This is a genomic window from Paenibacillus sp. FSL R7-0210, assembly GCF_038009085.1.
Taxonomy (GTDB): Bacteria; Bacillota; Bacilli; order Paenibacillales; family Paenibacillaceae; genus Paenibacillus_AQ; species Paenibacillus_AQ silagei.
Map to the genome: position 1 here is coordinate 2,652,647 of NZ_JBBPAR010000001.1, position 57,671 is coordinate 2,710,317.

The window sequence follows — 57,671 nt, forward strand, 5'->3', positions numbered from 1 at the left end:
AGGCAGGTACCTGCTTGACCCCTGATCCCGCCAGCTTATTGGCGGTGATGTCCTGCTTGGTTTTTTTGAGCGAATCGGCTTGTGCCTTGCCCCGGCCCTCCGCCAGCGCTTCCGCGAAGTTAGCGAACAGCACGGTGAACAGCAGGATGAAGAACACGGTAATATTGAAGCCTACCGCATGCTCCGCATGGAAATACCCCGGCGCCAGCACCATAAGCAATACGATAACCGTCCCAACCTCCACGACGAACATGACCGGATTCTTCATTAGAGTCACCGGGTTCAGCTTCACCAGACTATCCTTGGCAGCACTTAGCAGGATGGGACCCGTCAGCAGCTTCTTTCTGTGTACAGTACTCATTCTCGTCTCTCCCTTTCCCTACCGTAAAGTCAAATATTCTGCAACCGGACCGAGGACAATCACCGGCAGGAAGGTCAGCGCGCCGATAATCAGCACCGTACCGATCAGGATGCCTGTGAACAAGCCGTTGTCTGTGCGGAAGGTTCCTATGGTCTCCGGCACCGGCTTCTTACGCAGCAGGGAACCGGCAACCGCCAGCATGGCGATCATCGAGACATAACGGCCCAGCAGCATGACCACCCCGGTGGTGATATTCCAGAAGGAGGTATTATCCGCCAGCCCTTCGAAGCCCGAGCCGTTATTGGCCGCAGCAGATACGTATTCATACAGCACCTGGGTCATCCCGTGGAAGCCGGGGTTACTGATACTGCCTTTACCGAGCTCCGTCAGAAAAGCGGCCGCCGTCGGTAACAGAATAATCAGCGGATGAATCAGAATCGCGATGGCGATTAGCTTCATCTCCCGCGCTTCAATCTTGCGGCCCAGGAACTCCGGCGTCCGGCCCACCATCAGCCCGCAGAGGAACACGCCGAGGATCGCATACATGAGCATATTGATCAGCCCGACACCTTTGCCGCCGAACACGTTATTCAGCATCATGAGTGTCAGCGGGGTAATACTGCCGAGCGGCGTCAGCGTATCATGCATATTATTCACACTGCCGGTAGTGGCTGCCGTTGTAACGGTGGTGAACAGCGCCGACTGTGCGATGCCGAACCGGACCTCTTTTCCCTCCATACTGCCCTGTGAAGCATCTATCCCCATGGCGTTAATCGCCGGGTTGCCCGCACTTTCCGCAGCGTAATTCACTCCGAGCAATACCACGAACAACGTCATCATCGCGCCAAAAATCATCCAGCCCTGCCGCTTGTTCCCGGCGAACTTCCCGTACATATACGGCAGAGATGCGGGCAGCAGCCACATGGAGAGGATCTCCAGCACATTGCTCAGCGGACGCGGATTCTCAAAAGGATGCGCAGAGTTGGCTCCGAAGAAGCCCCCGCCGTTCGTGCCGATGTGCTTAATGGACTCCAGGGAGGCCACCGGACCGATAGCAATCTGCTGGGTCTGCCCTTCAAGCGTGGTGACTTCCAGCGTAGGCTTCAGGGTCTGCGGCACATGAAGCGCTACAAGCGCCATTGTTACAAGCAGCGCCAGCGGAATGAAGATCCGGATATGCGCTTTGACGAAGTCCTCGAAGAAGTTCCCTACCGAGCGGCGGCCCGTAATCCCTCTGACACAAGCAACCGCAACCGAGAAGCCGCTGGCCGCCGAGGTGAACATCAGCATCGTCATGACCGCCATCTGTGAGAAGTAGGACACGCCGCTCTCCCCGCTGTAATGCTGCAGATTCGTATTGGTGACGAAGCTGATCACCGTGTTGAAGGTAAGCGTCTCTTCCATATTGCCAATCCCGCCCGGGTTGAGCGGAAGCCCCTTCTGCAGCCGCAGGAAGAGATAACTGAATGCCACCAGTACAAGGTTCGTTACGATGAAGCTGAGCGCATATTTCTTCCAGGACATCCCGCCCCGATGCTTCAGCCCGATCAGACGATAAATCCCCTTCTCCGCTGCGCCGAACACCCGGTCTGTCCGGTTCGGTTCATTTGAGAATACATGATATAGATAAGTGCCCACCGGCTTCACCAGCAGTACGAGTATTAAGATAACGACTATAATCTGCACAATCCCCACGGATGGCCCTCCTAAGTAGTTAGAATTTTTCAGGATGAATCAAAGCATAGCCCAAATACAGAAACAGCAGCGCAGTAGCTGCGAGGACAACTGCCATTACTCCGTCCCCCCTTGCTCATCGGTCACACGGCTGCACCATTGTACAAACGCATAGAATACCGTGAATATCGCTGCCAGCATTGCCGTCATATACACATCCATCATCGTCTTTGCCACTCCTCACCTTATGGTAATCTCTCTCTTGTAACTTCCGGTCTAGCGTATCATTTCTCCCATTAGTTCAGGGTAAGGGTTTCCTCAGGCGCATTAAGATTGTATTAAGACTTCAGGAGGAATGGTAAATCTCTTCACCCAGCACCCTGTTGACCGCCCCTATAAAAGCACCATAACCCCCGTCCGCTTCCATCCGGTGCGGGAGCGCCCAGGCAAGGATCACTTCCGTCTCCTGACGATCGAACTCGAAGCTGGTCACAAGCAGCTCACTGACCTCACGGGCCGAAGCCCCGCAGGCAAACTGGTATGCGGCAGCGTACACCCCGCTATTCTCATAGGTCCACTCTTGCAGCAGATCGATCCGGTCATAATGCCGCTTGATCAGCACCAGCAGCGCCGTCAGCACCGTCACCCATCCGATATTTCTCATCCACTCATCCATCTCCATGCCTTCTCTCCAGTATGTTAACTTCAGAATTCAGCGTACCATTCCCGCCATTAGTTCAGGATTAGGGTTTGGTTCTACAGATTAAGATTACGTTAAAATACCGCCGGAACGGCAAAAAAACCATGCCTGCAAAGGCATGGTTAGGAACACTATGAAACACGCTATACGGCTTCCGTAAGCCAGTTCAAATCACTCGGCTGTCGTCTCCCGCCTGCAGCATCCGGTAGCCCACACCGATATGGGTCTGGATCACCTTGGGCTGGGAAGGGCTGCGCTCAATCTTCTTGCGGAGCGTAGCCATGAACACACGGAGCGCCGGAATATCATACGTAGGACTGCCCCAGATTTCATGCAGGATATAATTATGGGTCAGGACCTTGCCGACATTCTTCGCCAGCAGACACAGCAGCTTATACTCAATCGGCGTCAGGTGGATCTCATCATTGTCCAGCCAGACACAGCCCGCGGCATAGTCAATCCGCAGATTTCCGTTCGCAAAAAAGGCCGAATCCTTCATCAGCTTCTCGCTGTCCCCCCGGATTCGCCGCAGACTGACCCGCAGCCGGGCGAGCAGCTCCTCCACGCTGAAGGGCTTGGTCAAATAATCATCGGCTCCGGCATCCAGCGCTTCGATCTTGTCGCGGTCCTCGCTGCGGGCACTGACCACGATGATCGGAAGGTTCGACCATGCCCGGATCTTCCGGATAATATCCACACCGTCCATATCGGGCAGACCGAGGTCCAGGATCATCAGATCCGGCTGACTGGATACGGCCTCCAGGATGGATGCCTCCCCCGTCTCTGCGGTATGGTATTTATAGCCCTGAGTCTCCAGAGTTGTGGTAATCAGCTTGCGGATCGGCTTGTCGTCTTCGACGACCAGAATCATGGGTTTATTCATGGACATTCACCTCCTCTGCCAGCAGGGTGAAGCGGAAGACCGTTCCCTGCGGTGCATGATCTTGTACTTCAATATGCCCGCCATGGGCATGAATAATTGATTTGCAGAGCGCAAGGCCCAGGCCCAGACCTCGCCTGCCGTCTCCCCGCACGTTGTCCGCTGTATAGAACATCTCGAACACCTTGGCCTTCGCTTCCGGGGATATTCCCGGCCCATCGTCAGCGACCTCGACCACTACTAGCCCCTTCTCCTGTCTGGCAGATAGGGTAATATGTGAACCCGACCCGCTGTACTTAATCGCATTATCCACCAGGTTGATGATCACCTGAATGATCAGCCGTGAATCCATCCGGGCCATCAGCAGCTCGTCTTCGAGCACCACCCGGATCACATGATCCTCCTTGTTGCGGTTCACATGCAGCAGCGCTTCCGCAATCACTTCCTCCAGCAGCTCCGCCTGAAAATTCAAGTGAAGCGCACCATTATCAATCCGCGTAATCGACAGCAGATTCTCCACCAGATTGATCAGCCAGATCGAATCGTCATAGATATCGCTGTACAGTTCCTGCTTCTGCTCCTCGCTCAGCACCGCCGAGTTGCCGATCAGGATGCCCGCGTTACCGGAAATACTGGTAAGCGGCGTACGCAGATCATGCGAGATGCCGCGCAGCAGATTGGCGCGCAGCTGCTCCTGCCGGATTTGCAGGGAGCTTTCTTTTTGCAGCTCGTTCAGCTTGTCTTTCTCCAGCGCGAGGGCGCATTCACCAAGCATGGCGATCATCAGACTTGATTCGAACACCTCCAGCGGTTCTTCCTGCTGCATCACAATTCCTGCTACTGCAAACACTGTATCGCCGCTTCGCACCGCATGATACAGACATTGGGCCGCCGAGAAGGTATCGGTAGACGCTCCGGCCCGTTTATTGTTCCGCAGCACCCATTCCGCTACCTCGCGTTCCGCTTCCAGCTTAGCCTTTTGAGCGTCCATCGTACTTCCATCCTTGTTGTACAGCAGCGGCTCCGAGAGCCCATCGCCCACAACCTCATAGATGATGATGCTCCGGTCCAGCAGCTTGAGCATTTGCAGCGCGGTCTCGCTCAGAATGGCGGGCGTGTCTTTGGCCTGCTGCAGCTTCCGGCTGGTCTCCAGGAGCACCTCGGTGCGGTAGGCTTTTTGCGCCGATTCTCTGGCCTGCTCTTTCACCCGCAACGTCAACGTACTGGTGATGAACGAGGCGGCCAGCATGACGAGGAAGGTCACCGGATACCCCGAGTCATAGGCCTGAAGCGAGAAATAAGGCTCGGTGAAAAAATAGTTAAAGACCAGCACGCTCAAAATCGACGTCGCCGCGCTGTACAGCCGTCCTTTTGTAACCATCGCATCGAGCAGAACACCCAGAATATAGACAGTGATAATGTTCGCTTCACTGAAGCCGAGAACCTTGAACCATAACCCTATGATCGTGCAGACCAGCAGAATCCCCAGAGTTTTGCCCGTATCAGCCAGGGTGAGAAGCGGAGGTCTGGCATATTGCGGAATTTTGGATTGCAAGGCAGACTCTTGATCCGGGATGATATAGATGTCGATATTCGGAGCAGCAGCCGTCAGTTTGTCTACGAAACCCGAACCGACGGACCAGCGGCTGCGATTCTGCGACCGGCCCAGGATGATTTTGGAGACCCGGCTGGTTTTGGCATATTCGGCGATCTGTGCCGGCACATCCTCCCCGTAGACAGTGGCAACCTGCGCATTAAGCTGTTCGGCCAGCCGCAGATTCTCCCGCAGCTCCGACTTGTTCCTTGCCGTTAACTCTTTCGTTCGAGAGGTCTCCACGTAGAGAGCAGTGAATTCCCCCTGTAAATCTTCGGCCATTCTCGCCGCTGTGCGGATGACCTTCTTGTTGGATATTGCCGACGACAGGCAGACCAGGATATGTTCTCTGCTGTACAAGTTGGCTTCCACTGCCCGTTCCCCTAACCTGCCCTCATAACGTTTGAATTGATCCGCCCTGTACCGTTGAGCCAATTCCCGCAAAGCGATCAGCTTCTGGGGAGTGTACAGATCACCGGCCTCCTGCCGGAGCTGCCCCGTGGAAAAGATTCGCCCCTCATGCAGACGCTTCAGCCAAATGTCCGGACTGATATCAATGAACTCGACCTGGTCCGCACGCTCGAACACACTGTCGGGAATACGCGCTGGCTCAGCCATTCCGGTCGTGGATGTTACAACATCGGTCATACTTTCCAGCTGTTCTATACTAACCGTAGTGTAGACATCTATTCCCGCGCGCAGTAGCTCCTCCATATCCTGAACCCGCCGCTTGTGGCGTACACCCGGAGCATTGATGTGGGCCAGATCATCCAGTAAAATCAAGTCCGGCCTCCTGCGGATCGCCTGGTCCAGATCGAATTCCCGCCGGGTGGTCCCGTTTACAGGAATGTCCAGCGGCGGCAACAGCTCCAGTCCGTTAATAAGCTCCGCTATATCTGCTCTGTCATGGGCTTCAATGTAGCCCGCCAGCACCTGTTGGCCGTTCTTCTGCTCCACATGGGCAGCCTCCAGCATCGCCCGGGTCTTCCCTGCTCGCGGTACATAACCGAAGAATATCCTCAGCCTTCCGCGCCGCTTCTTCGCTGTATTTTCCCCTATCATCTGAAGGTTTCCTTCCTTCTAAGCCCAACTATAGGCTAGCCATTGTACACTGTAGCGTTAGTATAGCATGTGCATAATGAGCATAGTATTACGGATTCGGCTGTGGCATTAAGATTGCATTAAGATGATCGACCATGCTGCAGCGCTGTATCACATTGCCCATACGCATTACTCCCCGCCGTAACCACTGAGCCATCCTTCTGTAGACCGAGCGTGTGGGTGCAGCCTGCCGCTATGGCAACGATATCCGTCCAGCCGCTTACCTCGCATTGTCCGTAATCATTCCAGCCTGTAGCCGTCACCGTACCATCCCATTGAAGACCTACCGTATGATGACTGCCAGCCGTGATGGCCTTAATCTTGCGCCAACCGCCTACTTCACCCTGTCCGCGCTTGTTCAGACCTGTAGCTACTGCTGTACCGTCTACTCTAAGTCCGGCCGTATGAAGATAACCCGCTGAGATCATCTTCAGCTCCTGCCAGCCATTCACATTCCGCTGCCCATAGCGGTTGTTCCCCGCCGTAATAGCCGTACCATCGGCCTTGAGTCCAACTGTGTGCCAGTCTCCTGCGGTAACCGCAACGATATCCGACCAGCCACTGACTTCACATTGACCCTCGTTGTTTCTTCCCGCCGCAACCACCGTTCCGTCTGTCTTCAGCCCGACCGTACGCCGCCAGCCTGCCGTAACCGCAACGATATCGTGCCAATCGTCCACGTTGCATTGATTATGCTTATTCCAGCCTGCAGCGATCACTGTTCCATCCGATCTTAGCCCTACTGTATGCGAATTCCCTGTATGAGCATTGCCCGCTGCAACCGCAATTATATTACGCCAGCCGCTTACCTCGCATTGCCCGTATGTATTTTCGCCGCAAGCCCGCGCGGTTCCGTCCGGCAAGAGCAGAACAGAATGGCGGTATCCCGCCGCGATGGCGGATAATGAGTCAGTATGCATATGGATGTTGCTCCTTTAGTTTCTTTTTCGTGTAAGGATCTCATAATGGTATTGCTAGTATTGCAAAATATTTGTTACATTTCAACGCTCTTGTGAAGGGCATTCTCTATGGCCTTGAGATAGGCTTTACTTGTAAGCGTGGCACCGCTGATGCTGTCTACCTGAAGCGATTGAGCCTGGATCACTCTGCCGAACAATTCATCTGCCGACGCCGCAGGCTGATTCTCCGCATGCTCCAGGAGCTGGATCGCTGTAACTTTGTGCGCTGTGACGGTAACCAGCACCTTATTCGCCCTCCATTTATACATTCCGCCAGCATATTCACCTGTATACTCACCTGCATGCAGCTTGTTGAAGTTCACTTGATCAATCTCTACATTCCGCGCTTCACGGCGCTCTTTCTCTGTATACAGCAATGCCGCGCCTGAGCCGATTAGTCCCACGAGAATCACGGTTAGGCACAACAGCAGCAGGTTGCGTTTCCACTTCTTTTTCATGTTGACCCTCCTTATCGTGAATGAATATTTTTAAGTTCATTCATTGTTAAGCGCGTTTAGCCATTCTTTTACCGATTCTGTCAAACAGATGTCCGGCCAAACTTTTGACAGGACCCAGAGAGACCGGATAATAATACGCCGCTTCAAACCAGCCGTTAGCCTGGTAATGCCGGTAATCCTTCGACCGCTCATCCAGCATATGCTGAATACTGGTCCGGGACAGCCGGAACATCAGCAAGCGGAACAATGTGGGAGCCGGCGGTGCCGGACGCATCAGTCCTTTGTAGAAGCGGGCCGCAGACTTGCGGATTCTCACTGCATTCTTCTGCGCGGCTGCCGGGGTAACTGGCTCCATCGTACTAAGCACACACCCTTTGGTAACCTGGAAACCCAGATTCTCTCCCATGCTGCTAAGATATTTGACAATCGCATTCCCGCCGTGAATCCCCTGATTGACGACCGACGTATACGTCTTGCCGAAGAACTGCGGCCGATGGAACACATACGCCAGCCGGTCCAGCAGATTCTTCATCGATGCCGAGACATGGAAGGCGTAATTGGGAGTCGCCATAATCACACCGTCCGCGCTCTCCAGCTTCTCGATCAGCACATCCCGGTCATCTTTGAGCGGACAATATTCTTCGCCCTTACTGAAACAGGTTTTGCAGCCCCGGCAGAACTCCAGCCTATAGTCCTTGAGGAAAATGTACTCAAACTCAATCTCTCCGTAAGTTCGGAGCTGTGCTTCAAACTCACGGACCGCTCTGTACGTATTGTTCTTCTGCTGATTGCCGATGATTGCGATGACCTTCTTCATGATTGTCCCTCCAGAATAGAATACAAAATAGTGGTTCTCTTGATACCTGCCCAGATTATGAATGAATAATTTTATATTCATTCATAACGTATATTAACATAGATATGCGCTGTTGTCTGTACGGACACGGCTTGATTTTGAACGATTGGTGAAGAGCTTCCGGGCCAAAAGAAAGAAGCCACAAGCAGCAATCTGCTCATGGCCTCCTGATCCTTGTATTCTAAACGCTTTTCACCGCCACGAGCCTCTTGTGAAAGCTATGGACCCGTCATAGTCAACATATACATTTTTGATATTAGGATGACTCAAATAATCAGTCACAGTGTAAAACAGCGGAATAACTGCCATATGATCCATGAGCAGCTGTTCGGCCGTGGCATAGATCTGCATACGCGTGCCGGGGTCGGCCGCCTGCCGGGCTTGCTGCATATAACGGTCATACGCTGTATTGCTCCACCCTGTATCATTGGAGACATTCTGTGAACTGAACAGCTCCAGCATCGAGGCCGGATCATTGAAATCAGCGCTCCATCCCGCTCTTGCTATAGCATAGTTCTGATGTATACGATTATCCAGCAGTTCCTCGAAGCTTTGGATTTCTACACTCGCTTCAATGCCTAAGTTCTTTTGCCAGTCCTTGATCACTTTACTTGCTATAACGTCATGATTGATATATTCATTCACGATAATAGTGAAGCTGGGGAACTTGGTGAGTCCCGCTTCTCTCATGCCTTCCTTCAGTAATTGCTTGGCCGCCGCCACATCCTCATGAAAGTACATCTTGTCCGACATCTCTGTGCGGAAATTCAACTGGGTCCCATGAATACTTGGCGGCACAAATCCAAACGCCGGATTGCCGTAACGCAAGGCTTCACGTTCAATCGCCATCGCCAATGCCTGGCGGATCTTCAGATTGTCAAACGGCGGCTTAGTCAGATTGAATTGATAAAAATAGGTGGAAGCATACGGCCCTTCATGCAGGTCGCGGTAAGATGCGCTATCTAAGGATGTATAATCCACTGATTCCACCCCTCCGCCTCCAACCCAGTCAACCTCCTTGTTCATATAAGCGACTGTCGGATTCTCAGGCAGCAGCAGACGTACCTCCGGCAGCTTAATTTCTTGGGCCGCATAATAAGCAGGATTTTTAACTATAGAAATCTCATTACTCTTCCATGTCTTGAGCTTGAAGGGACCATTGGTTACCATAGACTTAAGGTCTGTTGCCCATTGGTTGTCAGCCTTCGCAGTCTTAGCGTACACCGGAAAATAGATACTCTCTGCGAGCAGTTGGATGAAATAGGAGGTTTTCTCCTTTAATGTGACCTGGAGTGTGGTGTTATTCAACGCCTTTACGCCGATTTTGGAGGTATCCTTCAGAAGTCCCTCGTTGTAGTTCTGCGCATTATTAATCATGTACATATTAAAAGCGTAGACATTCTTGGCTTCCGGAGCCAGCGCCCGCTTCCACGCATACTCGAAGTCCGAGGCCAGCACCTGCTGCCCGTTGCTCCATTTCGCATCCCCGCGAAGCGCAAAGGTATACGTTCTGCCATCCTTGGAGAGGGTCCATGATTTTGCTATTGCCGGAACGGCCTGACCAGACGCATTCAACCGGACCAGTCCTTCAAATAACCCTTTGAGAACCGTCACTGTGCTGTCATCCGCAGCTGCTGCCGGATCAAGCTGATCAGGAAGACTTCCCAGACCGATACGCAATACCTTATTAGCTTGTGCAGCAGATGAAGTACCTGCCCCTCCCGTGAGCGTTACACTCATCATTAAACCTACTGCCAAAATGATATAAAGCAACCTTTTCATCAACGTTTCCCCTTTGTAAAGTCATTATGTACTTAATGAATAGAATAACATGCAGAGATGCTGTAATGCTGTCGCAAAAGATCGAAAGCAAATATGAAATTACTATGAAAAGATTACACAAAAAGAGGAGCCACTTAGGCCCCTCCCCTGTCAATCTCTTGGCTACTGGATCAACAGCCCAAACCCGCTCTGAATAAAATACAAGCTTGGATACGCAATATTGCTGGTCGTCAGGTTGTTGAAGGTCGCCGAGCCGTTGCCAGTATACGTGTAGATTGCCGCTCCCTTATGGGCACCGGAGAATCGTGAAGTGGTTACTCCATCGAGACCGGTGCCGTTAATGTTAATGTTGTTAAATACGATACCTGAGAAGCCCCCGCCGTATCCGAATTGGATCGCATCGCGCTGGGTGTTGATGATGTCGATGTTGGTGAAGGTAACGTTCTTGATCGGGTCACTTGAAGCTTCGAGATCAATTGCGCCGCGTTCCCCGTCATACAAGTCACGGCTGGTGCCGCTGTTAATAATCGTCGTATCCGAGAAAATCATCCCCGTATTGCTGTTGAAATGCGCCCCCGGGAAGGTCGTATTCAGCCGGATACCGGAGCCGCCCACCGTGTCGATAATGTAGTTATGATCCGCCTTGTGACCGCTGCCCCCGAAGATGCCGATAGCGCCGGCACGCCAGTTATTCTCAATTGTATTATACGAAAAGGTGTTATTCACCCCATCCGGCGCCCCGAACGTATTGCTCGGCCAGACAGCCAGTCCGTCGTCCCCGTTATTGCGCACATTGGTATTGCGGACAGTAGAATTGCTGGTCCCCTGGGAGAAGTTGATGCCGTCTGCCAGATTGTTGCGGATGCGGCTGTTCTCTACAAGCAGATTGTTCGCAAAAATCGCCGGTGTCCGCGCATAATCCCCCACCCACATACCGCATTCAAAATGCTCAATCCATACGTCATGGATGACCGAATTGTTGCCGAAGTTATCCATCAGGCCTTTGTAGATGGCATTCTGGTTGTAGCGGGACCGCAGATTCGAGTTCATATACAAATTGCTGAAATCCAGCTTGCCCTGGACGCGGAAGGAGATGCCCCCGCCAGCCGCATTGGGATTCGTAAATTGCAGATTGGTGTGCCAATAGCCTGCGCCTGTAATTGTAATGTTGTTGATCATGTTGCTGACCGAGCCAATGACCCACATGCTGCTCAGATTAAAAGTTCCAGCTGGAATGTAGAGTGATTTCCCGCTGGAGACGGCGGCTGTAACCGCACTGTTGAAGGCGGCCAGATCATCCTGCCCGTCTCCTGCCACTGCGCCGTAATCGGTGACCGATACCGAGTTGGCCGGACGGGCGATGGCTGCCGGTACAGGTTCAATCTCCAGGAAATCCACCCCGTATTCAAGGCTGTCTCCGTTGTTCTTCTGGATACGGATGGTGTCTCCGGGCTGCAGAGGGGTGTCCATCTTCCAGTGAACTTCATCGAACCGGAATAGCGGACGTCCAGCACTTGGCGCATCACCCGGCTGATCTCCAGAAAAGTATTGCCAGGCATAATAGGAGGTGAGCGGAATGGTCTTGGCCTTGGTTCCATTCACATATACGTCAAGCGCACCGGTAAGACCCATTCCGTCTGCCGAATCCGGCATCGTGAATCTCATGGTGACTCCGGCACCGCCTTGCCCCGCTCTCACTGTCCACTGTGCATATGCACCGTTAGACGGTAAGGCCACATAACTCTGTCCAGAAGCTTCGGAGGCAATCAGCGTCTGATCGAAATTGGGAGCGGACTTCACCACCGCAGCTCCTCCGCGGGTCGCATCCTGTGTATCATATCGGCTGTACGGAACACTTGCGCCGCGCAAAGCATATACAACCAGATTCACAGTGTTCACGTTGTTGGCCTGCTTCGTTGTTTCCTCATTAGCATCTGCTGCAATGGTCGTAGTGACGGTGTAATTGCCGTTCACTGCACTCCATGTGCCGGGAAGCGACACATTGACAGAAGACCCGGCAGTAATCACGCCGCTGTATGAGCCCGTGAAGGTCTGCACTGTCGAGCCTGCGGCGTTCTTCAGGGCTACTGTGATGCCATGGGCGCCGCCTGCGGAGGCAACATTGCCCTGATTCTTGACATTAACTGTGAAAGACACATTGTTTCCCGCAGCCGGTGTCCCCGGTGACCAGGAAGTCGTCCCGACAAGGTCGGAGCTGGAGACTGGAGCAATTACCAGCAGCGAAGAATTCGTATAGCTGTTGTTGCTTTCGTTCTGCTCAATAATCTGGCCCGCTTCATCTACCTTGGCACTAAGCGGATAAGTTCCGGCTGTTAGCGTTCCAGCATTCAAGGAGACTGTAGCTGAAGCCCCTGCAGCCAAAGCCGCAACGGGTGCCGAACCCGCCAGCTCGTTGTTCAAGTAGAAATTGACAGTGGTGGCTGCCGCTGCGGCATTGCCAATGTTTTTTACCGTTGCATTCAGAGTTACACTGCCTGTCTCCACCGGAGAAGCAGGAGTCCAGCTCATGCCGGTGATCGTCAGATCCGGGTTCGCTGCCGGTGTGCCGAATACCTGGAATTCAGCAATTTGTCCGGCTGGTGCACCGGAATTGGCGGCGATAGCAAGCTGAAGCCGCTTAACGGTTGCCGTCACGGGAATTGTCACCGTGTTGCCCGAAGCCGGATTGAAGGTATAGGTCTGAGCTGAAACGAGGCTACTGAAGGTGGTTGTATTCTGATTGTGCCCCAGGACTTGTATATTCTGGGTTCGTGTTCCCCACTCGGTCGCCGGATTCAGCTTCAGCACAATCGAAGTGATCGAATGATTGGCTCCAAGGTCAAGCGTAAGGGCGCTTGGATTCCCGCTGCCTTCCCAGTAAGTAGCTGTGTTGTTGTCGTTGGCATTACCGGCAAGGAAATTCTGTGTGTTGGAGGATGCACTGATCGCCTTACCAATGGCGATGTTCCCTCCAGGGGACACCGTTGGTGTAGGCACCGGTGTTGCTGTCGGTGCTGGTGTTGGTGCGGAAGTTGGTGCCACCGTAGCTGTAGGGGCCGGGGTAGCTACCGGCGTTGGTGTAGGGGCAGTTGTTGGAGCTGCTGTAGGTGAAGGTGCGGGCGTGGCGATGATTGCAGCCGCTACCGTAATTAGATCCAAATTGACATTGCCCGTATCCCCTGCATCGTATTTGTAAGCAATGCTGTTACTGCCAGCATTCAGCGGGAGTGCTTCAGCCTTCGTACTCCAGGTGTCCCAGTTCGCCAGGTTAGGCAAGGTGGTCTGGCGCTGCTTAACTCCGTTCACGTAGATACTGATCGTTTTGTCGCTTCCGCTTGCATTGGCATACTTCAGTGTAACGTTCCGTGTACCCGCCGCAGGTACATTGACCGAGAAAGTGGTAGCCGGACCTTGGGCCAGATAGTTGTCAACAAAGCCTGTGCCGGAGTATCCGGCATGGTCCGTGTTCACTTGCGCTCCGCCGGATAATGCAGCAGCCTCTGCTTCATAGGTGCCCGCTGGAACCGGTGATGCAGTAGGGCTGGCTGTAGGGGCAGAGGTTGGGGTGCTGGTACCGTAGATTTCAAGCTCGGACAACTGGCCCGCAGGCCATGCCGTATTCGCACTGAACAGCAGACGGACATAACGTGTGCTGGCAGCATTGAAGTTCACCGTGACACTGTTGTTCGCTACCGCAGGGTTGAAGACATATGCGGCCGAAGCAACGATATCCGTGAAGGCAGAGCCGTTCATACTTCCCTGAACAGCCAGCGTCTGCGTCCGGGTCTCCCAGCTCGCCGGAAGCTTCAGCACAAGCTGGTCTATACTGATGAGCGTACCCAGATCGACCTGAATCCACTGGGGAAAAGCATCATTTGCGCTCTCCCAATACGTATTCTGGTTACTGTCCTTAACGTTATCCGGCGTATAATTCTGGGATTGCCCGCTGGCGGTAATGGTTTTGTTAAGTACCAGATTCGGTCCGCCCGCTGCCGACGAACGGGTAAGCGGTCCAGCCGCCATGAATAGCGTTGAGATGAGCAGCGTAATTACAAGCGACCATGTAACAGACTTGTTGCGCATTCTATTCCTCCTTAATCTGATGTGGAACGACACACAGTGATATTCACAGCCCTCTAATGATAGCGATTACAACTATTGAGATCCCTTTCCCGCCCTCCCCTCGCTGCAATACACACTCATTATAGGTTTAATGCAGAGCACTCTTTAAGAGCTATTTCTACGGAAAAGATAGGTGATTCTATGAAACTGATCATTGAGCAGGATGGACTAGAATTAAGACAACAAAAACAGGTCACTTATGGTGGTATCTAACCATTAGTGACCTGCTTAATTTATAGGGATTGCATGCATCTTTATACGGATATTACATCGCAGATTCAAGTACACTTCCTAAGCTATATCTCCAATCTGATAACTCAAGCCCATCGCAAAAAAAGGAAAGTGAACCGTTCCGTTCAACTTCTTATCATCGACAGTTATTACATTATTCTTTCGCAATAGTATTGACTTATCATTTAATTCAAGAATGCAGTCTCCATCCATTTGGTTAAGGAATTTCCCAATGAAGACCATTAGATCATATGCCCAATTCGTATGGGAAACTAAAATATCAATATAGCAACTAAATTTTAATGTAATATCATAATCCTCACTTGCAAACATTGTGCCATGCCCACCCTCCTTGATGGAAAGTGTAAAGCCATCGCTAGAAACTGTGAGAGTATCATCAGTTTCTATTATATCAACATCTTGAAACAGTCTTGTTATTGAATTCTTTAATTCACTGAAATTAGAAAACCCTCCGAAATAAAAATTACAAAACATGATTTTCTCTCCTTTTCTAAGGTTTTAATCTCGTTATCTGTCCATCCTTAATAATAATTAATTCATCCAATGTAGGAATTTCATAATTCTTGAACTGTTCATAAAGTTCATCCAACGAACCCTTATATCCGTCTAAATTCATAACAATTCGACTCGCTTGCTCTTCGGTCTTTTTTTCTACGGTCGCCCAAATATTCCTAACCTTAAGCGTCTCTGGAGAATAACAATCAAAAGCATTACCATTAATAAGGAAGTCAGGGTTAGAGGTTTGTTTAATTCCATACCCATTTCCCCCCTTTGTGTTGGGCAACATTTCAATCTCATAGCCTTTGTTTGCTAATAAATCTGCCGCTTGATTCTGGAAAGTAATTGGATTCGGTTCGTTAGGGTCAGGCTTTTCATATTTGCCCTTAGGTTTTCCTCCCGGAGAACGTGTAGGTTCTGTCAGGTCAAAGTTCCCCTTCCCCTCCAACCCATCCATAAACCGCTGCTGCACCGGCGTCTTCGGCAAGGCTGGCGTATCGGGGATCTCTCCTATCTTGAAAACAAATCCTTCCGGCGTTTGCACTGCACGTCCCAGATCCGGGAGCTTTTGCTTAATCCCTTGCAGGGCATCCTTCGCCGCTTGGCTGACGGCGTCTTCTACCTCGCCTAGGACTTTCCCCGCTTTGCCTGCTTTGGTGACCTGGAGTCCAGGAACCAGAATCGAAGCGACCGCACCCAGCATCTTCGCCTTCTCTTCCGGGGTGCCCTCGTCAAACTGATGATACGCCATCTTCGCCGCTTTCACCAGCACTTCGGGATGGTCAATCAGATATTGCGCCTGCTGCTTCATTTCTGTGGTGGTTTTAACCGGGTCCACAACTAGCTTGAAGGCAAAGGTTGCCGTATCCGCCACGCCCATGACGACCTCTTTCACCAATCCTTCGGTAAAAGCCAGCACTACATCTCCCGACTGACGTACCTTGCTCTCCCATTTCGTGAGGCCGTACGTGTTATCCAGCCACCCCAGATAACTGGTGTACATGGGGGTGAGATATTCATTCGGCACATAGACTTTGGCCTGATAAAAGTCCCAGGTGGTCTCATTTTCCTTGTTGTCTGCGGTAATTGGCGTGCCGTCCGGCAGCATGAGCGGCGGCCCGTTCAACCGCCGCTCTGCTTCGATCTGCTCTTGAACCTCCTTAAGAGCCGCTGCGATCTGAATTTCCTGCCGCTTCGCCACAAGCTGGCTCCGCGCATATGCTCCGGCGGCGGTTTTCTCCATCGCCAGCCGCAGGAGCAGTAAATATTCTTCGTTATGTAGTAACGGAACCTTGCCCGCCGTAATCGACGGATCATACTCACAGGCGGTGATCGCCGGTTGCTTATAATAGGCGCTCAGATCCTTACCGGCTTCATAGTAGATCTTGGCTACGCCTAGAGAAGCCAGCTTCTGCCGGGCCTCTTCGGCCTGAGCGTGGACAGCCTCCATCTGTACCTGATTTCCGAACGCCTGATACACTTTGAAGGCCATCTGTGCCTTGGCGATCTCATTCCGCGCCGCGAAGATATCGTTCAGCTTACTTTGTGCAGCGATACTTTCTACGGTCAAGAGGCCGGAGGTCTGAATGACATTCCTGAGCTGCTGCACTACCGGGTCCCTGCTGAGTTCATCTTTTCCCGATAGAGCGGCAATCGAAGTGATGAGATTCGTCGCACTTCGCTGCACAAATTCGGGGATGGAGACCCGTCCGGCGGCTGGTTGCAGCCCCAAGCTGCCGAAAGCCGCGAGCAACAGATTAAATTTGCCTGTCAGCTTGTCCGCCTGCCGCTTATTCTCTTCCTGCAGCTCCGATACGCCTCTTAGGGCCACCCGGATGATATCCTCTAATTTCTCCGCTTCTACGGTTAATTCATTAATCAGGACCTGGGCCCTGACCAGATGGTCGCCCATGGGAATGCCGCCCCAGCTACTGGACTGGCCCTTCAATTGAAGATATAACCGGTTGGTGTCCTGACTCACCTGGCCAATCTTCGACTGCAGGCGCCTGACTTCATCTTCGTTAAATACTAGCTTCGTGGAAGACACTATGATCCCTGCTTCCTTCTCCAGAATGGATTCCGAAGTGAATTCTTCATAGTGTCCATATTTCCACAGCAATCAGATATATAACTCTCGAATATACCAAGCATCACACGCATAATGCTCGGAACCGGCGAGCGGGCCATCCATCTGGCCGAATCCGTGCTTGACATAGAAACGGCCAGCGGCCTGCATCGTCAGCAGCGTCTCCAGGTAACACTTGCGGTAATACTGCTTAGCGAAGGCAAGCGCCGTATCCAGCAGCTTTGCTGCAACGCCTTGGCCGCGGATGGCTGCGGACAGGTACATTTTCTGCAATTCACAGATCTGCTGCGCTTCGTCAAATGCCGCAATCCCGCAGCCGCCCAGCACCTGCCCGTCCACTTCAATAATCCAGTAAGCCCGGTTTGCCGCGCTATTATAATAGGTATATAAGTCTTGCAGGCTATCATCTGCCCAAGCCAAGCCTTCGCGGTTGCCGCCGAATTCAATCAGGCATTCCCGGATAATCCCCTCAATGGCTGTATTATCCCTGCGCTCAATGGGACGGATGGTAATCATATCGTTGTCCTCCTCTTAACCTCTATCTGTTTCGTTTCCTGCTTCGATGTATAGTGAACCTATCATATCATTTGCTGCTGATTGCTGTCATTCACTCGCAATAGCTAGGCCACCCTCTCCGGTTTGGCTCCTTCCCCCTGAATGATTCGCCTGCTATACTGGGATTTGCAAGCAGGATAAGGAGTGAGACAGATGAACAAGCTGGTATTTTTCCTCGGGCCCGGAGGGGCGGGCAAAACCACACTAGCCAAGGCTGTTGCAGCCCGGCGTCCGGCGGCAGTGTTCGATATGGACATTCTGCTGCGTCCGGCAGCAACCGCGATCATGACTATGCATGGGCTTGATCCTGACGACAGGGATTCCGATGAGTATAAAAGACTATGCCGCGACCTCGGCTATCGCATTACTATGGATGCAGCGCTGGATAATATCGGTCTGTCCAGCGATATCTACGTGGTGGGTCCCTTTACCAAAGAAGCGGCCGATCCGGAGTGGATCGGCCGCGAACTGGCGCGCATCGGGCGCACACTGGAGGAAGTCGAGGTCAAGGTAGTCCTGGTAGGACTTGCGGATGCAGCCATGTTCCGTGAACGGCTTGAAGGCAGGCATTCCGCGCTCGACACCTGGAAGTTCGCCCATTGGGAGAACTTTAGCGCTTCTCTAGGTCCCCGCACCGTAGCCTGGCCGCTCCCGTCTGCTCAGGTGGCGCAGATCGACAATTCCCATCCTGACCGGAATGTCGCTGTAGCGGCGGTGGAGGCTTTTATTTATGGAGAGGAAGCTACCGCTTAACCGCATGAACATAATGGATCGTCTCAAAAGCACTTAGCGCATCACTCCGGCCGCTGAAAAACCTCTCGTTGATCTCAACCGGAGACAGGTGCTCGTAGACCAGCAGCCCGGCCCCGGCCAGCAGCTCCTCTATCTCCGAATAGCTCAACCAGGATTGCATGGGCTCGCCGCTGGCAGCAGCCATTTGCACCATTTTGGCCACCCGGCCGGACACGCCCTGCTCCTCCATTAAATACTCATCTGCATAATCCAGAACGATAGAGCTACCTGAGGGAACTTTTGCGAGCAGCTCCTTAATCAGGCGGGCATTCTCCTCCTTGGTAAGGTAGTAGGATACCCCCAGCAGGCTGAACAAGGTCTTAGCTTCGGGATCGAATCCCCGATTAAGCAGACTGGAATACGTGAATTCGCCCGTGAAGTCCATGGGGACGAGATGAAGATTGCCCGGAACCTCAAGCTGTGCGTCCTTAAGCCTCTGCTGCTTGGATGCCTGGGTAGCAGGAGCATCAACTTCAAAAATCGTGAGCCGCTCCATAAGCATAGGATAACGGTAGGCAAAGCTGTCCAGCCCCGCGCCAAGAATTACATACTGCTTCAGCCCGAGACTCAGCTCATGCAGCACAATAGCCTCACAGTAGGCAGCACGTGCCAGCGGTGTGGGGGATAACTGAACCTGGACAATCCATCTCAAGATGGCTTCAGGATCATCCGGGTACCTCTCCGCGATCTCGGGATTGAAAAAAGCAATCCCCTGGACCATATTCCTGCGGATATCCGCGAATTCCTGCGGTGATATCAGCTTCGGCGCCACATCATCATTGAAGATCTTTGGACTGTCAAATTGACTGTGATACGCACGGCCAAAAGCGGCCACTAAGGCAGTCATGCTGGACTTGTTCTGCTTCATTCGTGATTCCTCCATGCAAAAATAAGATTCCCCTGGCCAGGAGAACCTTATTATATACACAAACTATTAATATGTGAATTATAGCATAAAAAATATTTTTTGTCAATGATAGATGTTACAATATTCCTTGTTCATCCCTGTTCTAACGAGCCCATTAGCTGGAAAAAGAAATCGGCCTGTGTTCAGTTCTGCGGCTAAATACCCGTATTCCCAGTCTGAAATCGTATTGAATACATATAGATAAGCTTGTCTGTTGTGCATAATTGCAACTCTCCCATCACTATTTGATATAGCCTATTATAGTAAAACTCCCCTGACAGACGGTGTCAGGGAAGGTGGGGAGAATGGGAAGAATCTACGTTAGCACTTGGGTGGACGCTCCGCAAACAGAACGTTGTTCCCATCGCTGTTGTGTCCAGATTTTTTTTCACCCCCCTTAGCGGTGAAAATCCGGACTCAAAGGCGAACGCTTCGCTTGTACACAATCGTTCTGCCCGCTCTGCTGTTTAAGCGAGAACTGAAGAACAACCGGGGTTTCGGGAGATTTCTGCAAAGGGCTATCGCCGCCTCAGAGAAAATCACTTTTGAGACAGCCCCCTTCCCGTTAACTCAGCTAGGCTCTGCTCTAAGATAAGCACCAGCTTCTCTGAAGCTTGCAATCTCCCCGCCGCCGACAGCGGCACAGAGCGCCGCTCCCACCGCCGCTTCCTCAGCATGTTCACCAAGCTCAAGCGGTAGCCCGAAGGCCGCTTCGGCCTTGGCGCACAACACCGGATTCGCCCGCAGCGCATTGCCTGAGCCTATAAGACGGCTGAATGTGCCCGCGCCCTGCTGTTCCAGATCTGCCAGGAAGCCGTGCAGTTCATCTACCATCCCTTGCAGAAAACCATGGGCTAGCCCGCCGGGAGTAAAATTCTCCAGCGTGATCCCCTCCACACTGCCGCGCTTCTCCGGGTCTGTCCTTGTCCCCAGGAACTGTGTGTTCACCGTAAGCCCTGTGATGCCGCTTCCCGGCACCTCTTCATTGAGCAGCCTGGACATCAGGGAATAGACATCTGTCGGCGCTTCTCCGGTGTATGAGGTGATCAGCTGCCGGAAGAATCCCTCCAGCAGGGCATAAGACTTGCCGCCGCTCAGGGCTGCGCCAACGATCAGCACCCCGCCACCAGGGAACGGTCGTACCTCCATTGCAGAAGGAGCTTTGGCGCAGTCAGGCAACCAGGCCGAGAGCTGGCTCCCTGTGCCAATGTTCAGCAGTAGAGATTCTCCGGGCTGCGGCACACTGCCCAGGAAGCTGGCTTGATTATCCCCAAGCGAGCTGTATACGGGAATGCCTTGTGATGTGCTACCGATTGCCGTCCCGGAGGGGACGACCTGCGGCAAAAACGAAGGGTCGATCCCGGCGAGACTAATCGCAGTTCTATCGAAATCCCCTGTCCCCAGACTGAAGCCCCCGATCCCCGTTGCCTGCGTTGCATCGATCCGCGGCACATCACTGTTCGCCAGCCTCATCGCAATATAGTCCGCAATCGTGCAGAAGCCGACTGCATGCTCAGGGACAAGCTGCCCGGACACATTATAGTAATGGGTGGCGAGTCCATAGCCGGGAGCTACAGTGTACCCGGTAATATTACTGAGCTGCTGCGCATAGGTAGGACTGCCCATCCCTCCGGTGAGCTGTCCCGCCCGTCCATCCTGCCAGGTATACAGCGGACCTATTGCTCTCCCATTTGTATCCAAATAGACAATTCCATGCATCTGCCCGGTTAGGCCAATTCCTGCTACTTCCGGCTGCTGCGCCAGCAGACGGTCAAGTATATGTTCCACCTGCTTTACAATCAATTCCGGGTCCTGCAGCCGCTCCCATTCCTGATTCAGGCTGAAAGGCAGGCTCGCTTGTGCTTCCGTAATACTATACAGAATCGTGCGTATCTCCAGATCATAGAGCAGCCCGGAGATGGATGTGGTTCCGATATCTAGTCCGGCCGTAATCATAGGCTCCATCCTCTTCCCTGTTGTATAGCCCATATGTTAAGCCTTCGCGAAGGATAGCGTCAACCGGGCGCATAAAACACTATGGAGCAAAAGATACTAGACCAGAGAAAGATAACTATACACGGAGGTACATATACATATATGAGGCTTCACAACAAAGTAGCAGTAATTACCGGGGCCGCGTCCGGGATGGGGAAGGCGATTGCCCTCCTGTATGCGAAGGAAGGGGCCAAGGTCGTAGTGGCGGATATTAATCTGGAAGCTGCCGAGACGGTAGCTGGTGATATTAAATCCGGCGGCGGGGAAGCCATAGCGGTACAAGCAAATGTTGCAGACGAGTCTGACATCCAGAATCTGATCGACAGTACAGTCAACACCTATGGCACGATAGATATTCTGGTAAATAATGCGGGGATCATGGATAACTTTGAACCGGCGGGTGATATTGAGGATGAGAGCTGGGAGCGGGTTCTCGCCGTTAATACAACTTCGGTGATGCGTGCTACGCGCAAGGTACTGCCTATTTTCCTGGAAAAACAACAGGGTGTTATCATTAACGTTGCCTCGGTAGGCGGTCTGTTCGGTGCCCGTGCCGGTGCGGCTTATACAGCCTCGAAGCATGCAGTTATCGGCTTTACCAAGAATACCGGATTCATGTATGCTGCCAAGGGAATCCGCTGCAATGCGATTGCGCCGGGCGGTGTGGAGACCAATATTGGTTCAACCATGACCCATATCAATCCTTTTGGCATGGAACGTACACAGCCGGGCGTGGCGCTTAATCCACGGATGGGCCAGCCCGCAGAAATTGCACAGCTCGCTCTGTTCCTGGCTTCAGAAGAAGCAGGCTTTGTGAATGGGGCAGTCATTACCGCAGACGGCGGATGGACGGCTTATTAGCAAAGGCCATCCCCCGCATGCTACGGGAAGATGGCCTCTTTTCTTAAACTACATTTATTGCTTTAGCTCCGTGCATCCTGCACCCTGATATTGCTCCCGAACAAGGTGGAATCACTCGTTAGTTTGTAGGCCGGATACCCGGCCTCTGCTTCGAGGCGCATCACGTCATCGAACAGCAATTCCTGCTGGCGGTCACACAGGAAGGTGAACGGCTCGGTCTGAAACACAATATCCGTTGGCGAAGGCTCGCTGACTACCCGGATGACCAGTATGCCATTACAGCCGCAGTCCTCCGTATCGTAGAACATTTTGAATTGCCCGGGCTTCCCGGCCAGACTCTGCTCCAGCCGTTCGCGGGTCATTGCATTAAGTTCAATCTGCATCTGTAATTTCTCCCTTCAGGACAACCTGTCCGTTATGCTGTATCTGTAGGCGACAAGTATAGTCTCTAATCTGCGCAGACCCGTGTGACAGCAGTCACTGTGAATGTGAAAATATAACTTTCAGCGCACATGACACATCAGCGATGAATACTTCCCCTTGAATATAACACAGAAACAGGCGCTGCCATAACCTGGCCTACCGCCCGGAGATGTCAACGCCTGCCCTATTCTGCTTCACCCGATCTGCGAGCGTACAGCTTCTTCCAGATTCAGCAGCTCCGTTCTGACCTGGACTACCTCGCCGATTATGATCATGGCCGGATTGCTGATCTTCATCGCGGCGGCGACCTTGTCGATATTGCCAAGCGTGCCGGTCACGATCCGTTCGCGCACCGTTGTTCCGTTCTCAATTAATGCAACCGGGGTCTGCGGATCCTTGCCGTGTATCAGCAGTTCCTTGCAGATCTCCCCCAGCTTGCTTACGCCCATATAAATCACAAGCGTATCCACACCATGGGCCAGCGCATCCCAACGCAGCGGCGAATCTTGGGTCTGGCAGCGGCTGCCAGTCACGATGGCGAAGGAGGCCGCCACACAGCGGTGAGTCAGTGGAATGCCGGCAGAAGCGGCTGCGCCCACCGCCGAGGTGATTCCCGGAATCACCTCATAGGGAATACCGGCTGCAGCTGCGGACAACGCTTCTTCCCCGCCCCTGCCGAACACGAACGGGTCGCCGCCCTTCAGCCGGACTACATGACTTCCAGCTGCGGCATGGCGGATCATCAGCCGCTCTGTCGTCTCCTGCGGCATCGAATGCAGACCCGGCGCTTTGCCGCAGTAGATGCGCACGGCATCGCCTCGGGCATAGTCCAGAAGCTCCTCATTCACCAGCCGGTCGTACAGAATCACATCGGCACATTGAATGCGCCGCAGCGCCTTCAATGTAATCAGCTCGGGATCACCCGGACCTGCGCCTACAATAGATATGCTGCCCTGCTTCATACGCTTTTCTCCAGGGCAGGTGTGCCCGCGAGCCCCGCCTCTCCGCGTCCCGGAAGCTCTGCTGCCGCAGTTGCTCCGGGTTTGCTGCCTTTTTGCGACCTGCTGCCTTTTTGCGATAAGTAGAATAGCAGGCCCGTGAATAGCAGACCGCCCGCGAAGTTGCCGAGCAGCACCGGAATGCCGTTCCAGACCCACCAGTCCGCCATCGTCACATTCGCTCCAAGCATCATCCCCGCCGGAATGACGAAGAAATTGACAACCGTGTGCTCGAAGCCCTGTCCGAAGAAGGTCAGGATGGGGAGCCACATGGCGAGGATTTTGCCGGAGGTGGATTTCGAGGTCATCGCCATCACTACACCCAGCGTAACCATCCAATTGCAGAGCATCGCCTTGATGAAGGCCAGCGCGAGCCCCTCTGCCCCCAGGCTCTGATAAGCCGTCGTCTTCCCTTCACTTGCCGTAATCAGCGTCTGCACCATGGGGTTCGACAGATCGGTGCCCATCCTCGTAATCGTCAGCCCGTATAATGCGGCATAGACGGCACACCCGATCAAATGCCCGAGAATGACCCAGAAGTAGTTCCCCAGCATGCGTCTGAGCGTAGTCTGCTTCTCCAGCACGGCCAGCGGGATCAAGGCGAAGCTGCCGGTAACCAGCTCCAGCCCGAGGATAATAATCATCACGAAGCCTACCGGAAAAAGAATCGCGCCCACCATAGGGATCTTGGTCTGTGCCGCTGCAGTGAAGGCCAGTGTGGTGGCGCATGCCAGAATGGCACCGCTGAGACTGCCACGGACAATGAGCTGCATGATGCCCAGTTCTGCTTTGGTTTTTCCCGCTTCAATCATGGAGCCCAGCACTTCGCCTGGTTTGACATAGTCCATTATGAATCCCCCTTATACGTGTACATGTATGAAAGAATTAGATCGTTAAGTACAAGCTGCCTGTGGCGTGATCGACCTCCACCTCATAGGTGGTCACATGCCCCGTATCGGGGGCCTGCACCACACCTGTATGCAGCTCTATCCGCCAGTCATGGAGCGGGCAGTGCACCTTGGAGCCGCAGACCATGCCCTCCGAGAGCAGGCCGCCCTTGTGCGGACAACGGTTCTCCACCGCCAGAACCTCTCCGTTGCTTAGCCGGAACAAGGCAATCTCCAGGTCATCTATCCGTATTGTTCGTGATCCTTTCAGATCCACATCATTCAGGTTGCCGATCAGCAGTTTTGTCATTGTCATCCTGGGGGCCTCCTTATACCGTCTCTGGCAAAGAGATCGGTTCGAAATTTTTGCGCAGCTCCGGGGTATTCACAATCTGCTTCCATGGATCGGTAGTCAGGCTGAGCGTCTTCTGAATTCTCTCCACCAGCGCCGCCCGTTCCTCCGGTGATTCCAGCGCCTGCTTGATGCTGTCCAGGCCCACGCGCTCGATCCACTGTGCGGTCCGTTCATTCCATCCGGCTTGCTCGCGGTAATACTGCAGGAACGCGCTTGCCCATTCCAGCACCTCATTATCGGTCTTCACCACGCAGAGCAGATCGGTTGCCCGAACATGAACGCCGCCGTTGCCGCCGACATGCAGCTCCCAGCCGCCGTCAATCGCCACCACCCCGAAGTCCTTGATTGTCGCTTCCGCACAGTTGCGCGGACAGCCGGATACAGCCAGCTTCACCTTCCCCGGCGCATTCAGCCGTTCAAAAGCCTTCTCCAGCCGAATGCCCATCCCCAGCGCATCCTGGGTCCCAAAGCGGCAGAAGGTGGAGCCTACACAGGTCTTCACGGTGCGCAGCGTCTTGCCGTAGGCATGCCCGGAAGGCATATCCAGCTCCTCCCACATCTTCGGCAGATCCTCCTTCTTCACGCCCAGCAGATCCAGTCGCTGCCCTCCGGTGAATTTGACCAGCGGCACATCGTATTTCACCGCGACCTCCGCGATCTTGATCAGCTCCGCCGGAGAAGTGACCCCGCCATAGATTCTCGGCACCACAGAATAAGTTCCGTCCTTCTGGATATTGGCATGGTAGCGCTCATTCGTATATCTGGATTCATTCTCATCCACGTATTCCTCCGGCCAGAGCATGCCCAGGTAATAGTTCAGTGAAGGGCGGCATTTCGGGCAGCCTTCCTCGTTGCTCCAGGACAATACATGCATGACTTCCTTCACCGTAGTCAGCTTCATCCGCTTAATCTCAGCGACAATCTCATCCCGCCCGAGCGTCGTACAGCCGCAGATTCCCTCCTTGACTGTAACGGCAGCCTCTCCGGCATAGAGCTGGAGCAGTCCCTCTACCAATGGCTTGCAGCCGCCGCAGGAGGCGGAGGCTTTGGTGCAGGCTTTGATCTGGCCGACACTGGTGCAGCCGCCGGCGGTAATCGCTTCGGCAATGGTTCCCTTCGTTACTCCGTTGCAGCCGCAGATGATCTCGTCATCAGGCATCCCTTCCAGCCGGTTGCCCTTGGGCGCAGCCAGCGCATCAGCCGGAATGCCGAGCAACAGTTCTTTCTCGCGTCCCTTAATATTCTCGCCCTTCTTGATCATCGAGAAGAGCTGCGCGCCGTCATTCGTATCGCCGAACAGCACGGCACCGATCAGCTTATCCTCCTGGATGACCAGCTTCTTGTAGATTCCTTCCGTCTCATCTTGGAAGCGGAGCGCTTTCGTTCCGGGCTGCTCGTTATACTGTCCTGCCGAGAAAACATCGACGCCGGACACCTTCAGCTTCGTCGAAGTCACCGAACCGGTGTATCCCTCCGTGGGAGCGCCTGCCAGTCTTTTGGCCAACACAGCGCCTTGCTCATACAGCGGGGCTACCAGGCCGTAGGCAATGCCGCGATGCTCTGCACATTCCCCGACGGCGTAAATGCCGGGCAGGCTGGTCTCCATATAATCGTTCACCACGATGCCCCGGTTCACCTCAATCCCGCTGCTGCGGGCCAGTTCCACATTCGGCTTGATGCCGACCGCCATCACGATCAGATCGGCCTCCGCCATCTCGCCGTCTGCAAACAGCAGGCCTTTGACTCTCTTTTTGCCGAGAATGGCTTCCGACTGCTTCTTTAGCAGGAACTTCATGCCCTGAGCCTCCAGCTCTCCCCGCAGCATCCGGGATGCGGCCTCGTCTAATTGACGCTCCATAATATATTCGTGGATGTGAACCACCGAGACGTCCATCCCCAGATGCAGCAGCCCTCTAGCCGCCTCCAATCCGAGCAGACCGCCGCCGATGACAAGCGCTTTGCTGTATTTTTGCGAAACGTCCTGCATGATCTCCGTATCCTTGATGTCACGGAAGGCAATGACGCCCTCCTTCTCCGTTCCGGGGATCGGCAGCATGAAGGGATTGGAGCCGGTCGCCAGAATCAGCTCGTCATACGCGGCGGTAACTCCTTTATCCGTATAGACTGTACGTGCAGCGGTATCAATAGAAGTTACTGTGTGTCCCGTATACAAGGTAATATTGAAGCTGCGGTACCATTCGAGATCATTAATTACGATTTCATCCAGACTTGCCCCGCCTGCCAGAACAGAAGACAGCATGATGCGGTTATAGTTGGGATAAGGCTCTGTGCCAACAATCGTAATCTCGTACGCCTCCGGCGCCAATTTGAGCAGATGCTCAATGGCTCTGACCCCCGCCATCCCATTGCCGACTAATATCAGTTTTTTACGCTTCACTGTCATCTGTATCTCTCTCCTCTCCAGGTGCACAACAGAAATAGCCCGCTTCACCCCGCCCGGAAAAGATACATTTCCCGTAAGCGATATAAGTGAGAGCAGGCGCCATTGCCGCTTCAGCCGAATACATCGTTGTATTCGTGAATTGTTGAATTTGTTAAAACGACTATACTACAGCCGTCTACGATACGTCAATAATTATGACATATAAAATTTAATTAATTTAATTTATCGACAATAACACTGAATTAGTGTTATATAATATAACATAATCTATCCTGTAATTGGATTGTCAGCAATCATACAAGATGTCTCTATTCTTAGGCAAAAGGAGCGTCGTCCCCCATGCATTCCCTGCTGGTTATTGAACCTGCCGGAACAGAGAATCCCGCAGAAGCGCGCTCCTCTGGAGGCCCAGACCACATCCTAAGCTCTTGCGGCTATGTAGTAGGAACCGCAGCATCACCGGAGCAGGCCGCTCCGTTCATCGGCGACGCCGACGCCTTCATCCTCAATCTTCCGGTGACGGATATCAGCCACTGGAGATCCCTGCTGGTGCGGCATAAGGTTGCGCCGGTAATCTGGTGGTGTACCCCGCATACCGCTAACCTCTCCGTCTCTGCCTGCGGCGACGATATTATGGTGGACGGCATTCTGTCCCCTGCCATGAAGCCGCCGGAGATTCACTGGACGCTTCATTTCAGTGCCAGGCAATGCTTCGAGCGCAAGCAATGGCTGAAGGAACGGGAGCAGCTGCTCTCCCGGATCGAAGAACGCAAATGGATCGATATGGCCAAAGGCATTCTGTCCAAGGCCAAGAATATCAGCGAATCGGAAGCCTATGACCTGCTGCGCAAGCAGGCGATGAATGAACGCAAACGGATCGTCGATGTAGCTACCTCCATCGTCAAGGTCTACCAGATGCTGCAGAATCAAACTTAAGGAGAACACCCTATGATTAATATTCTCAAGGAAGTTGCCCGCGGCAAACGCGGTGCGAAGGATTTAAGCTACGGAGAAGCCGAATATGCGGCGGAAGCCATACTCACCCGGGCTGCTTCACCGGTCCAGATCGGCGCGTTCCTGATCGCAGAGCGAATGAAGCTGGAGAGCCTGGAGGAGCTGGAGGCTTTTGTGGCAGTCTGCCGTAAATACGCCTTCCGTGAGCCTGTTCACCAGGGAATCGACTGCGCCGGTCCGTATGACGGGAGAGTGCATTCCTTCATCGCTACCTTCCCCACGGCCTTTCTGCTGTCAGCCGCAGGTCTGCCGGTTACCCTGCATGGTTCAGCGGGCTTGCCGCCCAAATGGGGCATTACGCTACAGGATATTATCCAGGCCAGCGGAGTGGATGTAGCCGGACTACGCCGCAGCGACACGGTTCATGCCGCCGAAGCCAGCGGGGTTCTGTTCGTGAAGTCGGAGCAGTGGTGCCCGCCGCTGGGGGAGCTTCGCGGACTACGTGAGGACATTGGGATGCGGACGATTTTCAATACGGCTGAGAAGCTGATCGACTATTCCTGTTCACCGTTTATTGTATTCGGGATATTCCATAATACGGTATTCGACCGAATCTCCCGGCTCATAGTGAAGCTCGGCTATCAGCGCGGGCTGGTGGTGCAGGGCGTGGAAGGCTCGGAGGATCTGTACATTGACCGGCCGAACCGCGTATACCGGATTCAGGACGGTGCGGCGGAGCTGGATATCATCGACCCCGACTCGCTTGGCCTGGAGGTGACACTGCCTGAGGAGCAGGAGTGGACGGCTCTGCGGCAGCTCCGTATAGCAGAGGAGGTCCTGCAAGGCGGCGGGCACATGGCCTACTACAACCAGACGCTGCTGAACGCCGCTGCGAGACTGCATGCCGCCGGGCGTGTGAATTCTATTGAGGAAGGCGTCTATACCTGTAAGCCTCTGCTGGATAACGGGCGGGCTTGGACCGCGTATTCAGAATGGAAAAGTGCAATTCGCTGCAGCACAGCGGCTTCTCTTGGGCAGGCGCAGGCTTGACGGACACTAGCTCTAGCAATGAAAGCAGACTGATCATCAGTCTGCTTTTTTAGTGCGACATTCAGCTACTATTGAAAATAGATCGAATATTAGCACTCCTGTATCAAACAAAGGCTTCTAATATCCTAGTCTCATCTATTTGTCTATTTTATGGCATCTATGAACCTTTCACCTTTCCTTGAATATATTAAACAACCGGGATTTGAGTGCTTTACACAATTATCAGATTATTAGGAGGAAAGACAATGGCAGTTCTATCCACTGGTCCCATTGAAAACAATCCAGTAAGTGGGACAAGACCCACCCTATCATTAACCGTTAAGCTCGAAAATAGAGATCCTTCCAATTTTGCCTCAGTAACGATTCAAGGATATATGCTGAATGGAAGCCGAACATTGTATGTCAGCGAATCTATTTCGCTTGCACCAAATGCAGTAGCCACCAATAATTATTATGCGAATTTCAGCTTTGACTTTGTGGTCACCTTCACAGGTGTAAGTTCCGCGAACTTCGCAGCTTCATCATGGGGCAAAAGTAGTACCGGTGCGCTTGTTACAGCTCATCGTTTAGTAACTTCAGAAATGGTAGGAAGTGGAACTGGCATACCTGGGGCGACTGGAGCGACTGGGGTTACCGGGGTGACTGGAGCTACGGGGGTGACAGGTGCTACCGGATTGACCGGGGCTACAGGCGTTACGGGAGTGACTGGGGCTACGGGGGCCACGGGGGCTACAGGAGTGACTGGGACTACGGGGGTTACGGGAGCGACAGGAGTGACAGGGTTGACTGGGGCTACAGGAGAAACTGGTCCCTCTGGCAGTGCGACTGGAGCGACGGGTGCCACTGGACCGACTGGAGCGACTGGAGCTACGGGGACTGGAGTTACTGAGGCTACAGGGGCTACGGGGGCTACAGGGGCTACGGGGGTTACGGGGGCTACAGGGGCCACGGGTGCTACTGGTGTTACGGGGGCTACAGGGGCTACGGGTGCTACTGGGACTACGGGTGCTACGGGTGCTACTGGAACCACAGGGGCTACGGGAACAGTACTGCCAGATCCTTTTCAGGTATACGTCCAGGCAGGAGCCGTTGGGGGAAACGGGACACAAGCGAGCCCCTTTGGTACCATTCAACAGGGAGTAACTGCCGTATCCCCCAATGGAACGGTATATATTATGGGCGGGACGTATCCAATAACGGCTAATATCGGAATTAGTAAAGCAGGTGTAACCATAAAAGGATTTCCAAATAGCCTGATTATTCTTCAGGCAGCGGTCATCGTCTTTACTGTTACCGGCAGCGGAGTGACGATCGATGGCCTGACCATAACGAGTGATAACCCATATGCTGTTGAGTTCATTCAAGTGGCAGGAACCAATCATACCATCATCAATAATGTGATCTATGGTCCCCCGCAGGCCGGACCTTCCTCCGGCTGGGTGGTAAACCGGGGGTTAGTTTCAGCTGCCAACAACATGACCAATTTGATCATGCGGAACAATGTTTTTTATTCCTTGCGCCAGCCAGCCTATTTCAATCAGAATGCAACGGGTGAGGTCATTAATAACATTGTTTACAATACACGCGGCTTCGTAAATGACCGGGCCGTTATGGTGTATTCAGGCAACGCCTGGGGCAGTCCGGTGAATGCTGTGGATATCGCACTGCTCGTTGGAACGATTACAGGTCCTCCGTTTGATCCGTTGACAGCTCTTAGCGCTAATAACAGCACTGCTACGATACAGGACTCCCGTTAACCGAAGCTGCCATTATCTGCATACAATAGAAGCGCATGCCCGTGTTAGTCACGAACATGCGCTTCTTGTTTGTTTCTGGAATCATTCATTATTGATCTCCAGCATGCCTACTTCAATTCCACTGCATGCTTCGTATGCTCTGCTCCAGAGTGGCCGTCTTGAGCTTGGGGCTCACGCGCTCCACCCAGCTTGAACACCAATATCCCGCCTACGATAATAAGCACGCCGATCAGCTGGTTGAACGAGAACGGAACCTTTGCCAGGCCCAGCCAGCCCAGTGAATCCCAGAGCAAGGCGAAGCCGAGCTGGGCAGTAAGTACAATCGAGATGGCATAGGTGGCGCCAAGGATTCTGGTGGCTTGGACCAGGCAGATCACGACCCCCACGCCGATCATTCCGCTTAACCAGTACCAGGGCTGCATGTGCTGCAGCGTGAACATATTCTTCCCTTCCATAATCAGCCCCATGAGGAGGGAGGCTGCGAAGCCCATACCCAGCACCAGTGTAGTTGTTGACCAGGAGCCTGTGTGCTCATTAACCTTGGCGTTGAAAATATTCTGTAAACTGACCAGCGCCCCCGCGATCAGTGCAAGTACTAACCCTGTTAACATATCTCTTGCCCCCTCGTTTAGAACTTCAGTACAACTACCCCGAGAATCATCATCCCGATGCCGATAAACTGCGGAAGCTTCATCTTCTGCCGGACGACTCCGAACCAGCCCCTGATATCAATGATAAAGGTCAGACAGAGCTGGGCAATCAGCAGCGCCGAGATCGTCAGCGTAACCCCGATGTTCTGAATGGCCGTTACCTCACTGAAAATCACGAAGGCGGCCAGACCGCCGCCGCTGATGTATAACGGATGTACCTTACGGAAGCCGTGCTTTTTGCCGTCCCGTACCACCAGCGCTATCGCTAACGCCATAATGAATCCGGTAAGCTGGGTAATGGTGGCCGCCTGCCATGTGCCGATATCCTGACTGATTCTGGCATTGGCTACCCCCTGAAGTGTAATGCAGGCTCCGGCCAAAAATGCGAATAGTATTCCTTTCATCTGTCTCTCTCCTCTATTTGCTTCTCTGTACTTATTAAAAGCCAGTTCGCCGGATTGTGGAAGGACATATGTCCTATTCGGTAAAAGTGTGCTTGCTGCGCCGCCTGCATCGCCCTGCTAAAGAGACAACAAGCCCGTTTCAGGCCGGGTTCCGGCTCAAAACGGGCTTACTCTCTCTTCTATATTCAGGAGATGAGGCTCATCTCCCGCAGCTTGTCCATGATGATGACGCTGACCGCCGATACCCGGTCTATGTCCTTATAGGTTAACCAGGCCAGCTCTTCAATCTCCGAAGCCGGGGCAAGCTCACCTGTGAAATCTGCGGTAAGGCAGGTCATCCGCACGAGCACGCCTTCCGCTTTGCCATGGGCCGGAGCCTCGAAGCTTCCGAACTCCGCAATCGTCTCCGGCAGGATCTGAACGGACAGCTCCTCTTCAACCTCACGGATCAGAGTCTCGGCATCACTCTCGCCGGACTCCCGCTTGCCGCCGGGGAAATAATAGGTGTCCTTGCCTGCGGAACGCGCGCCCAGTACCTTGCCGTCCACAACATAGATCCAGGCTACCTTATCTATTACATTAGTCATTGTCAATCTGCACCTTTCCTTCTACGTCACGCTGACACGGTACTGCTCGTTTAAGAACCGTGTACCCGTTCCTGCTTGCTGCTTGAATATGCATATGCTGTCCGGCCTCTTCCCAGGGTACTGCATACCCCTCACCCTTGGCGCAAAAAATAGACGCCGAGGAGTAGGCCGGATCTGCATTTTTATTATAATTCCGCTGCTCCACCACCGCCTTGGTCTGGTGGCAGGGCTCATATCCTGCTACTCTGAGCGACATCGATCCCTTGCCCTGCGTCATCGCCGCCAGTCTCACTCCGTAATTCATGAAGCTTGCCGCCGGAACTGTGCCGGTAATTACAGCCTTGGACGGTGTAATATCCGGGGGATTGAAGCGGCCTCCGGCTTGCTGGATATCACTCATAACCTTTCCCACATCGTCCGGATCTATCCGGATTTTCAGGTCGTAGACCGGCTCCAGCAGCAGATTCTCTGCCTGCTCCAGCCCCTGGCGCAACGCGCGGTAAGCCGCTTCCCGGAAATCGCCGCCGCTCGTATGCTTATTATGCGCCCTTCCCGTAAGCAGGGTGATCTTCAGATCCGTCAGCGGGGAACCGGTCAGCAGGCCGTGATGGCCGCTCTCCAGCAAATGCTGCTCAATCTGATGCTGATAGCCTGCCGCCAGATCATCCGGGTGGCAGCGATTAATGAACGTGATCCCGCTCCCGCGTTCCCCTGCCTCAAGCATCAGATGAACCTCGGCGTAGTGGCCCAGCGGCTCGAAATGCCCGCAGCCATAGACCGTACCGGCAATAGTCTCCTTATAGAGAATCTCCGGCGCGCCAAAAGAGATCTTAAGCTGAAACCGCTCCGCCACAATCTGCTCAAGAATTTCCAGCTGTATCCCGCCCATCACTTGAATATGCAGCTCCTGAAGATCTTCATCCCAGCTTACATTCAGTGACGGATCTTCCGCGCCGAGCTGTCCGAAGGCATGCATCAGCTCCTTCAGGTGCACGGGCGGCTTGAAGAGCACCTTGGATTTCAAGGTGGGAATAAGTCCGCTGCCCTGCGCGTCCTGAAGTGCGCCCACTCCCGCACCCGGAAGCACGGAGCTTAGGCCGACAACGGCGAACAGCTCCCCGGCGGCAGCCCAGTCAGCAGCGCTATAAGCAGTACCGTTGTACTTACGGATTCCGGTAATCCGTTCGGAAGTTTGTTCCGCTTCGGGTCCATACGCCAAGCTCTCGCGGTTCTTCAGGACTCCCTGCAGCGCTTTGATGTAGGTGATGCGGGTACCTCTGGCATCGTGGCGGATCTTGTAGACCCTCCCGGCAAAAGGCAGCGTATAATCGTACTCCGTGAACGTGAGCGCATCCAGTACCTCCAGAAACTCACCCACACCGCGATCCAGCAGTGCTGAGCCCTGCATACACGGAAAAATCTCTCCACGCTTCACCATAGACCCCAGCGCACTGCGGCAATGGCTCTCCGTCAGCGTGCCTTCAAGATAAGGTTCCAGCAGTATCTCCTCGCGTTCGGCAAGGAACGATTTCATTTCCTCGGTCCACGCAGCTTCCGGCTGCTCCGGCAACAACAAAGCATCGCCACTAAGCAGCTGCCGGATCTCTTCCAGGACCCGTTCAGGATCACTGCCTGCACGATCGGTTTTGTTAATGAAGAACAGGGTGGGAATCCGGTGCTGGCGCAACAGCTGCCAGAGCGTTTCGGTGTGGCTCTCTACACCCTCCACCGCGCTGAGAATCACCACTGCATAGTCCAGCACTTGCAGACAACGCTCCATCTCCGGGGAGAAATCGACATGGCCCGGCGTATCCAGCAGGAAATAGCGGGCATCCTTATAGGTGAACTCCGCCTGATCGGCGAAGACGGTAATCCCACGTGCTTTTTCAATCTCATGGGTATCCAGGAAAGTATCCTGATGGTCCACACGCCCCCTGCTGCGGATGGCTTCGGTATGGTAGAGCAGCTGCTCGGCGAAGGTCGTCTTCCCGGCATCTACATGGGCGAGCAGTCCGACAGTTATATTCATACAGTACCGCTACACCTCTCCACGGATATATGGAACCACCTCTGACTGGTAAAAGGCAGCCAAGCGCTCCATATCCCCTGGGCTGAAGGAGGGTACATCCAGAGTGGCCAGATTATCGTTCACCTGAGACTCATTCTTGAAGCCCGGAATCACACAGCTGACGGCCGGATGGTCCAGAATCCAGCGCATAGAGGCCTGTGCCATATTGCCACGTCCTTCAGTGATCCACTCCAGCTTCTGCGCCAGTTCTACACCTTTAACAAAAGGCAGCCCGGCAAAGGTTTCGCCCACATTGAACTGCTCCCCGTTCGCGTTGAACTTGCGGTGGTCGTTGTCCTGGAAGGTACTGGACGGCGTGAATTTGCCGGTCAAGAGACCGCTGGCCAGCGGCAGGCGCACCAGGATGCCTGCACCCTTGGCAGCAGCCTGCGGCAATAGCTCCTGTGCCGGCTGCTGGCGGAACAGATTGAAGATCACCTGCAGCGCCGCAACGCCAGGATACTCCAAGCAGAGCAAGCCCTCCTCGATAGTCTCAACGCTGACGCCGTAGTGACGGATTTTACCCTCGGCCTTCAACTGGTCCAGCGCCGCGAACACACTCCCATCACGCAGAATCTCCATCGGCGGACAATGGATCTGATACAGATCAATCGCTTCCCGCTCCAGACGCCGCAGACTCTGCTCACAGTATTCACTGATCCGGCGCGCGGAGTAATTCTCCGGGTCATGGATATCACCGGCGCGGCAGAACTTCGTGGCAATATGTATCTCATCCTGCTTGCCCCGGGTCGCCTTGGCGAGCAGCTCCTCCGCATGGCCTCCGCCATAGACATCTGCGGTATCGAAGAAATTCACGCCCTGCTCCATCGCCGCCTGCAAGCCTCTCAGCCCGTCCTCATCCTTGCTATTCCCCCAGTCCCCGCCAATCGCCCAAGTGCCAAAGCTGACCTCACTGACAGACAGACTCGTGTTTCCCAGTTCGCGGTATTTCATTCTATGAACCTCCGTTTATGAGTTTGTGTGGAACCGTTCACAACTCTTCTTATTATGAAGGGTTTGGGCGGTCAGGTCCAGTTGGCAGCCGGATTTCACTCGAAGCTTGGCCATCACTGTGGTGAACACAACATTCACATGGACTTCCCGCCTGCGATCTGGACGATCTTCTGAATCGCGCCGGGTACTTCATCGCTGTCGTTGATTACAAACAGATACTCCGTCTCATGGACGGCATAATCCACTAACGTCCGGGTCAGAGCATTCTTGAGCGTATTCGCCCCTTGCTTGGGCAGCAGACTTTCGTACCGGGTATAGATGAATTCAGCCAGATCATCCCGGTCAATAACAACCGATTCAGGTAAGCGCCGCTCTAATTCTCTACCAAATGTGGTCTTCCCGCTATGTGTTTTACCGACTGTAAGGATTGCTAACCTCTTCATCAATGCCGCTCCTTTACGATAAAAGTATTAAGCTCTTTCGTTCTCTCTCTGCGGGTACGACTATCCTTCCATGACAAAAGCAAATACCGGATAACTCTCCACCGGCTCGAAGCCGAGCCTCAGCGCGAGCTTATGTGAAGCCATATTCTCATGCGTTGTTTCCCATAAGGGAAGCATTCCCTGAACGAGATAGTGACTAATTAACGATACAGCGGCGAGCGTAGCATAGCCCTTCCCGCGCTCCGATTCTGCATAAGTATCTACATCAATGAAGTACCTGTTATTCACGCTGAAGCCGTTATTTTTGCAAAAGGAAACTACCTTATCCCTAATCTTCACTACAGCACCCGTGGCAGTCAGCCCAACGAACCTGTCATCTCTTGCAGACCTATTATGCTCCGGTAGGGTAAGAACAGGAAATTCTTTGTAGGCGACAGATAGATCTCCCTCTAAGGGGATAGCAGCACGCCTGTTTTTTAGCTGAACAAATCGTTCGATATTGAACTCATAGACCGACTCCATATGTCTGTCTACGCTCAGCCCGGCAATCTCCAGCTTCAATAGTTCCGTCCATGAATCACTATCATCCGTATAGATCTCGAACCATTTCTCTTGCCTCTGCTGGCAATCAGGTACGACTACCGTCTGCAAAAAAACCATCAGCTTCAGCCGGTTGATCTCAGTACTGATATCTCCGGCAGCATACATCCATCTCCCCGTAGCCCATACCACAGCCAGTGTTGGTGCTTCCGTATGATCAGCAAATACCCGCCCGGGATAGTTCTCCAGCAGGACGGATAAGGCGGGAATGTACTGCTTTTTACCGGCGTAAAAATCATAAACCGCAGTATAATTCCCAGGTTGCAGCTCCATCAGCCCATTAAGCTCATTAAGCTCATTCATTGCGATCTCCTCCATTCAAGCCTCTACTTAATACCGCAGCACCAGTACAAACCGCATACCCCGCTCAAGCGGCTCCGCGAAGATATCGCCGCCCATCTTCTGCAGCAGCTGCTTGCAGATGAAGAGGCCGAGGCCATTGCCCGGCTTGCCGTCCGCATTGGACCCGCGCCAGAAGCTGGTGAAGATATGGGGCAGCTCGCTCAGGAGCAGCGGCTCTCCCGAATTCTCGATCACAATCAGCTGGCGGTAATCCTCCTCGCGGAAGGTAATAGAGATCGACCTGCCGTCTCCATACTTAATGGCATTCTCAATGAGATTATTCAGCACCTCATGCAGCCGTTCTTCGTCTCCAAGCAGCAGCTTGTCCTGATAAGCACCTGCTGTGAGCTCCACCTTCAGCAGCTCCAGCCGCTCCTTATGGTTACGGATGACCTTGCCGACCAGACCGCTAAGATAGAACTCTCCCGGGGCCACCTCTATATTCTGCAGAGAAGAGACGGAAGCGGTGATGATCCCGCCGATCAGCTGCTCCATTTGTTCTGCTTGCTGACCAATCAGCCGGGCGGCCGATTGCCGCTTGACTTCGCTGTCATAGAGGCCGTCCGCCAGGGCGCTGGCGTAGAGCCTGATCGTGGCGACTGGGGTTTTAAGCTCATGCGAGAGGGACGCGATCAGCGTCTGGCGGTCCTTTTCCAGGCGGAGATTCGTCAGCTTCTGAGCATCCAGTGTCTGCCGCAGCAGGTCCAGCCCCCACACGAACCGGCCGAAGTACCGGCTACGGTGCTCCTTCATACCTATGCTCAGCTGCCCCCTGGATAACTCATAAGGCAACTCCTGCAGAGAATGGAACGGCCGCAGAATCTGCTTACGGATGTAGAACAGCAGCACCATCACGGCTCCAAGCGCCGCCAGCAGAAACAGATTCAGAACCAGAAGCGCATGAACATCCGGCCCGGGCATCCGGTAAGAGAACCTTAAGTATCCTGCGATTTGCTGATCCGCATACAAGGGCTTGACCATGAATTCATTGCTGTCCTCCACCCCGATACCGGCAAAAAAGCGCTGAACCTCATCCGGCCCCGCCTCCTTCCCGATCCAGCTTAAGCCGTTCACGTAGGTATACCTGTTCAGATCAGGCAGCAGTTCCTCCGGAGGAATTCCTCGCTGTACCTGCTCATAGATACGGCCTATCTCTATCCGGTAAGCCTTCCCGGCCGTCCCTGTCTCCCTGGAGGATACATATCCATTAAGAGCCGCTATGAACGTCAGCCCGAGAAGTAACGCCCAGAGCATCAGCCTGTTAAATGCCTTCATATTTATATCCCACTCCCCAGATGGTAACGATGCGCCTTGGATCTTTGGGGTTATGTTCGATTTTGTCCCGCAGCTTGTTCATATGTACGGTCAACGTGGACGGTTCACTGAAGCTGTCTGCCCCCCATACCTGCTGGAACAGCCACTCCTTGCGAAGCGCTTTACCCTTGTTGCTCATCAGCAAGACCAGCAGCTCGTACTCTTTGGCTGTCATCCCGAGCGGCTGGCCGCTTCTATATACTACTCTTGCGGTCTGATTCACTGTAAGTTCGCCATCCGTCAGCAGCAGCTTGTTCTCGTTCATCTCATAACTCCGCCGCAGGTGCGCCTTGACCTTCGCCGTCAGCAGAGGAGCCGAGAAGGGCTTCTCCAGGTAATCGTCCGCACCCAGCTCAAGCCCGATAATCTTGCTCTCATCCCCGTGGCGTGCGCTCATGATCAGAATCGGCAGATTGAACTTCTCCCTGGCGATTCTGCATACGGCGAAGCCGTCCAGCCCCGGAAGCATAATATCGAGCAGCAGCAGCTTGACGGCATTCGTCTCCAAATAAGCCAAGCCCTCTTCCGCAGAGGCCATACTGCATACAGAATATCCTTCCACCTGCAAAAAATCCTTCATCACCTCCGCCAGCTCCGCATTATCCTCAATGATCAGAATATCCGCCACGGCTCTCTCCTCCTGCTGCTTGCAGCTTCCTACCAGCCCATCTCCATCAGCCAACCGGTCAGGCTGCGTTCACGTTCCCTCGGACCTTGCTCCGGTATATATTTGCCCAGCACATGCTCACCCTGAATATTGCCATCTACCATATACAGCACCTTATCACTCTGCGCGGCTACCTTTACATCGTGAGTAACCACCATCAGCGTTGTTCCTTCCCGGTTGATCCGGCAGAGCTCGGACATGACCTCCTGTGCGGCTTTGGAGTTGAGCGCACCTGTCGGCTCATCCGCGAACAGCATAGCCGGCTTGTTGATGAGCGCCCGGCAGATGCAGGCCCGCTGCAGCTGTCCGCCGGATACCTCTGTAATGTCATGGCCCGCTGTCTCCATAATGTTCAGCTTCCGCATCAGCTCATCGGCATATTGATTCACCTCGCTGCGGCTGCGTCCCTGTCCGCCTCTCTTGCCGCTCAGCGACTCATAGCCTGATAGAATAATATTATCATAAACCGAGAGATTGCTCAGCATATGCATCTGCTGGAAGATGAAGCCCATTTTGTGCAGCCGCAGTTCAGCCATGCCCTTCTCAGAGAGCTGCGAGAGACTCTCCCCGTCAAAGACCACCTCGCCCGCCGTAAGCCGGTCCATCCCGCTGACGGTATAGAGCAGCGTAGACTTGCCCGAACCGGACGGCCCCATGACAGACACGAACTCCCCGGCATGAAGCGAGAAATTGATATTCCGCAGCACGTTATTCTGACTTTTATTGACGATATAGGTCTTACATAGGTTGGTTACTTCCAGTACTGCTGCCATTTCGCCACTCCTTCTTTTCTTTTAATATAAACGCTTGGATCTATTTACAAGAATCACAAAGTTATAAACATTGAGCTTAATCGTCGCTGCGGTGAACACTTGGACTTCCGGCCACTGTTAGGTTTGGATTTCCTGATTTGGACCGCTGCTCGCGGTAGAAATCCAAACCTAAAGGCGGACGCTACCGCTCCTCCAGTTCCAAATCTCCCCTCCGCTCCTTTAGCTTTTTGTTATTTCCCGTGATTCTTATTCTAGAATCCAATCGCCTATTCCTTATTCATATTCCATATCTGTACACGCTTGATCTGGCCGCAGCTGGTATACACTGCCAGCATGACCACGGCAAGGATCAGCAGCGGATACAGCAGATAGACCTGTAGCGGAAGAATATTTAACTGGAGGCTGGTCAGTCCGAAGATCCGGAAAATGAGACCCAGCAGGCGGCTGCCTAGGGTGTTCGCAGCGATTACGCCCAACACCAGCGAGACGGACATAATAATCAGAATGCGCAGCGCCTGCCACCGCCGGATCGCGGCATTCGTGAAGCCGATGCTTTTCATGACAGCAATGCCGTGAACCTCCTTCGCAATCATCAATCGGACGAACAGGCTGGTGATGAAGAACGTAATGAGGCAGATGATAGCCGTAAGCAGCCCATTGATGCTGTGAAGCTGGCCCATGAAGCCGCCCGTGATCTCTCCCAGCAGTTCAAGCGAGGTTTTGAAGCCTTGTTCCGGGAACTGCTGCTGAATTTCCTTCATCATCCCTGCCTTCGCTTGCTCCGGGGCATGGAGTTCGCCGGAGAACATGTAAGCGGGTATTGTCTTCAGCTCATAGTCCCGTGCAATCCAGACCGCGTACCCTTCGTTGGAGATACTTTGAAACAGTCCGCTGATCATGAAGGTCCCCTGAACCCCGCCGATTTCAAAAGTAATATTATCGCCCACCCGCTTCCCGTATTTCTCGGACATGATGGTTGTAATCGCAATTTCATTCTTCAGGAGCGGGGCTGTCCCTTCCAGAATCTCAACAGATCCGTTCTGATCATTCTTCTGGCCGTTGATCCGCCGGTTGGCCTGCCCGTTATCGGAGATATATTTGGTACTTACCGTATAATTCGCTGTAAGCGTGACCTCGAAGCCCTGATCCTTCAGCCGCTTGGACAGGAGTGCCTTGTCCTGTTGGATCTTCTCAACGGGTTTCTCTGCCACGACGGTTGAGCTATAAAAATCCGCACCAATTGTACCTAAATATTCCAGGAATTTAGGAGTTACAATGGTATTGGTCAGATTGACCGGGATCAGAATGATCGCCGAGCTTAAGATCAGCGTCAGGATTAGTGACGTATAGCTCTTGAGCCGGTTCAGTACATCGCTCAGTGCGAGAAAGAACGGGGGCCGGAGGAAACGGCTTTTGTGTAAATGAATGCGCCGGGATGCCTTGAAGCGTTCGTCGGTCTGGCCTTGCCGGATTGCATCGATGGCCGAGGCCTTGTTAATCTTGCGCATGCAGAGTAAGCAGAACAGCAGAATGAATGCGATCATAACCACCGTGCTAAGCGCCGAGATCATTATATTGGTGCTGCCTCCGGGTAAAATCATATACTGAGAGGTTTTGCGGGACATCAGCGCAGTCAATGGGAGACTGATGCCGAGTCCGAGAACGCCGCCGAGACAGGCCAGCCCTGTATATTTTGTCAGGTAGAGCTGCTTGATCGCCCGGTTCCTGAACCCGATGGCCTTCATAACGCCAATCTCCTTGTATTCATCCTGCACAGTGGAGACAATGGTGAAGCGCAGGGTCAGAAAAGCAATGAAGATCAGAAACACGCTAATTGCAAACATCATGGCCGAGATCATCCGGTCCGTCATATAAGTCATCTTGACCAGCGCCTTATCCACCTCAAAGCTGATGGGCAGATCACTGTTCGCAAAAGAAGATGATATCTCAGTAGACGCTACACCCGGTGCCGCCACAAAGCTCCATAGATTCATCCGTTTATCTTCGGGCACCAGCTTCTCTATTTCCTTGAAATCCTCTGCTGACAGCATGAGGCGCTTCAGTCCCAGCAGATCTGCCCCCATGAACGCATCCTTGAAGTAACCGTTCACCGTGAACGTTCTCGTAATCTCACCGAACTTAAGCTTCAGCTGCTCTCCCGGTACGATACCACTGCTTAGCATCAGGCTGGCCGGAAGACCGATCTCCCCTGGGCGAAGTGAATATCGCTCATTGTCTTCACCGAAGACCAGGTTCACCTGCTCAGGAATGGCGGACAGCACGAAGCTTACATTTCCCGAGAAGCTCTTGCGGCCTTCTGGCATCGTAACCTGATTCAGTAAGAGATTGAGCTGCCGTTCTGTATAAGCTGTCTCCACCTTCTTTTCCTGCTTGACCCAGTCTTCTACTGCAGAGTTATAGCCAGGGTCATTGGCCAGCGTGATATTAAGATCCGCCACCTTGCTGGCTTCGATGAAACTGCCCAAGGCGCTGGAGGTGGAATACATCAGGCTGGAGCTGCTTGCAGCTAGTGTGGAGGCCAGGATGATGAGGATCAGCAGAACGGTATTCATCACCTTTTTACGCCGCAAATCCTTTTTTAGAATAGTCAGGAACACGTTAATTTTCTCCCTTCGTCAAGCTCTGTCCTGATTATAAGACTTCAAATGTTAAATAATCCTTAAGTCGGTCCAATCCTTGCTCACCCTATGAAAACAGCAAAAAGAGCTACGGAATAAACGCTCCATAGCTCCTTAACTGCCCTACCTCAGAATTGCCCTTTAGCAAAATTGTAAAATGCCAGTGCGTCTTCCCATGCCGGGAATCCGGCCTGAGCCAGCTTGTCGCTGCCCCCGCCCTTGCCCTGGTATCCGCCCAGATGAGCCTTGAAAAATGCTCCGCACGAGAATTCCGCAGAGCCGCTATGCGCGAGCACGGCCTTATTCTCCGCCGCACTCAGCAGCAGCACCGGAAGGTCGGTCAACGCCGTCAGCTTCGCAGCCAGACTCTGCAGATCCTTAAGCGTTCTCCCGTCCGACATATGCGTGAGCACCCGGCTGCCCTCATCCATAGAAGCTAACAGGTCCCGGGCCAGATAGCTGTCGTTCTGCTCCTTCACGGCAGCCAGCTCTGCTACCAGCAGCTTCTGCTCCTGCTCCCATTTGCTGATCCGGTCCATAATTTCGTCCTTGTTCGTATTGAATTTGGCCGACAACAGACTCAGGATTTGCATTTGATCGTTGAATTCCGCAAGCGCCCGGCTCCCGCATTTGAAGGTAATCCTGATATTGCCCTTCTGCTTCTCGGACCGCAGCAGCTTGATCATCCCAATCTCCCCTGTCGAAGACACATGGGTGCCGCCGCAGGCGTTATGCTCTACACCTTCAATCTCGACAATCCGGATGTCCTCCGTTACCTTAGGAAGCTTCACCAGCGGCAGCTTGGCCATTTCCTCTGCGGTCACGAAGTAGCTGATAATTGCGCGGTTCAGATAGATCTGACGGTTCACCTCTTGTTCAGCCTCCGCCAGCTGCGCCGCAGATAGTTCCCCCAGATCAAGATCAATTGTGGCGTAATCGCTGCCCAGATGGAAGCTCAGTGTCAGTGCCTGATACAGCTCGCGGAATACCGCCGACAGCAGATGCTGGCCGCTGTGCTGCTGCATATGGTCGAATCTCCGGCTCCAGTCGATGGCGCAGTCTACTTCAGTCTGCCCGGGAAGCTGCGCTACTTTATGCAGTACCTCCTGATCCTCCAGCACCACATCCAGTACAGTAATTCCGCCGATGGTTCCCGTATCGCAGGGCTGTCCGCCGCCGTGCGGGTAGAAGGCCGTCTCCGCAAGCGTCACATAGCTCCCGTCTTCACGCTCTATCGCGGAAGTGATCACGGTACTCCATTCTTGAATATAAGCTGAATCATAATATAGCTTCTTGGTCATCCCTTAAGCTCCTCCATTCGCGTCCGTTGCAGGTCCGAAGAACTTCTCCATGACCACGTAATCCTTGCCGCCTTTGCTGAACACTTCATCCGTTCTCTGCATGCCGAATTTCTTGTAAAAGCCTGCCTTGTACGTTCTGGCATTACAGAAAATCCGCCGCACCCCCGCCAGCTCCGCTTCCGCAAGAACCGTCTTCAGCAGCTTGCTGCCATAGCCCTGGCCCTGCTCCAGCTCCAGGGTAGCGAATTTGCGGAACTGTGCATCTGTGCCGTTAACGAAGAGGGATAACACAGAAACCAGACGATCCCCCACATACAGCCCGTAATGCTTGCCTTGATCGTCATCTGCCAGCTTAATATAATCCGGCTCCCGCTCAGGCCACATCACTTCATGCCTAAGCTTCCAGACTTCTTCCTTATGTATAAGCTTGATCTCCATCTCATCCACTCCATTAATTGTGCTTAATGCATCGTATCCCATATTTGCTTGCCGATCAATATGACAGTGACTGTAATGAATAACGGCCGAATATACGCTGCCCCTTTGCGGATCGCCATCCGGGAGCCGACAATGGCTCCGATCACCATCGGAATCCCCAGAATCAGCCCGTGGGTGTAGCTGACAGAGCCCAGGGCAATGAATGTAAGCAGGCTTGTGATGTTGCTGGCGAAGTTCAGGATTTTGGCGTTCCCTGCGGCAGTTACAAATTCAAACCCCATCATCAGAAAAGCGAAAATCAGAAACGACCCCGTTCCCGGGCCGAAAAACCCGTCATAGAAACCGATTATGAGCGCTGCCATGCTTCCGGCCAGACGTAATTTACCGTTGCTGGCAGAGAAGGTAGAGACGTCTCCCCAGGCTTTTTTGAACAAGGTGTAGATTGTAATGACCACCAGCATCACGATCACCAGCGGCTTCAGGAACTCGGAAGGCACCTGACGGACAGTCAGCGTTCCGGCCATCGCTCCAATGATCGACAGCGGGATCAGCGTCCGCACCAGCTTGAAATTGATTTTGCCGGAACGCACGAACGAGGCGGTGCTGGTCAGCGAGCACATCGATCCCGCCAATTTGCTGCTGCCCAGCAGCAGCGGAAGCGGAATCCCTACCGCCAGCAACGAAGGAATCGCGATCAGTCCTCCGCCGCCCACTACAGAATCAATTAATCCGGCCAGAAATCCGCATACCACCAATATAAGAACCATACTGAGCGTCCAGTCTTCCATTACTGCGCCATCCCCCCGCTACTCTAATCTAATTCCATCCGTGAGCGGCATACCACACGCCGTCCCTGAATGTATTCCAGGCCTCCTGTACGAACGGGATGATATTCTCCGGCAGCGCATCCACCGGGAACCAGCTTACCTCATCGCATTTGTCCGGCTCCATGTTGTGGATCACTCCGCTCCACTGCTCCGCTCTGAAAAAGAAATCCACCCGCTCATCCCCGGAGGTCCGCAGGTGCATCGTTCCGATCAGGGTAAGATCGGCGGGAGCTATAACCGCACCGCATTCTTCCCGGACCTCGCGGATGGCGGCGGTATGCAGCGGCTCGCCGCCATCCAGCTTCCCGGCAGGCAATCCATACTCCCCGTCATGATGTCCCGTATTCTTCCGTCTCAGCAGCAGGACTTGTCCGTCCTTAATCAGAAATACATGGACCACACTGACTAATCGAAAGACTTCCATTCCAATTCTTCCTCTCCATTCTCACTCCCGAAAGAATAAGCGGACAAGCCTGGAAATCGGCTTGCCCGCTCATTCAAGTTACCGCTATTCTATTCTTCCGAATCCACGTTGTGGTAGACCTGCTGCACATCGTCCAATTCTTCGAGCGCATCGATCAGCTTCTCGAACTGTGCCTGTGCATCTTCAGGAATAGCTACGTAGTTCTGCGGGAGCAGCGTCAGCTCGGCTACGGTGAATTCCGTGATTCCCGCGCCGCGGAAGGCTTCCTGTACCGCATGGAACTGATCCGGCTCAGCATACACGATGACCGCCTCGTCTTCTTCCAGCACATCGCGGACATCCAGGTCTGCTTCAATCAGCAGCTCCATCACCTCATCCGCTGATTTGCCTTCTACCCCGATTACCGCTGTCGGATCGAACATATACGTAACCGATCCGCTGACGCCCATGTTGCCGCCGTTCTTGCTGAACGTGGAACGGACCAGTGGAGCCGTGCGGTTGACGTTATTCGTCAGCGCATCGACTACAATCATCGAGCCGCTTGGACCGAAGCCTTCATAGCGCAGCTCAACGTAAGTTTCATCGCCGCTGCCCTTGGCTTTCTCCAGGGCACGGTCAATAATCGCCTTCGGTACATTGTAGGTCTTGGCACGCTCCAGAACGACCTTCAGCGCCCGGTTGGATTCCGGATCAGGCTCGCCCTTCTTCGCCGCCACATAGATTTCTACCCCGAACTTGGCGTAGACCTTACTTGTATTCGCATCCTTGGATGCTTTCTTTTCCTTAATATTATTCCATTTACGACCCATATCGTTACCGCTCGCTTTCCAACATTTGATTAAAAACAGTCTTGTATATTATACCTCTCTTCAATCGATCCCGTAAAGGGCAGTCCACACTCCTTCACAAATCCAGCAGATTCAACATCTGCTCTGTGCCGGCTGCCTGGATTAGCCAAGGCAGACGCGGCCCCTCCTCTGCACCAAGCACTAACTGATAGACGATGGTGAACAGTCTTTTTTGTTGGATGCGCATCGTCTTTTTGTCTTCATGATGGCAAATGGCGTAGATTTCGGTCATCAGCTGCGTCTCGTCCAGCTCCCTGCTCCGCAGCAGACTGCACAAGCTCCGCAGCCATCTCAGTTCCACTCCAGTAAGGGAGTGATAATATGCATAGTTGGGCGAAGCTTGGATCGTCACCAGCTTGTGCGGCATCCAGTTCCTGATCCAGTACTCCGCACGGTCCGCCACCCTCTGAAGCCGGAGTTCATCAATCTCCACATTATTTATGTTGAACATCTCCCGGAGCTTGTCCCTGTCGAAGTTGATTAAGGGAAGCAGACTGGCTACCTGGCCGAAGCTAACGTTGCTTCCAGCACTCACCGGGGAGTCGCTTCGCAGAGACAGCTCCAGCGCACCTGCAAGATCGCCCGTTAGCGTGCCTGCCCGTGCTCCCGCAGCATACCGCTCGAACTCCGCATAGTTGCGCAGCACATCCTCATCCAGCCCGATATGAAAGGCGGCATTCGGCTGGTATTTGGCGAACAGAAACAGGATGTTCTCCGGGGCATAGACCTCTAGCAGATCATCCGGAGTGTAATTGTGCCCGGAGGAGCTGGACATTTTAGCGAAGCTGCCTTTGATGCTGATGAATTCATAAGGCTCATACATGGGCGGCGAATACCCGTAGATCTGCTCTGCGATTACCGCAGCCACATTATAGCTTCCTGTCTCCGACGAATGATCCCGGCCTCCCGGCTCGAATACGACCTGCTCCTGCTGCCAGCGCATCGGCCAGTCGATTTTCCAATGCAGCTTGATATTGTCCGCCTGCGGAATATGTACGGTATCGCAATGACCACAGCCGCAGCGGTAAGTCACGGTCTCCGCCGTGTCGTTGTAATCCAGAATGGTAGTCGAGTCTTTGCCGCATTGCCCGCAATAGAGATGGATGGGATAGAATGCCGCCCGCTCATCCGCCGAACTCCCACCTGTCTTGAACGACATCAGGATATCGTAAATCTCTCCCCGGCGGTGCAGGGCGTGCAGAATTTGCGGATAATAACGGCCTGACTGGTATTCCCGGCTCTGATAGATGAACTCCGGCTCAATCCCGAATACCTGGAGCGCCTGCTCGAATTCCGATTCGAAATGTGCCGCATACGAAGCATGACAGCCATACGGACAAGGCACCTGCGAATAAGGCAGACCAATATACTGAGCGAAGCCGGGATCGATATGGGCCGGAACTTTACGGAACCGGTCGAAGTCATCCCACGAGAAAATAAACCGCACCTCCTTCCCCGCCCGCCGCAGCGCCTGCGCCACAAATGCAGTCGTTACCACCTCGCGGAAATTCCCGATATGAACGGACCCGGACGGACTGATCCCGGATGCACATACATACGTCTGCCGCTGCGGATGCTCCGCGATTAACCGGTTTGCAATTTTTTCTGCCCAATGCACAATGAATCACCTCTACTGATAGTATGAATCTTACTTGGAGCCTGCTTGACTGCGCTCGGAGCTGCCCGCCTGTGAACGCAAAAAAGCTCCCGCCCTCAAGATCAATATCTTGAGGACGAGAGCTTGGATAAGCTTCGTGGTACCACCTCTGTTCACGGACAAGTTGCCTGATCCGCCTCTTCGGGTACGGCCATGACGCTTATACCCTATCTCTGTAACGGGAGAACCCGGCATACCATCCTTGGGCCATTAGAGCCCAATTCCCTATGCAGCTCGGAGACTTTTTTCAGATCAGGCGCTTCGCTGCTCCCTTTCACCACTCTGGAGCTCTCTGTGAACGCTGCCGCCTGCTTACTCTTCTCTTCATCGCTTGTTGCTGTAAGTTGTTATGTGCAATAATACTGCGGGAGGGAGAATGTGTCAATTACTAAGTTTAAAATAACCTATAATAGCTGTCAGGGATTTCGCTTGAGCATCTGGAGCCAAAGACAGAACTCCAGAAAATTCATCACCCTAAGCCCATGCCATACTTTTCTTCGCTATTTTTGATAAAATCATAAGGAATACATGGCAAGCTCAGTTTTGTTAGTAACTTCTGCATTAGGTGGGTCTCGTCTCTTCTTATCTGTGTCCTGAACAAAAAAGGAGGGGTTATTCATGAAAAAAAATCTATTCTTCACCTTCATTAGCTTTTTATTTCTTATTGCTTGTTCTTCTCAACAAAAATATTCTAATGTGAATGAAGCCATAATGTCCCTTGAAAAAAACATTACACAAATTGAATCACCTGACGACCAAATTCTTGAGGGTATTAAACCTGTTAGCTATAAACTGAGTAATGAGGAAATAATAAAAGTTTACGCTTTCGGATCGGATGAGGAACGAGAAAGTGGAATAAAGCACTTTGAAGAAAGTATTCAGCTTCTTAGTTCCCACGCACCAATTGTCTATCAATCTGGAAAATATTTAATTCTGTATTACCCTCTCGTCGATTCAAAAACTCGAACACCCAAGCTAAACGAAACAGTGTTTGGAGTAAAAATAGAAAACGCTCTCAACAGTATGTAACAGGAATAGCAAAAAAAATGCGGTTTAGGGCTATGCGACTAATAGAATCGAATGTCCCGGCTCCTATGGCCAAACGATTAGCTCTCTTTGCAGGAGGGCTATTTGTAGTTAGATGCATTGATTAAGCTCCAAACAACGCACAACCTCACCGTCGCATAACTCTTCACTGACCTTTTGGAATCCAAGCGACTCATACAGCGATCCGGCAATCTGATTTTCAGGTCTATGTCCGATCATTAGTCGGGTACACCCTTCATTTCGCATATGCTCGATTAACTGTCCCATTGCTTGTCTGGCATAACCCTTTCCCTGATGATGCTCATCGATCATTAGGGCGGGTATCCAATAGTTACCGTCTTCATCGGGAGTTGTGCAAAAGACGATAAATCCGGCCACTGCAGCTCCTGAATAGATAGCCCGCAGTTCAAACTCTTGTACAAATTTCGCTTCTGCAATCCAATACACCACAGGCGCAGGAAAAACACTTTCTTGCTCCTGCTTCACCTTTAACTGCGTACAATCATACCAGTTCTCGACCGATACAGGTCGTAGTTCAATAACCATGATATTCCCTCCAGAGATATAGCCTCAGTCTTGAATCCGCTCCCAACATTATACTGTAGAGGGAATCTCTACGGTTGGTACAGAATGGTTAAAGAAGAAGACTACAACTACATGCACACAGAACAACCCCACCCTCCGCAGCAAACAAATGGAATAACGTATCTTATTTCCCTCGTTTCTAATAGTTTCAGGTAAACAAATGGAAAAACAGCAACTACTGGATCGGGATATGCCGCTACAGCGGAATATGGGAGAAATTAAGTGTCGTTTATCTAACTGTTGTCCCGGCAAAGTCCGTTCATTAATCAGCAAGTGGAGGAAATCCACCTATGATCCGCCACAGCCCGCTGCCTAGCGCTCCCTCGCCAAAAAGGAGGATCGCCCCCCGGCAATCCTCCCCACTAACCTACACCCAAACCTCATTCGCCGTTTCAATCACCAGCCGCAGCTTATCCCACTGCTCTTCTTCCGTCAAAATATTGCCTTCCTCCGAGGAGGCGAAGCCACATTGTGTGCTAAGACACAGTTTGTTGATGTCTACGTACTGTGTAGCTTCTTCAATACGTGCGATGAGCTGCTCCTTGCTCTCCAGGCCGCCATGCTTGGTTGTCACCAGTCCCAGTACAACGAATTGGTCCCGGATGAAGCGCAGCGGCTCGAAGTCGCCGGAGCGTTCGTTGTCGTATTCGAGGAAGAACGCGTCCACGTTCGTATTCGAGAAAAGCTCCTCGGCGACCGGCCCGTACCCGCCGGCGGCGAACCAGGTAGAGCGGAGATTGCCCCGGCATACATGCAGGGCAATGGTCATGTCCGCCGGGCGGCCGGCAATGCTCTCATTAATCAGCCGGACGTAATCTTTTGCCAGCTGATCCGGGTCAACGCCCCTGCTGCGCAGATGAGCACGATGTCTGCCGCTGCACAGCGTCCCCCAGGTGGTATCGTCCAGCTGCAGATAACGGCAACCGGCATCATAGAAGGCCTGAATCGCCGTCCGGTACACCTGAATGATATCTCCGTACAGCGTTTCGGTATCAGAATAAATCTCGTTTCCGTTATACTCCTGCACGAAATGGAACAAAGAGGGTGAAGGAATCGTCATTTTGGCCAGCGTCTCTCCGGCCATCTGCTGCAAGGTACGGAATTCCGCGACCATGGGATGGTCCCCGAAGGCGATTTTACCGGTAATTCTGAAGCTCTCCGCCCGGTTCGTCTGCTCCTTGGAAGCGCCGGGAGTACCGCCAAGAGTGATCTTTCCAGTACCCTCAATCCCCAGGAAGAAATCCAGATGCCACCAGGAGCGGCGGAATTCGCCATCGGTCACAGCCTTCAGCCCAAGCGCCTTCTCCTGCTGCAGCAGCTTTCCAATCTCTATATTCTCAATCTCCGCCAACTGTCCCGCGGTTAGTTCACCTTCCACATGCAGGTTGCGTGCATTCTTGATTTCCTCTGTACGCAGGAAGCTCCCGACAATGTCGTAGCGGAAGGGCGGTGCATTTCTTGTCGATCCGATCACTGGACTGCTCATACGTCCCTCCTGCTCTTATAGTAAGAAAGATTCAAGCTCGAAAACATTACCCGACACCAGATCATTCAGAATATCAATGTATGTAGACATAATCTCACTAGGTTTGCGGTCCTTGTGGGCGATCCAGCCGACAGAGAATACTTCCTTGCTGTCAAAAGGAATCGTAATCAGCCCCGCATCATCCAGCTCAGAGGCCATAATCCCGGTCCCCACGGTATACGAATCACTTCCGAGCAGCAAATGAGTCAGTGTGGCCCGGTCCGTCACCTTAATATTCTTCTCAATCTGCGTGAAGCTAAGCATCTCCTCCGAGAAATGCAGCGAGTTGTTATCCCCCTGCTCAAAAGTAATGTAAGGATACGGATGAATGTCCTCGGCCGTAATTCTCTCTTTTGCAGCCAAAACATGCCCTTCCCGCACATATACATGCGGATTCGTATTGAACAGCGGAGTGAACTTCAGGTTCCCGTCACTGAACAGCTTGTTCATGATCTTGTAGTTGCTCTCGTTGATATACAGAATCCCGATGTCACTGCGCAGGGTACGCACATCCTCGATGATCTCATAGGTCTGCTTCTCTCTCAGGCTGAAATTGTATTCCTGCACCTTGCTCTCCTTCATCAGCTTCACAAAAGCATCCGTAACAAACGCATAATGCTGTGTAGATACCGAGAAATAGATCGGGCTGCGCTTCTTGCCGGTATAGCGGTTCTCCATGAATTCAGTCTGCTCAATAATCTGCCGGGCATAGCCCAGGAATTCCATGCCTTCCGCCGAGATGCTGATCCCCCGGTTATTCCGTTCGAAAATCGTGATGCCAAGCTCGTTCTCCAGCTCCTTGATAGCATTCGAGAGGCTGGGCTGCGACACAAATAGCCGTTTGGCCGCTTCATTCATAGAGCCGCTGTTCGCAATCTCAATTGCGTAGCGGAGCTGCTGCAAAGTCAAACCTTTTCCCCCTCCGATCATGGACTTCACCTGGCAGGTTCAGCAAAATAAGAATTTACTTGTTATCCTAGCACACCTGCCGCGTCTGATCTACTATTGATTATGAAGCAGGGAACCTAGCGTATGTTACTGGGTGCGCTTCTTGCCTGCGTCGATCTTGGCCGGGTCCAGCCCTTCCCAGATATTCTTGATCTTCGCGTTCTCGGGGTCATCGAATACCAGGAATGCCGTCGGCAAGTAACGCTCCCCATACTGCGAAGAGGGCTTGTTGACAATCTCATTGTCCTTCACCAGCACCGTCGAAGATCCCCCGTCCAGATTGGCCGCAATGACCGCCCCATGCTTCAGCATAATCTGCTGCACATCATACAGGTTCGCCCCGATGCTGTAGCCCGGCTGCCGCCCGTCAATCACTACGAAGATGAGCGCACCGTCTGCCCGTTGGCCCATAGCTGTTCTTGGCGCGATGCCCCAGCCTTCGGCGGCATTCTTAATCTGGCCTTTACCGTTCACAATAATCCGTGGCTGAAAAGAAACCGCCTCCTGCACCCCCATCTTGCTGAGCTGATCCAGAGTGTAGTTACCGGCGACCATTTTGCCTTCCTTATCGATGCCGACAATCTGTGTGGATTTCTTGCCGCCCAGTCCATTGTAGAACAGCTTCCCTTGCGAGATCACCAGCCCGATCGGCTTGAAGCCATTGCCCTTCCAGTTCGGATCGGCGAAGCCGCCGCCGTTCACCCCGGCGATAGCCCCGGTCCGCGCCACCATGCTGGATACCTTTTCCCCGGAGCCGATTTTGCTAGGCACACCCAGGCGCACCTTCTTGGGATCGTTCACAATCATGACATAGCCGCTATAGCCGCTGCCCGTGACTTCTTCAATCTGGACGAGCGGAGTATGTTCGGCTTCCTTTACAGGCTCAGGCTTGATCTCATGGGTATCTACCTCGTCGCCCATCTCCTCGAAGCGCTTGGTATAATCGCTGACGCGGTGCTTCAGTTCCTCTTCGCCGATAATATATTTGGCCCAGTGCCGGTGTTGAGTCGTAATCAGCGTATCTGCGATCAGGAAGCGCGTATTCTGGGCCGACGGTGCAAAATAGAGCCAGCCTCCGGCTGCTATAACCAGAATAAAACAGACCATGAACACCCTGAAGAGTGTGCGGAAGAACCCTCTTTTCTTGCGCTTCGGCGCCGGTTTCTTCTTCTTGCGGACAGTAGAACGTTGTGGTAAAGAGCTCACTTCTGAAATCCTCCCTAACATACCGATAATGGTTAAGTCTATAAACTCACAACTTCCATGATAGACGAAATCTCTGATTTAAAAGTTTCAGTTTGTTTAACTCTGTCCAGAAACTGTAAACTAGTTCATATAAGCGCAGGCCGGCCCAATTAAAACATAGGAGGACAGCGGCATGAAACAGCAATTCATCACAGCCTTGGAGCAGAACAATCTGGACAGCATCCGGCAAATACCTAAAGGCGATCTGCACAACCATATCACCCGGGGAGGCAACAAACGGTATATAAGTGCCTGGTGCGGTACGGCCATACCGGAATGTCCAACATTTAAGGATCTTGGGGAGATGAACCGGTGGAATGCCCGCTATATTAAGCCTTTACTGCCTGGGCGAATCGGATATGAGAAGCGGATTGAAGCAGCTTTTGTCCAAGCGAAGACTGATGGTGTTCAATTGCTGCATATGAGTGTGACGATGGGTGAAGAAGAGTGGTTTGACGGCTCTATAGCAACACTGATTCAGACCATCCAGGGCATTCACCAGCGGTTTGCGCCAGAGATTCATTTTGTCCCGGAGCTTGCTTTTCTCACCCATACGCCGATTCAAGAAACCATTGAGATGCTCGAACAATATCTGGAGCATAACTACTTTAAATCCCTCGATATCTTTGGCGATGAGTTTGCCGTTCCCGGATTTAAGCAGGTGTTCCGCATGGCGAAGCAACAAGGGCTAATTCTCAAAGCGCATGTTGGGGAGTTTGGTACATCTGATCTGGTAAAACAAGCTGTGGAGGAACTGGAGCTCGATCAGGTTCAGCATGGCATCGCAGCCGCACAATCACCAGAGACGATGAAGTGGCTTGCCGACCATCATATCCAGCTTAACATCTGCCCTACCAGCAATGTTCTGCTTTCCCGGGTAGCCAATTATGCGTCACATCCCATCCGCAAGCTCTATGATTATGGCGTCACAGTCACGGTGAACACTGATGATATGATTATTTTTGACCAGAGTGTGTCAGACGAGTTCGTTAATCTGTACCGGGCCGGATTGTTCAGTGTGGAGGAGTTGAATACGATCCGGGAGAATGCGCTTACGGACGCAAACCGGAAATAAGGACAGGTGCTTGCATTCCTATACGCAACGCCACTATTCTATAAGTGAAGTCATACTTAATCGTAATATAAGGAGGGTTTTAATGAACGCTTTTCTTACTGAATTTGAACAACGGATTCGCGAGGGCTTGGTGGCTGACCTTGAAGCTATATTGGCCGAAGTAGCACATGAGAAGGTATATGTCTGCGCAATCGGGACCGATAGCGACTTTGTCACTCTGTTCCTTGCTGTCAATACTGAGCAATCACTTGCCAGACATATTGCCGATATGACAAGTGAAGGCTTATGTGATGATGCTGAAACAGAGCTTTATTACAAATGGGCAATTTCCGAATTTCAATATGGTGAGCATTCGCATTTCAATCATATCAGCCGTTTTTTATATGCAGAGGATAATGTATACCAATATAAAGATGAAATGGTCAAAATCATTGCCAAGGTTGTTAATGAAACCAAGGACGATTTATTCACAAAATATAATCAAACCAAAGAGGACATTACCTTCTTTGTATCCATGACCGACGATGAGCTGGCTGAGGAATTAGAGAATGAATCGGTGGCGCTTATGACAAATCCTGAATTAGTTTCTGAATTTTTGGCACGCTATGATGCTGAAATTTAAAGAAACCTAATAGCGGCAGCCCGGACATTAATATCCCTGACTGCCGCTATAGTAATGGTAATTCGTGTTCTACCTTGATTTTGTCAAGTATAGAGTAAGCTCATCATCCACCCGCACCTGACTTCCAGGAACCACAGGCTTGTTGTCATACATGAGTCCCCGGCCATCCGGAATGTAGCCACGTTTGGTGTACAGCCTTTGGGCTGTACCGTAGCTGTCATACAGTCCAAACCCGATTCCAATCGTATCGAATGTTGCGAACACTTCTGCTTCGAGAGCGTCCATCAACACACTGCCAATGCCGCATTTCCGCAAGGTAGGAATCACATCAAGATTCTGGATCTCAGGGATGTGATTCTCTGCAAAATAAGGATAGTGTAAGGTATACACGATATGTCCCCAGCCTGCAAACAGATTCTCATGGAAGGCTAATAGCGTAAGCCGCTTCTCCCCTTCGTTTTCCTTCCAACACTGTTCAATATACGCTAACGGTTTGCTGACATCATGCGGGGCCAGCCCTTCATGTATCCTTGTAATGTCCTCGGACTTCATCCGGCGGACCCTTATAGTACTCATAAAGTCAATCCTTCCTTTCCAGTTGCACTGTGCCTATCCCCTAAGTGTACTTTGTACAATTAAAACGGTCCATTATTGCGCCGGGATTGACTTAATTGCACTTTGTACATTTAAATTCACCCTTATTCGGTAAAAGAGGGCCTTCGACCAATTATAGTTGTACATAATACATTTAAGCTTACAAATCCAGATTTACACCGTCATTTAGCTGCACGGGATACATCTATTTGCTGCATGCCCTCCGTAAGTACGTGTACAATCTGCATTCCTCTTAACTCGTACCATAATTCCTCTCAACTCGTGTTACACTGCTTACTTAACCACATAATAGCTGTGAAAAGAAGCCGCGCATTCCTGCACGGCTTCCCCTTCTTGTCCATTCTATGCGTGTTACACTTCAGAATGTGGACGAACAATGCCTAACCCTTAACGGGTCAGAGTACCAGGCTCACCCATGTCTCCCGACACCGCCGCCGCTGCTTGCGCTGCCGCCACCGCCGGAATTGCTATCATCGTCGTCATCGTTGGAGGAATACCGGCCGGCTCCGCCGCCGCCCGAGTATCCGCCACCGCCACGATTCCGGTCATCATCATCATCATCGTCACGCGAGGAATACCGCCCCGCTCCCCCTCCGCTCGAAGAACCGCCGCCCCCGGAGTTACTGCCCCAGAAGCTGCTGGAGCTGGATGATCCGCTCCCCGAGGAGGAGTGATGGTGCGGCCGCCGGTATCTTCTTCTCTGGCTGTAGCCATAGCCGGGCTGGCCGGTCCAGACGCCATATCGCCGGATATTGCGAGGGTTATGCGGATTCAGCCGTATCCCGTAACGGGCAACATAACGGTTGCGCGCGGCAGCCGCGAGACTGATTAGCGCGACAAGAACCAGGAAAATCCCTAGAATCATCATCCCCTTCGATCTGGAGACAGGCACAAGCTCCACAGGTTCTTTCGCCTTCACAGGTGCTTTGCTGACGGTGGAGGCTGCTGTAGATGTGGAGTTGCCTGCGGCTTGTCCCGAAGCAACATCTGCCCGGGCCAGGAAGAAGCTGTAGAAGGCATTCGCCGTCCCCGTTGCACCGCCAGCGTAATCTTTTGCCGCGAATTTAGGCTCCAGCACCGTATTCAGAATCCCGCTGATCCGCTCATTCGTCAGCACTCTGTCGATCGACTTGCCCTGTAGCACATGATAGTTATCCCCGCCGATATCCAGCACCAGCATCACATCTCTGGGACCGGCAGCAACCCCGGCGAACTTCGCATAGGTGTAATCCTGCAGGCTCTTGCCGCCAGTATTCTTAACAGTTACCACATAGATTCCGCTCCCGGTGGTAGCCGCGTAACGGTTGCTGGACTGGTTCAGATAATCCTTGGTGACTTGCGGGAGGATTCCGGCATTGTCCGAGACATAGCTTCGGGTGCCTAGTGTTTCCGAGTAGCTTCCGCCGAGTTTCTGAATGAAGGCGCCATAGGTTTTATTCGCACCGGCGCTATACTTCTTGGCTGCGAAGTCCGGCTCCAGCGATGCCGAGAGAATCTTCGAGATTACACCACTGTTCAGTTCATTCTCCAGTCCCTTGCCGGGAACCGCCCAGTAATCATCGTCCTTAATGGAGAGCAGCAGCAGCAGTCCATTATTCTTGTCCGCTGAGCCGACTCCCCATGAATTGAACAGCGAGGTCGCATATTTCTCCATAGAGACGCCGTTCGTCGAATCCACGGTGACCAGCACTACCTGCGCCCCGGTCTCCTGATAGAGCTTCACCCCATAGTTGACCATGTAATTCTCTGTCTTCTCATCAATTACGCCTGCAAAGTCATTCACATAGAATGATTCTGAATGTTTCGGAACAG

Annotated in this window: 52 protein-coding genes and 1 pseudogene (2 of these 53 running past the window's edge); 8 read left to right on the plus strand and 45 right to left on the minus strand. The window is 52.8% G+C overall.

All coding sequences use genetic code 11. The features are described from left to right. The 14 genes from kdpB to MKY64_RS11525 all read right to left on the minus strand — a co-directional run. A protein-coding gene (gene kdpB / locus MKY64_RS11465) for a potassium-transporting ATPase subunit KdpB (protein WP_340953089.1) crosses the window boundary here: on the minus strand, nt 1–361 show its start. The gene continues 1,673 nt to the left of window position 1, outside the view; only the first 361 of its 2,034 coding nucleotides appear in the window; it begins with the start codon at nt 359–361; the stop codon falls past the left edge of the window. Nucleotides 362–379: 18 nt separating this feature from the next. Next, entirely contained in the window at nt 380–2,056 is a 1,677-nt protein-coding gene (gene kdpA / locus MKY64_RS11470) for a potassium-transporting ATPase subunit KdpA (protein ID WP_340953091.1), read from the minus strand. Nucleotides 2,057–2,075: 19 nt separating this feature from the next. Beyond that, on the minus strand, nt 2,076–2,153 hold the full coding sequence (locus MKY64_RS33405) for a potassium-transporting ATPase subunit F (protein ID WP_076154139.1): 78 nt from the start codon (nt 2,151–2,153) through the stop codon (nt 2,076–2,078). A gap of 228 nt (nt 2,154–2,381) precedes the next feature. Beyond that, complete coding sequence (locus MKY64_RS11475; RefSeq protein ID WP_340953094.1) at nt 2,382–2,717, minus strand: hypothetical protein; 336 nt, start codon at nt 2,715–2,717, stop codon at nt 2,382–2,384. 184 nt (nt 2,718–2,901) lie between these two features. Continuing rightward, complete coding sequence (locus MKY64_RS11480; protein WP_036728515.1) at nt 2,902–3,618, minus strand: response regulator; 717 nt, start codon at nt 3,616–3,618, stop codon at nt 2,902–2,904. Beyond that, complete coding sequence (locus tag MKY64_RS11485) at nt 3,611–6,271, minus strand: sensor histidine kinase KdpD (RefSeq protein WP_340953097.1); 2,661 nt, start codon at nt 6,269–6,271, stop codon at nt 3,611–3,613. The genes MKY64_RS11480 and MKY64_RS11485 overlap by 8 nt, the downstream gene beginning before the upstream one ends. Before the next feature lie 119 nt (nt 6,272–6,390). Then, nucleotides 6,391–7,230: an RCC1 domain-containing protein gene (locus MKY64_RS11490; protein ID WP_340953100.1), complete on the minus strand. Its 840-nt coding sequence runs from the start codon at nt 7,228–7,230 to the stop codon at nt 6,391–6,393. 74 nt (nt 7,231–7,304) lie between these two features. Then, on the minus strand, nt 7,305–7,727 hold the full coding sequence (locus MKY64_RS11495) for an FMN-binding protein (RefSeq protein ID WP_339256605.1): 423 nt from the start codon (nt 7,725–7,727) through the stop codon (nt 7,305–7,307). 46 nt (nt 7,728–7,773) lie between these two features. Further along, a complete protein-coding gene (locus tag MKY64_RS11500) occupies nt 7,774–8,544 on the minus strand; it encodes a flavodoxin family protein (protein ID WP_340953104.1) in 771 nt (256 codons plus the stop codon). Between the two features lie 231 nt (nt 8,545–8,775). Beyond that, a complete protein-coding gene (locus MKY64_RS11505; RefSeq protein WP_340953107.1) occupies nt 8,776–10,365 on the minus strand; it encodes a peptide ABC transporter substrate-binding protein in 1,590 nt (529 codons plus the stop codon). A gap of 162 nt (nt 10,366–10,527) precedes the next feature. Then, nucleotides 10,528–14,448 carry a galactose-binding domain-containing protein gene (locus tag MKY64_RS11510; protein WP_340953111.1) on the minus strand — a complete coding sequence of 1,307 codons (3,921 nt, stop codon included), beginning with the start codon at nt 14,446–14,448 and terminating at the stop codon, nt 10,528–10,530. A 330-nt stretch (nt 14,449–14,778) separates the two neighbouring features. Continuing rightward, nucleotides 14,779–15,213, minus strand: a complete 435-nt coding sequence (locus MKY64_RS11515) for a hypothetical protein (RefSeq protein WP_340953113.1) — start codon at nt 15,211–15,213, stop codon at nt 14,779–14,781. A 16-nt stretch (nt 15,214–15,229) separates the two neighbouring features. Beyond that, a complete protein-coding gene (locus tag MKY64_RS11520) occupies nt 15,230–17,356 on the minus strand; it encodes a CdiA C-terminal domain-containing protein (protein WP_340953116.1) in 2,127 nt (708 codons plus the stop codon). Then, the gene (locus MKY64_RS11525; protein WP_340953119.1) at nt 17,357–17,839 is read right to left on the minus strand and encodes a GNAT family N-acetyltransferase; all 483 of its coding nucleotides are present in this window, start codon (nt 17,837–17,839) and stop codon (nt 17,357–17,359) included. A gap of 192 nt (nt 17,840–18,031) precedes the next feature. Here MKY64_RS11525 and MKY64_RS11530 point away from each other — a divergent pair, with 192 nt between their 5' ends. Further along, nucleotides 18,032–18,631, plus strand: a complete 600-nt coding sequence (locus tag MKY64_RS11530) for a hypothetical protein (protein WP_340953121.1) — start codon at nt 18,032–18,034, stop codon at nt 18,629–18,631. Here MKY64_RS11530 and MKY64_RS11535 read toward each other — a convergent pair. The 3 genes and pseudogenes from MKY64_RS11535 to MKY64_RS11545 form a co-directional block, all read right to left on the minus strand. Continuing rightward, on the minus strand, nt 18,621–19,538 hold the full coding sequence (locus tag MKY64_RS11535; RefSeq protein ID WP_340953123.1) for a class I SAM-dependent methyltransferase: 918 nt from the start codon (nt 19,536–19,538) through the stop codon (nt 18,621–18,623). The two genes, MKY64_RS11530 and MKY64_RS11535, sit on opposite strands and share 11 nt — an antisense overlap. Before the next feature lie 123 nt (nt 19,539–19,661). After that, nucleotides 19,662–19,799, minus strand: a pseudogene (locus MKY64_RS11540) (glutamine amidotransferase); the annotation flags it as partial. 348 nt (nt 19,800–20,147) lie between these two features. Next, nucleotides 20,148–21,566: a sedoheptulokinase gene (locus MKY64_RS11545; protein ID WP_340953125.1), complete on the minus strand. Its 1,419-nt coding sequence runs from the start codon at nt 21,564–21,566 to the stop codon at nt 20,148–20,150. A 108-nt stretch (nt 21,567–21,674) separates the two neighbouring features. Between MKY64_RS11545 and MKY64_RS11550 the strand changes: the two genes are divergently transcribed. Further along, nucleotides 21,675–22,433, plus strand: coding sequence for an SDR family oxidoreductase (locus MKY64_RS11550; protein ID WP_340953128.1), 759 nt, complete (start codon nt 21,675–21,677; stop codon nt 22,431–22,433). A 62-nt stretch (nt 22,434–22,495) separates the two neighbouring features. Here MKY64_RS11550 and MKY64_RS11555 read toward each other — a convergent pair whose 3' ends face one another. From MKY64_RS11555 to nirB, 5 genes are all read right to left on the minus strand, one after another. Further along, the gene (locus tag MKY64_RS11555; RefSeq protein WP_339314124.1) at nt 22,496–22,816 is read right to left on the minus strand and encodes an iron-sulfur cluster biosynthesis family protein; all 321 of its coding nucleotides are present in this window, start codon (nt 22,814–22,816) and stop codon (nt 22,496–22,498) included. 234 nt (nt 22,817–23,050) lie between these two features. Beyond that, nucleotides 23,051–23,818, minus strand: a complete 768-nt coding sequence (gene cobA, locus MKY64_RS11560) for a uroporphyrinogen-III C-methyltransferase (protein WP_340953131.1) — start codon at nt 23,816–23,818, stop codon at nt 23,051–23,053. Further along, nucleotides 23,815–24,702 (minus strand): formate/nitrite transporter family protein, encoded by an 888-nt coding sequence (locus MKY64_RS11565; protein WP_340953134.1) that lies wholly within the window; start codon nt 24,700–24,702, stop codon nt 23,815–23,817. Before MKY64_RS11565 ends, cobA begins: the two co-directional genes overlap by 4 nt. A gap of 37 nt (nt 24,703–24,739) precedes the next feature. Continuing rightward, a complete protein-coding gene (gene nirD, locus MKY64_RS11570) occupies nt 24,740–25,051 on the minus strand; it encodes a nitrite reductase small subunit NirD (RefSeq protein WP_340958063.1) in 312 nt (103 codons plus the stop codon). 19 nt (nt 25,052–25,070) lie between these two features. Continuing rightward, on the minus strand, nt 25,071–27,500 hold the full coding sequence (nirB, locus tag MKY64_RS11575; protein ID WP_340953137.1) for a nitrite reductase large subunit NirB: 2,430 nt from the start codon (nt 27,498–27,500) through the stop codon (nt 25,071–25,073). Between the two features lie 339 nt (nt 27,501–27,839). Here nirB and MKY64_RS11580 point away from each other — a divergent pair, with 339 nt between their 5' ends. From MKY64_RS11580 to MKY64_RS11590, 3 genes are all read left to right on the plus strand, one after another. Then, entirely contained in the window at nt 27,840–28,436 is a 597-nt protein-coding gene (locus MKY64_RS11580; RefSeq protein ID WP_340953139.1) for an ANTAR domain-containing response regulator, read from the plus strand. A gap of 12 nt (nt 28,437–28,448) precedes the next feature. After that, nucleotides 28,449–29,504: an anthranilate phosphoribosyltransferase gene (locus tag MKY64_RS11585; RefSeq protein ID WP_340953141.1), complete on the plus strand. Its 1,056-nt coding sequence runs from the start codon at nt 28,449–28,451 to the stop codon at nt 29,502–29,504. Between the two features lie 245 nt (nt 29,505–29,749). Then, nucleotides 29,750–31,261: a collagen-like triple helix repeat-containing protein gene (locus MKY64_RS11590; protein ID WP_340953142.1), complete on the plus strand. Its 1,512-nt coding sequence runs from the start codon at nt 29,750–29,752 to the stop codon at nt 31,259–31,261. A 107-nt stretch (nt 31,262–31,368) separates the two neighbouring features. Here MKY64_RS11590 and MKY64_RS11595 read toward each other — a convergent pair whose 3' ends face one another. From MKY64_RS11595 to lysS, 17 genes are all read right to left on the minus strand, one after another. Beyond that, entirely contained in the window at nt 31,369–31,872 is a 504-nt protein-coding gene (locus tag MKY64_RS11595) for a DMT family transporter (protein WP_340953143.1), read from the minus strand. Nucleotides 31,873–31,889: 17 nt separating this feature from the next. Beyond that, nucleotides 31,890–32,315, minus strand: coding sequence for a DMT family transporter (locus MKY64_RS11600; RefSeq protein WP_036728608.1), 426 nt, complete (start codon nt 32,313–32,315; stop codon nt 31,890–31,892). A 185-nt stretch (nt 32,316–32,500) separates the two neighbouring features. Then, the gene (locus MKY64_RS11605; protein ID WP_339314123.1) at nt 32,501–32,902 is read right to left on the minus strand and encodes an NUDIX hydrolase; all 402 of its coding nucleotides are present in this window, start codon (nt 32,900–32,902) and stop codon (nt 32,501–32,503) included. Further along, nucleotides 32,895–34,931: a translation factor GTPase family protein gene (locus MKY64_RS11610; protein WP_340953144.1), complete on the minus strand. Its 2,037-nt coding sequence runs from the start codon at nt 34,929–34,931 to the stop codon at nt 32,895–32,897. The genes MKY64_RS11605 and MKY64_RS11610 overlap by 8 nt, the downstream gene beginning before the upstream one ends. A gap of 9 nt (nt 34,932–34,940) precedes the next feature. After that, the gene (locus MKY64_RS11615; RefSeq protein ID WP_339314121.1) at nt 34,941–35,924 is read right to left on the minus strand and encodes an aldo/keto reductase; all 984 of its coding nucleotides are present in this window, start codon (nt 35,922–35,924) and stop codon (nt 34,941–34,943) included. A 134-nt stretch (nt 35,925–36,058) separates the two neighbouring features. After that, the gene (locus MKY64_RS11620) at nt 36,059–36,367 is read right to left on the minus strand and encodes an AAA family ATPase (protein WP_340953145.1); all 309 of its coding nucleotides are present in this window, start codon (nt 36,365–36,367) and stop codon (nt 36,059–36,061) included. Nucleotides 36,368–36,427: 60 nt separating this feature from the next. Next, complete coding sequence (locus MKY64_RS11625) at nt 36,428–37,270, minus strand: GNAT family N-acetyltransferase (protein WP_036728618.1); 843 nt, start codon at nt 37,268–37,270, stop codon at nt 36,428–36,430. Between the two features lie 27 nt (nt 37,271–37,297). After that, nucleotides 37,298–38,584, minus strand: a complete 1,287-nt coding sequence (locus MKY64_RS11630; protein WP_340953146.1) for a sensor histidine kinase — start codon at nt 38,582–38,584, stop codon at nt 37,298–37,300. Beyond that, nucleotides 38,571–39,251 (minus strand): response regulator transcription factor, encoded by a 681-nt coding sequence (locus MKY64_RS11635; protein ID WP_036728619.1) that lies wholly within the window; start codon nt 39,249–39,251, stop codon nt 38,571–38,573. Before MKY64_RS11635 ends, MKY64_RS11630 begins: the two co-directional genes overlap by 14 nt. Nucleotides 39,252–39,280: 29 nt before the next feature. Beyond that, nucleotides 39,281–40,063 carry an ABC transporter ATP-binding protein gene (locus tag MKY64_RS11640; protein ID WP_340953147.1) on the minus strand — a complete coding sequence of 261 codons (783 nt, stop codon included), beginning with the start codon at nt 40,061–40,063 and terminating at the stop codon, nt 39,281–39,283. 266 nt (nt 40,064–40,329) lie between these two features. Further along, nucleotides 40,330–42,681: an ABC transporter permease gene (locus MKY64_RS11645; protein ID WP_340953148.1), complete on the minus strand. Its 2,352-nt coding sequence runs from the start codon at nt 42,679–42,681 to the stop codon at nt 40,330–40,332. A 149-nt stretch (nt 42,682–42,830) separates the two neighbouring features. After that, complete coding sequence (locus MKY64_RS11650) at nt 42,831–44,003, minus strand: alanyl-tRNA editing protein (RefSeq protein ID WP_340953150.1); 1,173 nt, start codon at nt 44,001–44,003, stop codon at nt 42,831–42,833. 3 nt (nt 44,004–44,006) lie between these two features. Beyond that, entirely contained in the window at nt 44,007–44,441 is a 435-nt protein-coding gene (locus MKY64_RS11655; RefSeq protein WP_340953151.1) for a GNAT family N-acetyltransferase, read from the minus strand. 23 nt (nt 44,442–44,464) lie between these two features. Further along, a complete protein-coding gene (locus MKY64_RS11660; RefSeq protein ID WP_340953152.1) occupies nt 44,465–45,229 on the minus strand; it encodes a TSUP family transporter in 765 nt (254 codons plus the stop codon). A gap of 28 nt (nt 45,230–45,257) precedes the next feature. Beyond that, on the minus strand, nt 45,258–45,692 hold the full coding sequence (locus tag MKY64_RS11665) for an NUDIX hydrolase (RefSeq protein ID WP_340953153.1): 435 nt from the start codon (nt 45,690–45,692) through the stop codon (nt 45,258–45,260). Nucleotides 45,693–45,781: 89 nt separating this feature from the next. Next, entirely contained in the window at nt 45,782–46,501 is a 720-nt protein-coding gene (locus tag MKY64_RS11670) for a YebC/PmpR family DNA-binding transcriptional regulator (protein ID WP_036728630.1), read from the minus strand. Between the two features lie 94 nt (nt 46,502–46,595). Further along, nucleotides 46,596–48,158, minus strand: coding sequence for a lysine--tRNA ligase (lysS, locus tag MKY64_RS11675; protein ID WP_340953154.1), 1,563 nt, complete (start codon nt 48,156–48,158; stop codon nt 46,596–46,598). Nucleotides 48,159–48,815: 657 nt separating this feature from the next. On the opposite strand from lysS, the gene MKY64_RS11680 reads away from it, so the two are divergent. Further along, nucleotides 48,816–49,226 carry a hypothetical protein gene (locus MKY64_RS11680; protein ID WP_340953155.1) on the plus strand — a complete coding sequence of 137 codons (411 nt, stop codon included), beginning with the start codon at nt 48,816–48,818 and terminating at the stop codon, nt 49,224–49,226. 108 nt (nt 49,227–49,334) lie between these two features. Here the strand turns inward: MKY64_RS11680 and MKY64_RS11685 are convergent, their stop codons facing one another. The 4 genes from MKY64_RS11685 to MKY64_RS11700 all read right to left on the minus strand — a co-directional run bounded on the left by MKY64_RS11685 (nt 49,335) and on the right by MKY64_RS11700 (nt 53,529). Then, nucleotides 49,335–49,790 (minus strand): GNAT family N-acetyltransferase, encoded by a 456-nt coding sequence (locus MKY64_RS11685; protein WP_340953157.1) that lies wholly within the window; start codon nt 49,788–49,790, stop codon nt 49,335–49,337. Nucleotides 49,791–50,196: 406 nt separating this feature from the next. Further along, nucleotides 50,197–51,315, minus strand: a complete 1,119-nt coding sequence (locus MKY64_RS11690) for a 5-methyltetrahydropteroyltriglutamate--homocysteine S-methyltransferase (RefSeq protein WP_340953158.1) — start codon at nt 51,313–51,315, stop codon at nt 50,197–50,199. 15 nt (nt 51,316–51,330) lie between these two features. After that, complete coding sequence (locus tag MKY64_RS11695) at nt 51,331–52,263, minus strand: LysR family transcriptional regulator (protein ID WP_339314112.1); 933 nt, start codon at nt 52,261–52,263, stop codon at nt 51,331–51,333. Nucleotides 52,264–52,389: 126 nt separating this feature from the next. Continuing rightward, the gene (locus tag MKY64_RS11700) at nt 52,390–53,529 is read right to left on the minus strand and encodes a phosphodiester glycosidase family protein (RefSeq protein WP_340953159.1); all 1,140 of its coding nucleotides are present in this window, start codon (nt 53,527–53,529) and stop codon (nt 52,390–52,392) included. Nucleotides 53,530–53,680: 151 nt separating this feature from the next. Here MKY64_RS11700 and MKY64_RS11705 point away from each other — a divergent pair, with 151 nt between their 5' ends. Next, nucleotides 53,681–54,622: a hypothetical protein gene (locus MKY64_RS11705; RefSeq protein WP_340953161.1), complete on the plus strand. Its 942-nt coding sequence runs from the start codon at nt 53,681–53,683 to the stop codon at nt 54,620–54,622. A gap of 82 nt (nt 54,623–54,704) precedes the next feature. Continuing rightward, complete coding sequence (locus MKY64_RS11710; protein WP_340953163.1) at nt 54,705–55,244, plus strand: DUF4303 domain-containing protein; 540 nt, start codon at nt 54,705–54,707, stop codon at nt 55,242–55,244. A 69-nt stretch (nt 55,245–55,313) separates the two neighbouring features. On the opposite strand, the gene MKY64_RS11715 is transcribed toward MKY64_RS11710, so the two are convergent. Further along, nucleotides 55,314–55,820, minus strand: a complete 507-nt coding sequence (locus tag MKY64_RS11715; RefSeq protein WP_340953165.1) for a GNAT family N-acetyltransferase — start codon at nt 55,818–55,820, stop codon at nt 55,314–55,316. A gap of 448 nt (nt 55,821–56,268) precedes the next feature. Then, nucleotides 56,269–57,671: the 3' portion of a TPM domain-containing protein gene (locus MKY64_RS11720; RefSeq protein ID WP_340953167.1), read on the minus strand. It continues 88 nt past the right edge of the window; the window shows 1,403 of its 1,491 coding nt (coding positions 89–1,491); the start codon falls outside the window, past its right edge — the gene reads right to left on this strand; it ends in the stop codon at nt 56,269–56,271.

What these genes read in the sequence shown, in the direction of transcription:
- MKY64_RS11715 (WP_340953165.1), bottom strand. Translation starts at nt 55,820, where the DNA reads ATGAGTACTATAAGGGTCCGCCGGATGAAGTCCGAGGACATTACAAGG.
- MKY64_RS11705 (WP_340953161.1), top strand. Translation starts at nt 53,681, where the DNA reads ATGAAACAGCAATTCATCACAGCCTTGGAGCAGAACAATCTGGACAGC.
- MKY64_RS11610 (WP_340953144.1), bottom strand. Translation starts at nt 34,931, where the DNA reads ATGAATATAACTGTCGGACTGCTCGCCCATGTAGATGCCGGGAAGACG.
- MKY64_RS11660 (WP_340953152.1), bottom strand. Translation starts at nt 45,229, where the DNA reads ATGGAAGACTGGACGCTCAGTATGGTTCTTATATTGGTGGTATGCGGA.
- MKY64_RS11700 (WP_340953159.1), bottom strand. Translation starts at nt 53,529, where the DNA reads ATGTTAGGGAGGATTTCAGAAGTGAGCTCTTTACCACAACGTTCTACT.
- MKY64_RS11590 (WP_340953142.1), top strand. Translation starts at nt 29,750, where the DNA reads ATGGCAGTTCTATCCACTGGTCCCATTGAAAACAATCCAGTAAGTGGG.
- MKY64_RS11670 (WP_036728630.1), bottom strand. Translation starts at nt 46,501, where the DNA reads ATGGGTCGTAAATGGAATAATATTAAGGAAAAGAAAGCATCCAAGGAT.
- MKY64_RS11485 (WP_340953097.1), bottom strand. Translation starts at nt 6,271, where the DNA reads ATGATAGGGGAAAATACAGCGAAGAAGCGGCGCGGAAGGCTGAGGATA.
- MKY64_RS11500 (WP_340953104.1), bottom strand. Translation starts at nt 8,544, where the DNA reads ATGAAGAAGGTCATCGCAATCATCGGCAATCAGCAGAAGAACAATACG.
- MKY64_RS11625 (WP_036728618.1), bottom strand. Translation starts at nt 37,270, where the DNA reads ATGAATGAGCTTAATGAGCTTAATGGGCTGATGGAGCTGCAACCTGGG.
- MKY64_RS11490 (WP_340953100.1), bottom strand. Translation starts at nt 7,230, where the DNA reads ATGCATACTGACTCATTATCCGCCATCGCGGCGGGATACCGCCATTCT.
- MKY64_RS11685 (WP_340953157.1), bottom strand. Translation starts at nt 49,790, where the DNA reads ATGGTTATTGAACTACGACCTGTATCGGTCGAGAACTGGTATGATTGT.
- MKY64_RS11550 (WP_340953128.1), top strand. Translation starts at nt 21,675, where the DNA reads ATGAGGCTTCACAACAAAGTAGCAGTAATTACCGGGGCCGCGTCCGGG.
- MKY64_RS11525 (WP_340953119.1), bottom strand. Translation starts at nt 17,839, where the DNA reads ATGATTACCATCCGTCCCATTGAGCGCAGGGATAATACAGCCATTGAG.
- MKY64_RS11480 (WP_036728515.1), bottom strand. Translation starts at nt 3,618, where the DNA reads ATGAATAAACCCATGATTCTGGTCGTCGAAGACGACAAGCCGATCCGC.
- MKY64_RS33405 (WP_076154139.1), bottom strand. Translation starts at nt 2,153, where the DNA reads ATGGCAGTTGTCCTCGCAGCTACTGCGCTGCTGTTTCTGTATTTGGGC.
- MKY64_RS11510 (WP_340953111.1), bottom strand. Translation starts at nt 14,448, where the DNA reads ATGCGCAACAAGTCTGTTACATGGTCGCTTGTAATTACGCTGCTCATC.
- MKY64_RS11585 (WP_340953141.1), top strand. Translation starts at nt 28,449, where the DNA reads ATGATTAATATTCTCAAGGAAGTTGCCCGCGGCAAACGCGGTGCGAAG.
- MKY64_RS11690 (WP_340953158.1), bottom strand. Translation starts at nt 51,315, where the DNA reads ATGAGCAGTCCAGTGATCGGATCGACAAGAAATGCACCGCCCTTCCGC.
- cobA (WP_340953131.1), bottom strand. Translation starts at nt 23,818, where the DNA reads ATGAAGCAGGGCAGCATATCTATTGTAGGCGCAGGTCCGGGTGATCCC.
- MKY64_RS11565 (WP_340953134.1), bottom strand. Translation starts at nt 24,702, where the DNA reads ATGGACTATGTCAAACCAGGCGAAGTGCTGGGCTCCATGATTGAAGCG.
- MKY64_RS11620 (WP_340953145.1), bottom strand. Translation starts at nt 36,367, where the DNA reads ATGAAGAGGTTAGCAATCCTTACAGTCGGTAAAACACATAGCGGGAAG.
- MKY64_RS11680 (WP_340953155.1), top strand. Translation starts at nt 48,816, where the DNA reads ATGAAAAAAAATCTATTCTTCACCTTCATTAGCTTTTTATTTCTTATT.
- MKY64_RS11545 (WP_340953125.1), bottom strand. Translation starts at nt 21,566, where the DNA reads ATGGGCTATACAACAGGGAAGAGGATGGAGCCTATGATTACGGCCGGA.
- MKY64_RS11605 (WP_339314123.1), bottom strand. Translation starts at nt 32,902, where the DNA reads ATGACTAATGTAATAGATAAGGTAGCCTGGATCTATGTTGTGGACGGC.
- MKY64_RS11595 (WP_340953143.1), bottom strand. Translation starts at nt 31,872, where the DNA reads ATGTTAACAGGGTTAGTACTTGCACTGATCGCGGGGGCGCTGGTCAGT.
- MKY64_RS11475 (WP_340953094.1), bottom strand. Translation starts at nt 2,717, where the DNA reads ATGGAGATGGATGAGTGGATGAGAAATATCGGATGGGTGACGGTGCTG.
- MKY64_RS11615 (WP_339314121.1), bottom strand. Translation starts at nt 35,924, where the DNA reads ATGAAATACCGCGAACTGGGAAACACGAGTCTGTCTGTCAGTGAGGTC.
- MKY64_RS11580 (WP_340953139.1), top strand. Translation starts at nt 27,840, where the DNA reads ATGCATTCCCTGCTGGTTATTGAACCTGCCGGAACAGAGAATCCCGCA.
- MKY64_RS11665 (WP_340953153.1), bottom strand. Translation starts at nt 45,692, where the DNA reads ATGGAAGTCTTTCGATTAGTCAGTGTGGTCCATGTATTTCTGATTAAG.
- MKY64_RS11600 (WP_036728608.1), bottom strand. Translation starts at nt 32,315, where the DNA reads ATGAAAGGAATACTATTCGCATTTTTGGCCGGAGCCTGCATTACACTT.
- MKY64_RS11530 (WP_340953121.1), top strand. Translation starts at nt 18,032, where the DNA reads ATGAACAAGCTGGTATTTTTCCTCGGGCCCGGAGGGGCGGGCAAAACC.
- MKY64_RS11650 (WP_340953150.1), bottom strand. Translation starts at nt 44,003, where the DNA reads ATGACCAAGAAGCTATATTATGATTCAGCTTATATTCAAGAATGGAGT.
- MKY64_RS11515 (WP_340953113.1), bottom strand. Translation starts at nt 15,213, where the DNA reads ATGTTTTGTAATTTTTATTTCGGAGGGTTTTCTAATTTCAGTGAATTA.
- MKY64_RS11630 (WP_340953146.1), bottom strand. Translation starts at nt 38,584, where the DNA reads ATGAAGGCATTTAACAGGCTGATGCTCTGGGCGTTACTTCTCGGGCTG.
- MKY64_RS11505 (WP_340953107.1), bottom strand. Translation starts at nt 10,365, where the DNA reads ATGAAAAGGTTGCTTTATATCATTTTGGCAGTAGGTTTAATGATGAGT.
- MKY64_RS11495 (WP_339256605.1), bottom strand. Translation starts at nt 7,727, where the DNA reads ATGAAAAAGAAGTGGAAACGCAACCTGCTGCTGTTGTGCCTAACCGTG.
- MKY64_RS11555 (WP_339314124.1), bottom strand. Translation starts at nt 22,816, where the DNA reads ATGCAGATTGAACTTAATGCAATGACCCGCGAACGGCTGGAGCAGAGT.
- nirB (WP_340953137.1), bottom strand. Translation starts at nt 27,500, where the DNA reads ATGACAGTGAAGCGTAAAAAACTGATATTAGTCGGCAATGGGATGGCG.
- nirD (WP_340958063.1), bottom strand. Translation starts at nt 25,051, where the DNA reads ATGACAAAACTGCTGATCGGCAACCTGAATGATGTGGATCTGAAAGGA.
- MKY64_RS11535 (WP_340953123.1), bottom strand. Translation starts at nt 19,538, where the DNA reads ATGAAGCAGAACAAGTCCAGCATGACTGCCTTAGTGGCCGCTTTTGGC.
- MKY64_RS11655 (WP_340953151.1), bottom strand. Translation starts at nt 44,441, where the DNA reads ATGGAGATCAAGCTTATACATAAGGAAGAAGTCTGGAAGCTTAGGCAT.
- MKY64_RS11710 (WP_340953163.1), top strand. Translation starts at nt 54,705, where the DNA reads ATGAACGCTTTTCTTACTGAATTTGAACAACGGATTCGCGAGGGCTTG.
- MKY64_RS11640 (WP_340953147.1), bottom strand. Translation starts at nt 40,063, where the DNA reads ATGGCAGCAGTACTGGAAGTAACCAACCTATGTAAGACCTATATCGTC.